The sequence below is a fragment of the Stutzerimonas stutzeri genome, assembly GCF_002890915.1.
Taxonomy (GTDB): Bacteria; Pseudomonadota; Gammaproteobacteria; order Pseudomonadales; family Pseudomonadaceae; genus Stutzerimonas; species Stutzerimonas stutzeri_AF.
This window is the reverse complement of the sequence record NZ_POUT01000002.1, coordinates 507,149-563,568: the sequence shown is the minus strand read 5'-3', so window position 1 is coordinate 563,568 and position 56,420 is coordinate 507,149. Positions and strand designations below refer to the sequence as shown.

Below are 56,420 nucleotides of genomic sequence, written 5' to 3'. Positions count from 1 at the left end.
GCGGTTCATCGTCGATGATCAGTACGCTTGCCGAATCGCCAGTCACGAAAGGTCTTTCTCCATCTCCATCTCCGGCTGGGGCTGCAGCGGCAGCTCCAGCGTCACACTGGCGCCGCGACCGCCGAGTCCCTCGCCGACGGAGACGCGCCCGCCATGGGCACCGATCATGCCCTGGCAGATGGCCAGGCCCAACCCGGTGCCCGGCCCGCCCCGGTCGCCACGCGCCGCCGTATAGAACATATCGAAGATCTTCTCCCGCTCCGCCTCCGGAATACCGGGCCCCTCGTCGCTGACGATGAAACGCAGCGTCCCGGGCGCGGCCGTGACCGCGACCTGCAGGGCGCCTCCGGGCGCGGAGAACCGCGCGGCATTTTCCAGCACGTTGACCAGCGCCTGTTCGATCAGCGCCGGATGGACGTACAGCAACGGCAGCACGTCGGGCAGTATGACCTCGACCCTGAGTTCGGCAAGGACCCGCTGCAGGCGTTGCAGGGCACCGGCGACGATATCCGCCGGCGCCACCCAGTCGCGGATGAGCTTGAGCCCGCCATGTCCCAGGCGTGTCATGTCCAGCAGGTTCTGGATGTAGCGATCCAGGCGCTCGGCCTCGTCACGGGTCGCCTCGAGCAACTCCTGCCGGTCGGCTTCGCTCATGCGGTGCCCCAGGCTCGCCAGGCTGTCGATGGAACCGCGCATGGCCGTCAGCGGCGTGCGCAGGTCATGCGAGACGGAGGCCAGCAGGGCGCTGCGCAGCTCTTCGGTCTGGCCGTGCAGACGAGCCGCCTCGAGTTCGTCGGCGAGCGTCGCGCGTCCCAGCGCCTGTGCCAGCGGTTGCGCCAGCGCCGCGATGAGCCGGCGCTTCTGTGGCGCCAGCTGCCCAGCGCCGACCGGCCGGATGCCAAGCAGGCCCAGCGATTGCCCGTCGCCGCTCAAGGGCAGCCACCACCACTGCCCGCCCGGCAAGGTGTCGGTGCCCTGCCCCGCGGCCTGCCCATGCTTCCAGGCCCACTCGGCTGCGGCCTGCGCCTGATCGTCCAGGGCTGGCGGGGCATCCCCCCGGAACGTCCATTCCGCCTGCCGGGTGCGCGTCGCCACCACCGCCTCCAGGTCCGACAGCAGTTGCAGCTGATGGACCGCGACGGCGCAGACGGCCTGCACGTCGGTGGCAGCGCTCAACCGGCGCGAGAGATCGAGCAAGGCCGTCGTCTCCGCCTGGGTCTGGCGCAGGGCCTGCAGCTGGCGGCGCTGGCGACTGGCGAGGTTTCCGGCGAGGACCGCCATCAGCAGGAAGAACAGCAGCGTCAGGACGTCTTCCTGGCGAGCCACGATGAAGGTGAAGGTCGGCGGAATGAACAGGAAATCGTAGAAGAGAAACGACAGCCCCGCGCACGCCAGCGCCGGGCCGAGGCTGCTGCGCACGGCCACCACCAGCACGGCAGCCAGGAACACCAGCGAAATGTTCGGCAGCGCCAGGTAGCGCGACAACACCAGCGCGGCGCCGGTCGCCACCAGCGTCGCCAGCACCGCCAGGAGATAGGTGCGCCAGTCCAGCGGCGCCTTCCCCGGGCGCGCGCCCCGCGACAGGCCCGGCTTCTGGTCCAGGATGCTGACTTCCAGCCCCTGCCCCATGGCGATGAGCTGCTCGGCGACCGAGCGGCCGGCCCGGCCCTTCCAGCGCCAGCGCGGGCGAGCGCTCCGGCCGACCAGCAGCAGCGTCGCGCGGCGCTCGTGCGCATGATCGACCAGCGTGCGCGCCACACGCTCGCCACGCAGCTCCACCACCTCGCCGCCCAGCCGCTCGGCCAGCTGCTGGGCGGCCTGGAGGCACCCCAGTTCGGCCTCGCCCCGGCTCGCGCCGATATTCACATGAACCACCGACCAGGGCAGATGCCGGCGCTCCGCCACCCGCGCGGCATGGCGTACCAGGCCTTCGGCGGCATCGTCGCCCTCGATGCCCACCAGCAGGCGTCCGCGAACCGCAGGGGCCGGTTGGCCCTGCAGCCGGTAGCGGCGATGCAGGTCGGCGTCCACCCGCGCGGCGGCCGTCTGCATCGCCAGCTCGCGCAAGGCGGTCAGGTTGGTCTGGGTGAAGAATGCGTCGATGGCCGCGCGGGCCTGCTCCGGCACGTAGACCTTGCCTTCGCGTAGCCGCTCCAGCAGCTCGCGGGGCGGCAGATCGATCAGCAGGATGTCGTCCGCCTCCTGCAGAACCCAGTCCGGGACCGTTTCCCGAACCTGCACCCCGGTGATGGCGCGGACCTGGTCGTTCAGGCTTTCCAGATGCTGCACGTTGACGGTGGTGTAGACGTCGATACCTGCTTCGAGCAGCTCCAGCACGTCCTGCCAGCGCTTGCTGTGGCGGCTGCCGGGGGCATTGCTGTGCGCCAGCTCGTCCACCAGCGCCACGCTCGGTCGCGCCGCCAGCAGCCCATCGAGATCCATCTCGAGCAGCGTGACGCCCCGGTACTCGCTGCGCAGCAGCGGCTGCTCGGGCAGCCCGACGAGCATCGCCTCGGTTTCGGCGCGGCCATGGGTCTCGACCACGCCGGCCCGCAGGGTGCGGCCGAGACGCCGTTGGCGCTGCGCGGCCTGGAGCATGGCGTAGGTCTTGCCTACGCCCGGAGCCGCGCCAAGGAACACCTTGAGGCGGCCGCGCCCCTCCCGTGGCACCTCGTCGAGCAGCGCGTCCGCGCGCAGGGCATCGCTCATTCGGATCACTCGCTGGAATCAGGCAAGCGATTGTCGGCCAATGCCAGGTTCAGGGCCAGTACGTTCACCACCGCCGGCCCTACCAGCGGTGCCGTCAGCTGCGCCAGCAACAGGCGCTCCAGGCGCTCGGCCGGAATGCTCCGGGCCGCCGCGACACGGGCGGCCTGGAAGCGCGCGGCCGCCAGCGTCAGGTGCGGGTCGAGCCCGCTGCCCGAGGCCGTCACCAGCTCCATCGGTGCCGGTTGCACGGCGCTACCGGCCCAGTCCCGCACGCGTTCGCGAACCTGGGCGGCCAGTTCGGGGTTGCTTGGCGCCAGGTTGCTGGCAGCGCTGGCGACGGTTGCGTAGTCCCCCGCCGAGGGGCGCGGGTGGAACCACTGCGGCCCCTCGAACGCCTGGGCCAACAGGGCGCTGCCACGCACCTGCCCGGTCGCATCGCGAACCAGGCTGCCGTTGGCCTGCTCGGCGAAGGCCAGCTGCGCCACCGCGGTGACGGACAGTGGATAGGCGACGCCCGTGATGAGCGTCATCAGGATCAGCGAGGCAATCGCCGGACGAACGTATTCGAACATTTTTCTCATCTCCAGAAGCCGCGCCGTCATGGCGCGGCGGGCTTCAGGCCAGGCCGACCGCGGTCAGCAAGAGGTCGATCAACTTGATCCCGACGAAGGGCGCGACCAGACCGCCCAGGCCGTAGACCAGCAGGTTGCGCCGCAGCAGGCTGGCCGAGTCGGCGGCCTGCACCTGCACGCCACGCAGCGCCAGCGGGATCAGGCCGACGATGATCAGCGCATTGAAGACGATGGCCGACAGGATGGCGCTCTCGGAACTGTGCAACTGCATCAGGTTCAGGACCGAGAGCTGCGGATAGATGCCGATGAACAGCGCCGGCAGGATGGCGAAATATTTCGCCACATCGTTGGCGACCGAGAAGGTCGTCAGCGCTCCCCGGGTCACCAGCAGCTGCTTGCCCACCTGTACCACGTCGAGCAGCTTGGTCGGATCGGAGTCCAGATCGACCAGGTTCGCCGCCTCGCGCGCCGCCTGGGTGCCGTCGTTCATCGCCATGCCGACATCGGCCTGCGCCAGCGCTGGCGCATCGTTGGCGCCGTCGCCGCACATGGCGACCATCTTGCCCTCGGCCTGCTCCTGACGAATGCGCTGCAGCTTCTTCTGCGGCGTCGCTTCGGCAATCACGTCATCGACGCCCGCCTCGGCCGCAATCGCGGCGGCCGTCAGCGGGTTGTCGCCGGTGACCATCACCGTGCGAATGCCCAGCTGGCGCAGCTCGGCGAAGCGTTCGCGGATGCCCGGCTTGACCACATCCTTGAGATGGATGGCGCCCAGCAGCCGCTCATCGGCACACACCAGCAGGGGCGTGCCGCCGCTCTGGGCAATCTTCTCGACCTCGCGTGCGAGTACCGGCGGCACCTGTTCGGGGCCCATGCCCAGGTGACCGAGCACGGCGTCCACCGCCCCCTTGCGATAGCGCCGGCCCTGGTAGTCGGCACCGGAGAGGCGGGTTTCCGCGCTGAACGGGATGCTGCTCACCGCCTGCCCGACCGGCTCCGTCATCGGTGCCAGGGCGCGCAGGTATTCGACGATGGACTTGCCTTCGGCCGTGTCGTCGGCCAGCGACGACAGCAGCGCGGCATGCGACAGCTCCGTGGCCGACACGCCCGGCGCCTTCACCATCGCGCTGCAGCGCCGGTTGCCGAAGGTGATGGTGCCGGTCTTGTCCAGCAGCAGCACCTGGACATCGCCCGCCGCCTCCACCGCCCGGCCGGACTTGGCGATGACGTTGAGGCGCACCAGGCGGTCCATGCCGGCGATGCCGATGGCCGACAGCAAGCCGCCGATGGTGGTGGGGATCAGCGTCACCAGCAGCGCGACCAGGTACACCAGCGGCAGATCGCCCCCGGCGAAACGGGCGAAGGGCTGCAAGGTGGCGACCACCACGAGGAAGATCAGCGTCAGCCCGATCAGCAGGACGTCCAGGGCGACCTCGTTGGGAGTCTTCTGCCGCTTGGCCCCTTCGACCAGGGCGATCATCCGGTCCAGCGTGGACTCGCCCGGGTCGCTGCCGATGCGCACCAGCAGCCAGTCCGATACCACGCGGGTGTTGCCGGTGACCGCCGAGCGGTCTCCTCCCGATTCGCGGATGACCGGCGCCGACTCGCCGGTGATCGCCGCCTCGTTGACGGCGGCGATACCTTCGATGACCTCCCCGTCGCCCGGGATAAGTTCGCCGGCCTCGACCCGCACCACGTCGCCGCGGCGCAGGCTGCTCGCCGGCACCTGCCGGTACTCGCCGCCGGCGCTCCGCAGGCGCGCTTCGAGCCCTTGCGTGCCGGCCTTGAGGCTGTCGGCACGGGCCTTGCCACGTCCCTCGGCAAGCGCTTCGGCAAAGTTGGCGAACAGCACGGTGAACCACAGCCACAGGGCGATCTGCACCGCCACCGCACGGATCACCGCGGCATCCGGCACGAAGCACAGCAGGGTGGTGACGATGGCGGTGAGCTCGACCACCAGCATCACCGGCGAGCGCGCGAGCTGCCGCGGGTCGAGCTTGACCAGGGCCTGGCGCAACGCCGGCTTGTACAGCATGGCGAACGAAGTGGCGGGTTGTTGCTCGGCACTGTCGAGTGCCGTTTGACGGACGTTCATCGTGACCTTCCTCAGAAACCTTGCAGCAAGACGAAGTGTTCGGCGATCGGGCCCAGCGCCAGCGCCGGCAGGAATGTCAGCCCGCCGACCAGCAGGATCACCACCGTCAACAGGGTCACGAACAGCGGCCCATGGGTCGGAAAGCTGTTCGCATCGACCGGCGCGCGCTGCTTGGCCGCCAGGCTGCCGGCGATGGCCAGCACGGGCAGGATGAATCCGAAGCGGCCCAGCAGCATGGCGAGCGCGATCATCAGGTTGTGGTAGGTGGTGCCGGCACCGAATCCGGCGAACGCCGAGCCATTGTTGCCGGTGCCCGAGGTGTAGGCGTAGAGAATCTGGCTCAGGCCATGCGGGCCGGGGTTGCCGATCGACGCGGCCGCTCCCGGCAGGCTGACCCCCAGCGCCGCCAGCACCAGCACGCCCACCGGCATGACCAGCAGCGTCGCCACCAGCAGGCGGACTTCGCGTGCCTCGAGCTTCTTGCCGAGGTACTCCGGCGTGCGGCCGATCATCAGCCCGGCCAGGAAAACCGTGACCAGCACGAACAGCAGCATGCCGTACAGGCCCGCGCCGACACCGCCGAAGACGATCTCGCCGAGCATCATGTTGAACAGCGCCACCATGCCCCCGAGCGGGCTGAAACTGTCGTGCATGGCGTTGACCGAGCCGTTCGACGCCGCGGTCGTGGTGACCGCCCACAACGCCGAGGCGGCGATGCCGAGACGGCTTTCCTTGCCTTCGAGCGACCCCTGCTGCTCCACCGCCAGCTCGGCGAAAGCCGGGTTGGGTTGGTGTTCGGCGACCAGGGCGGTGCCCAGGCCGAGAACGAACAGCAACAGCATGCAGGCGAGAATCGCCCGGCTCTGGCGCAGGTCGCGCACGTAGTGGCCGAACATGAATACCAGCGCCGCCGGAATCAGCAGGATCGAGACCACCTCCAGCAGGTTGCTCCAGGCCGTCGGATTCTCGAACGGATGCGCCGAGTTGACACCGAAGAAGCCGCCGCCGTTGGTACCCAGTTGCTTGATCGCGATCTGGCTGGCCGCCGGGCCCAGCGGGATGCTCTGCTCGGCACCCTGCAGGGTGATCGCCTGGGTGTAGTCGGCCAGACTCTGCGGTACGCCCTGCCACACCAGCAGCAACGCGAGGACCAGGCTGAACGGCAACAGGCCATAGAGCACGGCGCGGGTCACATCGACCCAGAAATTGCCGATCACGTTGGTGCTGCGGCGCAACAGCGCGCGGCAGAACACCACGAGCACCGCCAGGCCGACCGCCGGGCTGACGAAGTTCTGCACGCCGAGCCCGAGCATCTGGCTGAAATAGCTGAGCTGGGCTTCACCGCTGTAGGCCTGCCAGTTGGTGTTGGTGACGAAGCTCACCGCCGTGTTGAGCGCCAGGTGCCATTCGAGACCCGGCAACTTCTGCGGGTTGAGCGGCAACTGCCCCTGCAGCATCAGCATCGCGAACAGCCCCAGCAGACTGGCCGCGGTCAGGCCGAGCAAGGCCAGGCTGTAGCTCTTCCAGCTCTGCTCACGCTCCTGATCGATGCCGGCGGCGCGGTAACACAGCCGCTCGACCGGCCCCAGCACGGGCGTCAACCAGGTCCGCTGGCCTTCCATGGCCCGGAACAGGTAGCGCCCGAGCCAGGGGGCCGGCGCCAGCACGAGGAGGAAAAAGGCCGCAAGCAGCCAGTAATCGTTGGCGTGCATGCGACCCCCTAGCTACGTTCGGCGCGCAACAGCGCAACCAGCAGGTAGAAGAAAAGGACGATGGCCAGGCCCAGTGCGAGCCCGTCGAGTATGGTCATGGGTGATCCGCTCCGTATGACGCGTCAATGCGTGTAGGCGAAGTGTCGGAGCAGTCGGCGTAAAGATTCGATTGCGCAGCCGGCAGGGCGGCGTAAAGAAAGCGTATTTTTTAAGCGGCGATCGAGCGGGTTTTCACAGCACCTGCGATTTCTTCCGGGGGCAGTCGACGCTCACCGCCGTTGGCGCGATCGAGCCGACCTCCGACCAGCAACGGACGTCGAAGCGGAACACGGCGACCGCGCAGGTCGGCAAATGGGTGATGTCGTGCCTGAAGCGATGGGCAAGCTCGCTGAGCTGCGGATTGTGTCCGACGAGCAGCACGCTCTGCAGCTCATCGTCGAGATGCTGAACGATTCGCAACAGGTCATTCGCCTGGCAGGCGTACAGCTGCTCGTCGATCACCAGGTCCTTGCGGCGATAGCCCAGCATCCTGGCCAGTGCCCGGGCGGTGGCAAGAGCCCGCAAGGCGGGGCTGGTGACGATCAGGTCGACCTTGCAGCCGGATCGGGCGAGGCGTTTGCCCATGACCATCAGCTGCTTTCTGCCCCGCTCGCTCAGGGCCCGCTCTCGATCCGGCAGCGACAGGTCGCTCTTGCGCGTCTTGGCATGACGGACCAGGACCAGCGTTTTGTGTGTACCGACCTTGATGGGAAGCCCGGATAGTGTCTTCACGTCGTATTCCGCCTCGCTTTCTGGCGGCCTGTGCGGCAGGCCCGGCCTGACTGAAGAATAGTGAATGGCGCCGTTCCGATTTCGGCACCCGTGCAGCAGGCGAGCGCCCGGCGCGCGCCATGCCACTCATGCCTCCACTAATTGCTCCAGGCGCAAGCCGACCTGCCGGGCCCCTTCGGAGAGTTCGGCAATCAGCTCGATCAACCGGTGAAGCGCGAATACGTCCGTTGCCGCCAACTGGTTTTCCAGGCCGATCAGCACCCCGGCCGCTTCGTCCCTTCGCCGTTTCGACGCCTCGTCGAGGTTGATCAGTTCGGCGAGCATGGCCTCGACCTTGCCCACCTCGCGGCCACGAAAACCGCTTTCCAGCAGTTCGTCGAGCTCATCCACAAGCGCCATGGCCTGCGCAACGGCATCCACGGCACGCGCCAGATGTAGCCGCACCCCATCCTGCAACGGCAGCGGCACGGACATCTGGCGCAGCGATACCAGGCGAGCGATTTCGCCGGGGCGCGTCCCCAGGTGGCTCTGGACACGCAACAGATCGAGCAGATCCGCACGGGGCACCGGCATGAACAGCGAACCGGGCAGGTGCAGGCACAGGTTCCTGGCAACCCGGTCGGCTTCTTGCCGCAGCTCCTGGAGCTGTTGTTCGAGTTGCCCGGCACGGCGCCAGTCGCCGTCGCCGGCCGCCCTCATGAAAGGCAACAACAGCTTCGCGCCGGCGTGCACCTGAGCGAAGTGCTGCTGCAACTGGGCGAATGGCGAACGGGCGATCAGTTCGGACAGGTATTTTGCAGGCATCCGGCACCTCTCCCTGCGAGTCAAGGGGGTATTCATGTAATGCCGATTGAATGCCCTGCAGGGTTACCAATACATGACAGGAGGACGAAAGACCCGGCTCAGCCAGCTGCAGGCGGAACGCTTCCCGGGCGAGGCAGTCATTTAGTGAACGACTCCCTACCGAGGCAAGCAGCCATGAACCGATTGTTCGACAAGACGCCCCCACAGAATGTCCACGGCTGGGAGCGGGCTGCCTCACTGGCCGGCGGGCTGGTGCTGCTGGGCAAGGGGCTGCGCCGCGGCGGCCTCGGCGGGCTGCTGGAACTGGCGATGGGCGGCATGGCGCTCGCGCGTGGCATCAGCGGGCGCTGCGAGGCCAAGCGCATGCTGACCGAACGGGAGGCGAAACCGGCGCTGCCCAGCCAGCGCTACAGCCATATGCCGCTGGATTCGGAAGTGCACAGTCCGGACTTCGCCGACGAAGGCGTGCAATTGCCCGACACCACGCCGATGGGCCATGAAACCCACCCGACGCCGCGCGGCAGCCTGAAGCCTGAAGCCTGAAGCCTGAAGCACCGTAGCGTGGACCGGGCGGCGTTCCGCTTCAGCCCACCAGAGCGGGCCCTGTCGGTGGGCTGAAGCCCGCCCTACAGCCTGAAGATCAAAAGCATCGCCGCGGGTCGCGCCTCCCACAGGGGCGCCGTGTGTGCTGGCGGCTTTTTGTGGGAGGCCCGACCTCGGGGCGATGCAGGCCGCAAGGCCTGCCAAAGAGCCACTAAAAATGTTGAATCACCCCTGCCCCATCAGCCGCCCCTGGTTCTGCTGTGCCATCTCCTTGAGGTAGTCCCAGGTGGTGCGCATGCGCGCCAGGTCCTTGAACTCGATGGGCATCAGCATCCAGAAGGTGCGGGTGAAGCTGATTTCAGCGGGCAGCAGCAACTGCAGGCGCGGGTCGGCATCGGCCGAGAAGGCCGGCAGAATGGCAATCCCCGCGCCCATCGCCACCGCTTCCTGCTGGGCCAGCAGGCTGGTGCTGCGCAGGCCGACGGCACGCGCATCGGCGATGCCATCGAGGAACAGCAGCTCCTTGCTGAACAGCAGGTCGTCCACATAGCTGACGAAGCGATGCCCGGCGAGGTCTTCACGGCTGCGGATCGGCGCGTGCCCGGCCAGGTAGCCTGGTGCCGCATACAGTCGCAGCACGTAGTCGGTGAGCCGGCTGATGATGAACGGTCCGCGTTCCGGGCGCTCCAGGGTGATGACGATGTCCGCCTCGTGGCGCGACAGGCGCACCGCGCGCGGCAGCGCCAGCAGGTCGATGTTCAGGTGCGGGTAGCGCTGGCTGAGCCCGGTGAGCTGGCCGGCGAGCATCACGATGCCATAGCCTTCGGTCGCGCCGATACGCACCTGCCCGGAAAGGCTGTCGCCGATGCTGGGCAGGGAGTGTTCGATCGCCACGCTGGCACTTTCCATCGCCTCGACCCGCGGCAGCAGGCTGCGCCCGGCCTCGGTGAGCTTGTAGCCGCCCGGCTCGCGTAGAAAAAGCTGCAGGCCCATGCTTTTTTCCAGCGCCTGCAGCCGCCGCGACACGGTGGTGTGGTCGACCGCCAGCCGGCGCGCCGCGGTCGTCAGCCGCCCCGCCCGCGCGACTTCGAGAAAATAACGCAGATTGTCCCAGTCCATGGTCGACCTTCCTGTGCATTTATGCAGAGCGACTCTGCAGTCGACCGCATTGTAATGTGATTTTTTGCATTGCTACATTCAATACAACCCTCGCAGCTGTCCGCGAGCCAATAACAACAACAGTGCCTGAGTCAGGCCGGAGAGCACTATGACCACTTCCAGTTCCATTTCTACCGTCAAACTGCTGATCGACGGGCAATTCGTCGAATCCACCACCGGGCAATGGCGCGACATCGTCAACCCGGCGACCCAGGAAGTCCTGGCGCGGGTGCCGTTCGCCACCGCCGCGGAAATCGACCGCGCCGTCGCCAGCGCCAAGGAAGCCTTCAAGAGCTGGCGCAAGACGCCCATCGGCGCGCGGGCGCGGATCTTCCTCAAATACCAGCAGCTGATTCGCGAGAACATGAAGGAACTGGCGGCGATCCTCACCGCCGAACAGGGCAAGACCCTGGCCGACGCCGAGGGCGACGTCTTCCGCGGCCTGGAGGTGGTCGAGCATGCCGCCGGCATCGGCAACCTGCAGCTCGGCGAGCTGGCCAACAACGTCGCCAGCGGGGTCGACACCTACACCCTGCTGCAACCGCTGGGCGTCTGCGCCGGCATCACCCCGTTCAACTTCCCGGCGATGATCCCGCTGTGGATGTTCCCGATGGCCATCGCCACCGGCAACACCTTCGTCCTCAAGCCCTCCGAACAGGACCCGATGGTCACCATGCGCCTGGCCGAGCTGGCGCTGGAAGCCGGCGTGCCGCCGGGCGTGCTCAACGTGGTGCACGGCGGTGCCGAGGCGGTGAACGCCATCTGCGACCATCCGGACATCAAGGCGGTGTCCTTCGTCGGCTCGACCAAGGTCGGCACCCACGTCTACAACCGCGCCTCCCTGGCCGGCAAGCGCGTGCAGTGCATGATGGGCGCGAAGAACCACGCCATCGTGCTGCCCGATGCGCACAAGGAGCAGACCCTCAACAACCTCGCCGGCGCGGCCTTCGGCGCGGCCGGCCAGCGCTGCATGGCGCTGTCGGTGGTGATCCTGGTGGGCGAGGCGCAGGCCTGGATTCCGGACCTGGTGGCCAAGGCCAGGACGCTCAAGGTCAACGCCGGCGTCGAGGCCGGCACCGATGTCGGCCCGCTGGTCTCCTGCGCGGCGCTGGATCGCGTCAGCGGGCTGATCGAACGCGGCGTGCAGGAAGGCGCCAAGCTGGAGCTGGACGGCCGCAACCCGAGCGTCGCCGGCTACGAGAACGGCAACTTCGTCGGCCCGACCCTGTTCTCCGGCGTCACCCCCGAGATGAGCATCTACCGCGAGGAAATCTTCGGCCCGGTGCTCTGCATCATGGCGGCCGACACCATGGACGACGCCATCGCCCTGATCAACGCCAACCCCAACGGCAACGGCACCGCCATCTTCACCCGCTCCGGCGCGGCGGCGCGGCACTTCCAGGAGGAGATCGACGTCGGCCAGGTGGGCATCAACGTGCCGATCCCGGTGCCGGTGCCGATGTTCTCCTTCACCGGCTCGCGCGCCTCCAAGCTCGGCGACCTAGGCCCCTACGGCAAGCAGGTGGTGCAGTTCTACACCCAGACCAAGACCATCACCGAACGCTGGTTCGACGAGAACGAGGTCGGCGGCCCGGTCAACACCACCATCAACCTGAAGTGACATCACCCACCGGGCCGGCGGACGCGCCGGCCCTCAAGGACGCCTACATGACATTCGAAACCCTGCTCGTCGACATCCAGGAACGCGTCGCGCTGATCACCCTCAACCGGCCGCAGGCGCTCAACGCGCTCAACGCCCAGTTGATCAGCGAACTGAACCAGGCGCTGGGCCAGCTGGAGGCCGATCCAGAGATCGGCTGCATCGTGCTCACCGGCTCGGCCAAGGCCTTCGCCGCCGGTGCCGACATCAAGGAAATGGCCGGGCTGAACTACCCGCAGATCTACCTGGACGACTTCTTCGCCGAAGCCGACCGCATCGCCAGCCGCCGCAAGCCGCTGATCGCCGCGGTGGCCGGCTACGCGCTGGGCGGCGGCTGCGAGCTGGCGCTGCTGTGCGACATGATCTTCGCCGCCGACAACGCCCGCTTCGGCCAGCCGGAAGTCAACCTCGGCGTGCTGCCGGGCATCGGCGGCACCCAGCGCCTGACCCGTGCCGTCGGCAAGGCCAAGGCCATGGACCTGTGCCTGACCGGCCGCCAGATGGACGCCGAGGAAGCCGAACGCGCCGGCCTGGTGGCGCGCATCTTCCCGCAGGAAAGCCTGCTGGAGGAAACCCTCAAGGCCGCCCGGACGATCGCCGAGAAATCCCTGCCGGCCACCATGATGATCAAGGAGAGCGTCAACCGCGCCTTCGAGACCACCCTGGCCGAGGGCATCCGCTTCGAGCGTCGCGTGTTCCATGCGGTGTTCGCCACCGCCGACCAGAAGGAAGGCATGGCGGCGTTCGCCGAGAAGCGCAAGCCTGAATTCAGCAATCGTTAATTCGCAGCGGGCAATAACAAGAGGAACAAAGCCATGCATATCGGATTCATCGGTCTGGGCAACATGGGCGCGCCCATGGCCCATAACCTGCTCAAGGCAGGCCACCAGCTCAGCGTCTTCGATCTCAACGCCCTGGCCGTCGACGGCCTGGTCAAGGCCGGCGCGCTGCCGGTCGACTCGCCCACCGCGATCGCCCAGGGCAACGCCGAGCTGATCATCACCATGCTGCCCGCCGCGCCCCACGTGAAGAGCGTGTACCTGGGCGAGAACGGCCTGATCGCCCGGAGCCGTCCGGGGGTGATGCTGATCGACTGCTCCACCATCGACCCGCACAGCGCCCGCGACGTCGCCGCGGCCGCCGCCGCGCACGGCAACCCGATGCTCGATGCGCCGGTCTCCGGTGGCACCGGCGGCGCCGCGGCCGGCACCCTGACCTTCATGGTCGGCGGCAGCGCGGCCGACTTCGACCATGCCCAGCCGATTCTCGCCGCCATGGGCAAGAACATCGTGCACTGCGGCGACGCCGGCAACGGCCAGGTGGCCAAGGTCGCCAACAACATGCTGCTGGGCATCTCCATGATCGGCGTGGCCGAGGCCATGGCCCTGGGCGTGGCGCTGGGCATGGACGCCCGGACCCTGGCCGGGGTGATCAACACCTCCAGCGGCCGCTGCTGGAGTTCGGACACCTACAATCCCTTCCCCGGTGTGCTGGACAACGTACCCGCCTCGCGTGGCTACAGCGGCGGTTTCGGCAGCGACCTGATGCTCAAGGACCTGGGCCTGGCCACCGAGGCGGCAAAACAGGTGCGCCAGCCGGTGATCCTCGGCGCCCTCGCCCAGCAGCTCTACCAGAGCTTCAGCGCCCAGGGCAATGGCGGCCTGGACTTCTCGGCGATCATCAACCAGTACCGCAAGGACACCTGATCATGAGTGCAACCGAACGCCCCGTGCTGGCGGCCGTGCGCAACCACGTCGGCCACCTCACGCTCAACCGCCCGGCCGGGCTCAATGCCGTCACCCTGGAAATGGTCCGCCTGCTGCAGCAGCAGCTCAGCGCCTGGGCGGTCGATCCGCAGATCCACGCGGTGGTGCTGCGGGCCAACGGCGAAAAGGCCTTCTGCGCCGGCGGCGACATCCGCTCGCTGTACGACAGCTTCCAGCGTGGCGACGACGCGCACGAGACCTTCTTCGAGGAGGAATATGCCCTCGACCAGTACATCCACGCCTATCCCAAGCCGCTGCTGGCGCTGATGGACGGCTTCGTCCTCGGCGGCGGCATGGGCCTGGTCCAGGGCGCCTCGCTGCGGGTGGTGACCGAGCGTGTGCGCATGGGCATGCCGGAAGTCGCCATCGGCTACTTCCCGGATGTCGGCGGCAGCTATTTCCTCTCGCGCCTGCCGGGCGAGCTGGGCACCTACCTGGGCGTCACCGGCCTGCAGGTCCGCGCCGCCGATGCACTGCACGTCGGTCTGGCGGACTGGTGCATCGCCCATGACCAGATCGCCGAGCTGGATCGCTGCCTCGACCACATGAGCTGGTCCATCCACCCACAGGAGGCGCTGCGCACCCTGGTGGCCACCCTGGGCACCAACAAGCTGCCCGGCTCGGAACTCAAGGCGCTGCACCAAGCCATCGACACGCACTTCTCCCAGCCGGACGTGCCGGCCATCCGGGCGTCGCTGGCGGCAGAGACCCGTGCCGAATTCGCCGACTGGGCCGAGGAAACCGTCAAGGTGCTGGACAGCCGCTCGCCGCTGGCGATGGGCGTGACCCTGGAAATGCTGCGGCGTGGCCGCGAACTGCCGCTGGCCGGGTGTTTCGCGCTGGAGCTGCACCTGGACCGCCAGTGGTTCGCCAAGGGCGACATCATGGAAGGCGTGCGCGCGCTGATCATCGACAAGGACAAGACCCCGCGCTGGAACCCGCCGAGCCTGGACGCCGTTACCCCCGAGCGGGTGCAGGGTTTCTTCGAGGGCTTCAAACCGGCCGTCGGCAAGGCGAGACGCACGGCGACAGCCTGAAGCACACGCCCCGGATCGCGATGAAGACACCGCGCAGATCCGCCCGGTTCTTCATCGCCCCGCCACAAGAACAAGAAGGAGTGGTGTCATGCATGACCTGGAACTCAGCGAAGACCAACGCATGATCCGCGATATGGCGCGCGACTTCGCCCGTCGCGAGATCGCACCCAACGCCCAGGCCTGGGAAAAGGCCGGCTGGATCGACGACGCCCTGGTCGCCCAGATGGGCGAGCTCGGCCTGCTCGGCATGGTCGTCCCGGAACAGTGGGGCGGCAGCTATATCGATTACGTCGCCTACGCCCTGGCGGTGGAGGAAATCTCCGCCGGCGACGGCGCCACCGGCGCGCTGATGAGCATCCACAACTCGGTCGGCTGCGGCCCGGTGCTGAACTACGGTTCGCAGGCACAGCAGGACGAATGGCTGGCGGAACTGGCCAGCGGCCGCGCCATCGGCTGCTTCGCCCTCACCGAGCCGCAGGCCGGCTCCGAGGCGCACAACCTGCGTACCCGTGCCGAACTGGTGGACGGCCAGTGGGTGCTCAACGGCAGCAAGCAGTTCTGCAGCAACGCCCGGCGCGCGAAGCTGGCCATCGTCTTCGCCGTGACCGATCCGGAGCTGGGCAAGAAGGGCCTTTCCGCCTTCCTGGTGCCGACCGCTACCCCCGGCTTCGCCGTGGAACGCAGCGAACACAAGATGGGTATCCGCGCCTCGGATACCTGCGCGGTGACCTTGAGCGATTGCCGCGTACCGCAGGCCAACCTGCTCGGCGAAAGGGGCAAGGGCCTGGCCATCGCCCTGTCGAACCTGGAGGGCGGGCGCATCGGCATCGGCGCACAGGCCCTGGGCATCGCCCGCGCAGCCTTCGAAGCCGCCCTGCTCTATGCTCGCGAGCGCGTGCAGTTCGGCAAGCCGATCGCCGAGCACCAGAGCATCGCCAACATGCTGGCCGACATGCAGACCCAACTGAACGCCACGCGGCTGCTGATCCTGCATGCCGCCCGCCTGAAGAGCGCCGGCCTGCCCTGCCTCTCGGAAGCCTCCCAGGCCAAGCTGTTCGCCTCGGAAATGGCCGAGAAGGTCTGCTCGCAGGCCGTGCAGATCCACGGCGGCTACGGCTATCTGGAGGATTACCCGGTGGAACGCTACTACCGCGACGCGCGGATCACGCAGATCTACGAGGGCTCCAGCGAGATTCAGCGCATGCTCATCGCGCGCGAACTGGCGAATTATTCCTTGTAGCCGTAGCCGGGAACCGGCGGCCGGCCTCGCGCAGAGACGACAGCCGCAGTGACTGCTTGAAGCTTGAAAAGCATCGCCCCGGGGTCGGGCCTCCCACAAAAGCAGCCGGTGCACACCGAACCCAGTGGGAGGCGCGCCCTCGCGGCGATGCAGGCCGAAGGCCTGCCAAAAAGCCTGAAGCCTGAAGCCTGAAGCCTGAAGCCTGAAGCCTGAAGCCTGAAGCCTGAAGCCTGAAGCCTGAAGCCTGAAGCCTGAAGCCTGAAGCCTGAAGCCTGAAGAGCATGCACCAGAATTAAGAAAGGGGGAGCCTTGCGGCTCCCCCTCCAAGAGATATTGCTTTGTTCTTTTTCTGCTGACGGGCTTGTTGTTCTGATTGGCGACCCGGTCGGACGAGCGTCCGAAAAGCGGTCCCATTCAGGACTCAAAGAACAAACGGATTATTTTGGTCGCTGATGTTGCCACTGCCCTTGCGGGCTCAACCGGTTCTGGCGCTGCCTCGAGGCAGTTTTGTCGTTCTCGGCCCGGTCGACAGGAGACCTGTCGGGCAATTCCTCTCCAAAAGAATCAGTTTGCTACGCCTCCACATGCTTGTTTTTATTGTGTCGGAGCCGCTACGTGTTGTTCTTGTTATGGGGTTCAGCTTTCTTGTTTTTGTTGTACGCATGACAAAGCAGGCAGCGTGCCAACTTTTAAAATTCTATAAATATCAGTAAGTTACGATTTTTCGTCACCACCCCTCCGGCAAAAACAGGTGGCATTGCGTTACCACGCGCCCCAGCTGCCGTTACAGCGCGACCACGCGGTAACACCCGCCCGTGCTTGCCGTTACCAGGCGATGGGCGCTCGGCTGCAATCGAAGAAGAATTCAGGCAGTGCGTTGCGGCGGGGGCGCAGGAAGCGCGAAGCGGCTTGGCATGCCTCCCGCTGCCAAGCCGCCAGGTGCGTGCGTCAACTCTGCAAACCACTGATTGCATCGAGGCGATTCGATTCGCCTGGGCTGCAGGCAGATCAGGCGTCCGCTGTTTGGATAGCATTTTCCTTCCGTCGAGCGGTGAGGTCACAAGCCGCAATAGCGAGCAGGGGTACGACACCAACTTCAAGGGCCACATCCCACGACCCTATGAGTCCTATGAACAACATTCCAACGACAACAAACGCAGCGACACAATGCGCGAGGAAACGACACAACTCGAGCGCTACTATTTGTTCGGCATTATTATTCATGACGTTTGACTCCCCGTTTTTGTTGTAATAAGCAGCCACAGGTTTCATGTTAGCCAGCTCTCGCGAGCCCGCAATGCGGGCCGACGTGCGGCTCGTCTAGCTCGCCTGTTACAGCGCCATGGCAGGATGTGTCGTGAAAGATTTTAGTTGTTTACCGGGCGATGGCTAGTACAAGTATGCGGCCCTGCAACAGGGCCGGGCGGTCCCATTCGCAACTTGCGCAACTGAATAATCTGACCGACCGCTTAATAAGTTTTCATGTGAACAACATGCTCGCCCGGCGACCGCTGACGGGGTATTGCGGCCACGGGCGGCGGTGCGCTGGAACGCTGCAGCGCGCCCTCTTCCCCCCTCAATCCCAGCCCAGGTCGGCTGTGATGCGCAGCGTCCGGCGCGCCTTGCCCGGCGTGCGCGAGAAGCGTGGCGCGGGGGCCACCTGCAGCAGGCCGTCCAGCTCCTGGTAGACACCGCGCTGGCGCAGGTGTGGATGCCCTGCCGCCTCCTGCAGGGTCACCACCGGGGCGAAACAGGCATCGCTGCCCTCCAGCAACGCGCACCATTCGGCCTGGGTGCGACTGGCGAATAGCTGCTCCAGCAGCCTGCCCTGCGCAGCCCAGTCGGCCGGATCGGCACAGCCATGCCAGAGGGCTTCCGGTGCATCGATGCGCTCGAGCAGTTCCCGCCAGAATTGTGGTTCGAGCGGCCCGATGGCGATCTCGCGGCCGTCGGCACAACGGTAGCAGCGGTAGTTGGGCGCAGCGCCGCCCAGCAGGTTGCGCTCGCGCTGCAGGTCGATACGGTCGTCGGGCAGCAGGCCGGCGAAGAAGCTCATCAGCGACGACACGCCATCGACGATCGCCGCATCGATCACCTGGCCGCAGCCGGAGCGTTCGCGCTCCCACAGCGCCGCGAGAATGCCGACGGTCAGGTACAGCGAGCCGCCACCGAAATCCCCGACCAGGTTCAGCGGCGGCACCGCCGGCCCGCTCTCGCCGCGTATCGCCGCCAGCGCGCCGGTCAGCGCGATGTAGTTGATGTCGTGCCCGGCCGCCTTGGCCAGCGGCCCGCTCTGGCCCCAGCCGGTCATGCGCCCGTAGACCAGCCGGGGGTTGCGCGCCAGCAGTTCGTCCGGCCCCAGCCGCAGCCGTTCCATGACCCCGGGGCGGAAGCCTTCGATCAGCACATCGGCATCCTGCGCCAGCTCCAGGCAGCGCGCGCGACCGGCCGCGCTGCGGATGTCCAGCGTCAGCGTCTTGCGTCCGCGATCGACCACCGGGTTCGGCCAGCCGGTGCCGCCTTCGCGCTCGATACGCAGCACCTCGGCGCCCATGTCCGCCAGCAGCATCGCGCAATGCGGCCCCGGCCCGATTCCGGCGAATTCCAGCACCCGCAGGCCCAGCAGGGGACCCTGCCGGGATTCACAACGCTCCGTCATCGATTTCCCCCCCAGGCCTGCTCGCAGCCGTAATGCTGTTCAGTTATCTGCCAGAGCACATGAGTCCCCTCTCCCCCTTGCGGGAGAGGGGAGATGCAATGTCTGACGCTTTATTCGAACGGCATTACGCTCGCAGCCAGGCCTTACTGGTTAACTGCGTTCGCCTGATTCTCGACCAGGTGGTTGCGGTACCGCTCGCGCAGCACCTTCTTGTCGATCTTGCCGGTGGCGGTCAGCGGCACCGCGTCGAAGATCACCGCATCGGGCATCCACCACTTGACGATGTTCGGCTCCAGGTGGGCGAGGATCTTCTCCACGCTGACCTCGGCATCGCCGTGCGGCTCGATCACCAGCACCGGGCGCTCTTCCCATTTCGGATGGAACACACCGACCACCGCCGCCACTTTCACTCCCGGACAGGCGGCGGCGACGTTCTCGATGTCGATGGAGCTGACCCACTCGCCGCCGGACTTGATCACGTCCTTGCTGCGGTCGGTGATGCGCATGAAACCGTCGGCATCCAGGGTGGCGATGTCGCCGGTGTCGAACCAGCCGTCCTCGTCCAGCGCACTGGCTTCGCTGCGGTAGTAGCGCTCGACCGTCCAGGGCCCGCGCACCTTGAGGCGGCCGGAACTCATGCCATCGCACGGCAGCTCGCGACCCTGCTCGTCGACCACCTTCAGCTCGATGCCAAATTGCAGGCGCCCCTGGCGCGTCCAGATGGTGTCGTTGGTGGCTTGCTGGCCACGCTCGGCGAGCTTCGGCGTCGGCGTCGCCACCACGCCCAGCGGGCTGGTCTCGGTCATGCCCCAGAGCTGGCAGACCGCGACGCCGTATTGGGTCTGGAAGGTCTCGGCCATCGCGCGCGGCACGGCGGAACCGCCGATCACCAGCCGCTGCAGGGTGCCGGAATCCTCGCCACTGCGCTCCAGATGGGCGAGGTACAGGGTCCAGATGGTCGGCACGCCGCCGGAAAGCGTCACGCCCTCGGTCTGGATGAGTTGCTGCAGGCTCGGCCCGTCCATCTTGTCGCACGGCAGGACGAACTTGCAGCCGTTGATCGCCGCGGCGAACGGCAGGCCCCAGGCGGTGCCGTGGTAGAGCGACGAGCACGGCATGATGCAGTCGAAGGCGGACAGCCCGAAGGCGCTGGAAAGCCCCGCCGCCATGGCGTGCAGCACCACCGAACGGTGGCTGTAGAGCACGCCTTTCGGATCGCCCGTGGTGCCGGAGGTATAACAGAGCACGGCGCCGGCGTTCTCGTCGAATTGCGGCCAGTCCAGCGGCTGCTCGGCGGCGATCAGGCCTTCATAGCCCTGCACGTCGGCGAGCGAGGAAGTCGGCTGGACGGCGAGTTCGATGAAATGACGGATATTGCCCAGCCGCGGCCGCAGCCTTGCGACGCAGTCGGCGAAGCTGCTGTCGAACAGCAACACCTGGCTGCCGGCATGGTTGAGGGTGTAGACGATCTGCTCGTCGGACAGCCGCGGGTTGGCGGTGTGCAGCACGGCGCCGATGCCCGGTACGGCGAAGAACAGTTCGTAGTGGCGATGGGTATTCCAGGCCAGCGACGACACGCAGTCGCCGGGACCGATGCCGAGCTTTCGCAGCATCGAGGCGGCCTGCGCCGCGCGCGTGGCGAGGCCCGAATAGTCGTAGCGCCACATCGGCTCGTCGACGAGCCGCGAGACGATTTCGCGGTCGCCATGGGCGCGCACCGCATGTACGAGAATGCTGCTGATCAACAGGGGGGCATTCTGCATCAGACCTGGTTGCATGTTTCCTACCTCGTCTTGTTTTTATTTTCGAAGCGCCGGTCGAGGAAACGCGTTCTACCGGCATCGTTTCACTGGTTACGGTTGTCGCTCCCCTCGCTACGGCACGCATGCGGTGGGGTCAGTCCGGCTAATACGAGCCGGTTAAGCGTTTGTTGCCGTGAAATGTCGGCCTGTGTCGGGGCGATGCGGATGAACCGCCGATCACCAGCAAGCTGGCTCCACAAAAGCGCCCTGTGCCATAGCCACCGAGTGGCTAAAAAGCTTTATCGGATCGGCAGCAGTCAGTGCGGCCCTCCGAGATTGCGCGCGATCACCAGGCGCTGGATGTCGCTGGTGCCTTCGTAGATCTGGCAGACTCGCACGTCGCGGTAGATGCGCTCCACCGGGAAATCGGCCAGATAACCATAGCCGCCGAGGGTCTGGATCGCCGCCGAGCAGACCTGCTCGGCCATCTCGGAAGCGAACAGCTTGGCCATCGAGGCCTCCACCAGCGCCGGCCGGCCGGCTTCGCGCAGGGCGGCGGCGTGGTGCACCATCTGCCGCGCGACGGCGATCCGGGTCGCCATGTCGGCCAGGCGGAAGGCCACCGCCTGGTGCTCGATGATCGGCTTGCCGAAGGTTTCGCGTTCGTTGGCATAGTCGCGCGCCGCCTCGAATGCCGCGCGGGCCATGCCGACCGCCTGGGCGGCGATGCCGATGCGCCCGCCCTCGAGGTTGGCCAGGGCGATCCGGTAGCCCTCGCCCTCCTCGCCGAGGCGGTTGGCGAGCGGTACGCGCAGGCCTTCGAAGGCGATCTGGCAGGTATCGGAGGCATGCTGGCCGAGCTTGTCCTCGACCCGCACCACCTGGTAGCCGGGGCTGTCGGTGGGCACGATGAAGGCGCTGATGCCGCGCTTGCCGGCGTCCGGATCGGTCACCGCGAAAACGATCACCGTGCCGGCGTGCTTGCCGGAGGTGATGAACTGCTTGGCACCGTCGAGGATGTAATGGTCGCCCTCGCGCCGGGCGCGGGTGCGCAGGTTGCTGGCATCCGAGCCGGCCTGCTGCTCGGTCAGGGCGAAGGCGCCGATCTGCTCGCCGCGCGCCAGCGGGGTGAGGAAGTCGCGCTTCTGCTGGTCGTTGCCGAAGCGCAGGATCGGCACGCAGCCCACCGAGTTGTGCACGCTCATGATGGTCGAGCAGGCGCCATCGCCCGCGGCGATCTCCTCCAGCGCCATGGCATAGGCCAGGTAGCCGGTGTCGCTGCCGCCCCACTGCTCCGGCACCAGCATGCCGAAGAAGCCGAGCACGGCCATCTCGCCGATCGCCTCGGCCGGATAGCGGTGCTCGCGGTCCCACCGCTCGGCGAAGGGCTTGAGCCGCTCGCGGGCGAACTGCCGCGCCATCTCGGCGATCGCGCGTTGATCTTCATTGGGCAGCATGGGCGCCTCCTCAGAGCAGTTCGACGGCCATGGCGGTGGCTTCCCCGCCGCCGATGCAGATGGCCGCCACCCCGCGTCGCAGCCCGCGGGCACGCAACGCCGAGAGCAGGGTCACCAGGATGCGCGCACCGGAAGCGCCGATCGGATGGCCCAGCGCACAGGCGCCGCCGTTGACGTTGACCCTGGCATGGTCCAGCCCGAGCTCACGCATGCTGGCCATGGCGACCACGGCGAAAGCCTCGTTGATCTCGAACAGGTCGACCTCGCCGATTCCCCAGCCGGTGCGCTCCAGCAGTTTGCGGATCGCGCCGATGGGGGCGGTCGGGAACAGGTTCGGCGCGTCGGCGAAGGCCGCATGGCCACGGATCAGCGCCTGCGGCTGCAGGCCCCAGCGCTCGGCTTCGGAGCGGCGCATCAGCAGCAGCGCCGCGGCGCCATCGGAAATCGAGCTGGAGTTGGCGGCGGTGACGCTGCCGCCCTCGCGGAACGCCGGCTTGAGGCTGGGGATTTTCTCCGGCAGCGCCTTGGGCGGCTGTTCATCGTCACGGATCAGACGCTGCTGTTTGCCCTGGGGGGTTTGCAGCACGACGATTTCCTCGGCGAAGGCACCGCTGGCGATGGCCGATCGGGCACGATGCAGGGATTCCAGCGCGTAGGCGTCCTGCTCTTCGCGGCTGAAACCGTGGCTCTGGGCGCAATCCTCGGCGAAGGTGCCCATCAGCCGACCCTTGTCGAAGGCATCCTCGAGGCCGTCGAGGAACATGTGATCCAGCACGCGGCCATGGCCCATGCGGTAACCGGCCCGCGCCCTGTCCAGCAGATAGGGTGCATTGGACATGCTTTCCATGCCGCCGGCGACGACGATGTCGGCGCTGCCGGCGCGCAGCAGGTCGTGGGCGAGGATCGCCGCCTGCATGCCGGAGCCGCACATCTTGTTCAGCGTGGTGCAGGTGGTGGCCCGGGTCAGCCCCGCGCCCAGCGCCGCCTGGCGTGCAGGTGCCTGGCCGAGGCCGGCGGGCAGCACGCAGCCCATCAGCACCTCCTGGACGTTTTCCGGCGGCAAACCACTGCGCTCGACCGCTGCGCGGATCGCGGCGGCGCCCAGTTCGGGCGCGCTCAGGCCCTTGAGATCGCCCTGGAATCCGCCCATGGGCGTGCGGGCGCTGCTGACGATTACGATGGGATCATCTTTCATCTTCGCTTCCTTCACTTGGCGGCCATGCGCAAGGCGCCGTCGAGGCGGATCACCTCGCCGTTGAGCATGCCGTTCTCGAAAATGTGGCGGACCAGCGCGGCATATTCGGCCGGGCGCCCCAGGCGTGGCGGGAACGGCACGCCGGCGGCGAGCGAAGCGCGGATCTCCTCGGGCATGCCGGCCATCATCGGCGTCTCGAACACGCCGGGCGCGATGGTCATCACCCGAATGCCGAAGCGCGCCAGTTCGCGCGCGGCGGGCAGCGTCATGCTGACCACGCCGCCCTTGGAGGCGGCATAGGCGGCCTGGCCGATCTGTCCGTCGAAGGCGGCGATCGAGGCGGTATTGACGATCACGCCGCGCTCGCCATCGGCATCCGGCGGGTTCTCGGCCATGGCTTCGGCCGCCAGGCGCAGCATGTTGAAGCTGCCAATCAGGTTGATGCCGACGATGCGGCTGAAGCTGTCCAGCGCATGGGGCCCATGGCGGCCGAGGACCTTTTCGCCCCCGGCGACGCCGGCGCAGTTGACCAGCCCGTGCAGGCCACCGAAGCGCTCGCGCGCGGCGGCGATGGCACGTCGCGCCGCCGCCTCGTCGCGGATATCGGCCTGCACGCCCAGGGCGCTGGCGCCGAGCGCTTCGGCCCGGGCGATGGCGGCGCCTTCATCGAGGTCGGCGAGCAGCACCTTGCCGCCCGCCTCGACCAGCGCCTCGGCAGCCGCGGCGCCGAGGCCCGAGGCGCCGCCGGTGATGAGGAATACGTTGTCGCGAATCTGCATGGCGTTCTCCCGTGCTTGTTGTTATTCGGTGCGAAGCCTGGTTCATCTTTGGTCAACCGGACGGGGGCGGCAATGGTCGATGCTCTCAACCTGCTTGACCGTTTTGGCCAATGGCAAAAGGCAAGCAAGCTCGAAAAGCATCGCCCCGGGCGACGGGCCCTCACAAAGCAGCATGTACATACCGAACCCGTGGACGCGCCCTCGCGGCGATGCGGGCCGCAGGCCCGCCAGAAGCCCAGAAGCATCGCCCCGAGGTCGGGCCTCCCACAAAAAGCCGCCAGCGCACACGGCGCCCCTGTGGGAGGTGCGCCCTCGCGGCGACTGCAGGCCGAAGGGCTGCTGAAAACCTTGAAGCTCATCCCGGGCTGGCGCCTCAGGAAAGCAGCTCAGCGTCTTTCCGGCGCCAGGATGAGGTTGCGGTAATGCCCCGGGTTGGTTCCCGTCCACTTGCGAAACGCCTTGTAGAACGAGCTGACATCGGCGAATCCCAGTCGTTCGGCGATCTCGCCGTAGCTCACCGAGGCATCGGCCAGCCATTCGGTGGCCATCTCCTGGCGCAGCGCATCCTTGATCGTCTGGTACGGCTGGCCCACCTCCGCCAGCCGACGGCGCAGGGTCGAGGCGGACATGCAGAGTTCCTGCGCCAGCGTCTCGCCGTCCGGCCAGTGCTCGGCCGGCAGGCTGCGCAGGTGCTGCTTGATGCGGCTGGCGAGGCTGGAATGATCGCGATAGCGCACCAGGATGTTGGCCGGCGCCTCGGCGAGAAAGCTGCGCAGCTCGCTCTCGCTGCGGCGGATCGGTAGGTCGAGCACCTCGGCGGCGAAGATGATGCGCGTCGAAGGCCGGCCGAAGCGCAGGTTGTCGGAGAACATCACGCGGTAGTCGGCGGTATATGCCGGCTCGGCGCAGCGCAACTCGACGGCGAGCAGTGGGATGCGCCGCCCGACCAGCCAGCAGGCCAGCCCGTGCAGCAGCATCCAGAAGGTGAAGTAGCAGAAGGCGCGACCGGGTTCGGCGGTGCGCTCGCGCAGCACGACCTCGGCCAGGCTCTGGCTGCGGATCAGCTTGCCGCGAAAATTCTCCAGCGCCAGCCCGAGGAAGCCCAGCGCCTGCACCAGCGCCCTCTCCAGCGTCGGCTGCTGGATGCAGCTGCGGCTGAGGAAGACGAAGCTGCCCGAGCGCAGGCGGCGCGGGTCCATGCCGAAGAATTCGTCGTCGAAGCGCTTGGCCAGGCGCAGCCAGAGCCGGGTGTAGTCGCTGACCTCCATGCGGCCGTCGGGGTCCTGCAGGCAGGTGGCGTCGAGGCCGATTTCCTCCAGCAGCCGCGCGGCCGATCGACCGGGCCGGACGAAGCCCAGCAGTGCCTCTTCCACCAGCCGTACGGAGATGCTGTCCTTGGCGGGGCCGGTTGCCGTGGCGGCGCTTGTTTGCCTGCCCGACGGGGATGAAGGTTCGATTTCCATGCGGCAGACTCTCGCCTCACATCCAACCGAGGGTCAAGCCCATCACCATCAGGTAACGCACCGTCTTGGCCAGCGCGACGATGAGCACGAAGCTCCACAGCGGCTCGCGCATGACCCCGGCGACCAGCGTCAGCGGATCGCCGATGATGGGCACCCAGCTGAGCAGCAGCGTCCAGCGCCCGTAGCGATGGTAGTGCCGCTGCGCCTGCGCCAGCTGCCGCGCACTGGCCGGGAACCAGCGCTTGTCGCGCCAACGCTCGAGGTAAAGGCCGAGCAGCCAGTTCAGCATCGACCCCAGCACGTTGCCGGCACTGGCCACCGCGACCAGCGCCCAGGCCGGATAACGCTCGGAAAGCAGCAGCCCGGCAAGGACCGCCTCGGACTGCATCGGCAGCAGCGTCGCGGCACCGAGTGCCGCCAGAAAAAGCGCGGGATAAGCGGAAAGCTCGAGCATCCACCGCCTCTTGGTCGGCAGCCGGAATTGGCCGGGCAGTATGCTCGAAAAGATCGCCTCGCGCCTGCGTCATCGAGGCGATGCAGGCGCCCCGGCGACCGCTACATTTCGTGTATGCGGTTGACCTGCTGGGCCAGGCGCATGGTCTCGTGCTCCTCCAGCCGCAACAGGTCCTCGGCCAGCTCACGGGCGCCGTCGATCTCGGCACGCCGCGCCAGGGAGCGATACAGGTCGATGACCTGGTTGTGGGTGAGGAAGATATCCAGGGATATCTCTTCCACGGTCATGGTGTCGTACGACTTGCAGGCCTGGTTGCGTAGTACCGGGTTGCGCGCCAGGTAGTCGTAGATCCAGGTGTGCAGCGCCTTGGGGTCGGCGTGCTTTTCGATCTTGTCGATGGTCTCGGCCAAGGCACGCTCATGATCGGCGATGTACACCAGCAGCCATTTGGCGCGCGTTTCCTCGTGCTTGTCGGAACAACGGGCCATGCACCTGGCGAGCAGGTTGTGCGTATCCCGCGTCCAGTCGATCAGGTCTTCGAATCGCTCGATCTTCATCGCCAAGTCTCTCCAGGGGTCTGTTGATATTCCGACGCGGCCTTGCCGGCATCCCGGCAAAGCCATGCGCAGTGAAAAGGCATCGGCGTCGCCCTGCCCGTCGGTGATCCGAGCCTGCACTCTCGTCACGCGGCCTTCCATGACCGTGGTTAAGAGACTAGCTCACCGGATCACCCTGCGAGGCGCGCACCGCCCGCAACCTTGCTACAGATCATTGCCGAGTGGCCGGTCGCGGCCAAGGATGAGGTCCTACCCGGCCCGCGCGTTCGGCGGCATGCGGCAGGTCGATACGGCATTTCTGGTACGACTTCGAGGGATGCTCGGCGCCCCGCTCCTATCTGTACATATACCCCTAAGGGTATAAGATGCCTACTCGCAACGCTGCCCACGCAACCCCATTCCCAACGACTGGAGCATCCCGATGAAGCCCTTACTGATCGCCGCCTCGCTCGGCCTACTGGCGTTCGCCGCCCAGGCGGTCGAGCTCGAAGTTTCTCCCCAGGACGCCTACGCCCGAGCCCAGCAAGAAGCCGCGCCGGTGCTGTTCGTCGATGTGCGCGACCCGGTGGAAATCATGTTCGTCGGCTTCACCGACGCGGTGGACATCAACGTCCCCTACCTGCTGGTCGACCGCAGCGCCTGGAACGAGGAACGAGGCGCGTTCCAGACCAACCGCAACCCGGACTTCATCGCGCAGATCCAGGCCGAACTGGACAAGCGCGGGCTGGGCCCCGACACCGAGATCATCACCATGTGCCGCTCGGGCAGCGAACGCGGCAAACCGAGCGCGGACTTCCTGCGCGAGAACGGCTTCCCCAACGCACGCTACGTGGTCCATGGCTTCCAGGGCTCGGCCATCGGCGAAGGGCCGCAGGCCGGTTTCCGCCTGCAGAACGGTTGGCAGAACGCCGGCCTGCCGTGGAGCCCGAAGATGAATCCGGAAAAGATCTACCGCACCGATCGCCGGTGAAACCGTATGCTGCGCCTGGTGCGATCGGCGCACTGCAACGGTCGATGAAGTACGGAGGATCGAATGACACGATATTTTCTGGCTCTACTGCTCGGGCTCGCCAGCGCGGGCAGCAGCCTGGCGGACACGCAGAGCCTGAAGGTCGCCCTGGTCGGCATCCAGCATGAGCGCGGGACGGTGCGGGTCGGCCTCTACCGGCAACCGGACACCTTCCGCAAGGAAGCCAAGGCCCTTGCAGTGCAGCAGGCGGCGGCCGCGATCGGTACGGTCGAGGTAGCGTTCAGCGGGCTGGAGCCGGGCGAATACGCGGTCATGGCCTATCACGACGAGAACGCCAACGGCCAGCTGGACCGCCGTTTCGGCATGTTCCCCACCGAAGGCTACGGCCTGTCGAACAACCCCGACGTGATGGGCCCGCCGGCATTCAAGGACAGCGCATTCAACGTGGACGGCGGCACCACCGCAATCAGCATCGACATGCGCTACTGAAGGCGGTTGCGCCGCACGAGACCGCCGTCGCCAGGCGAACCTGCCGCGCCCGGCCTGTGTCCTCGCCCCCGGTCATGGCACTCGCCAGCGGCTTCTGCGATAGTTGCCCGAACCCGCCGTTCGCCCACAAGGCGTGCGGCTACCGTGACGCCTTGCGAGTCTCGCTGCATTTACCCTTCCGCAGCCAGCCGCGTCCTTCGCGCCATCCGCGCGTCCCCGGTGGCCTCATCCCGCCATCGCTGTTGCCGGTCGCTGTCCCGCAGTGCCCGGTGTTCGCCGACGCAAATCAAAAAAGACCGATCCGAACAAGGACGCCCCATGAAACTGACCCGCTGCCTCACCGCGCTGGCCGCCGCTGCCGCCCTGTCTGCCGCTTTTACCGCCTCCGCCCGCGAATATTCGGTATCCACCGTGCTCTCCGACGCCTTCCCCTGGGGCCAGGCCGCCCAGAAGTGGGCCGACCTGGTCAACGAGCGCTCCAAGGGCGAGATCACCCTGCGCGTCTACCCCAACGCGCAACTGGTCGCGGGTGACCAGACCAAGGAATTCTCCGCCATGCGCTCCGGGCTGATCGACATGGCCGTCGGCTCGACCATCAACTGGTCGCCGCAGGTGCCGGAGCTCAATCTGTTCTCCCTGCCCTTCCTGATGAGCGACAACCGGGACCTGGACGCCATCACCCAGGGCGAGGCCGGCCAGATGGCCTTCGCCGCCATCGAGAAACGCGGCATCGTCCCGCTGGCCTGGGCCGAGAACGGCTTCCGGGAAATTTCCAACTCCGCCAAGCCGGTAACCACGCCGGCGGATCTCGCGGGCCTGAAGATCCGTGTGGTCGGCTCGCCGCTGTTCCAGGACACCTTCAGCGCGCTGGGCGCCAACCCGACGCAGATGAGCTGGGCCGACGCCAAGCCGGCGCTGACCACCGGCGCGGTGGATGGCCAGGAAAATCCGATTTCGGTATTCGACGTGGCGCGCGTCGATCAGGTCGGGCAGAAGTACCTGACCCTCTGGCACTACATGGCCGACCCGCTGATCTTCGCCGTCAACCAGCGGGTCTGGAAGCAGCTGCCCGAAGCCGACCGCGAGCTGCTGCGCCAGGCGGCCATCGATGCCGGACAATGGGAGATCGAGCTGTCGCGCAGCGGCGAGGCCCAGCGCCTGGCCGACATCCGCGAGCGCGGCGTCGAGGTCGTCGAGCTGACGGCCGAGCAACATCAGGCCTTCGTCGAGGCGACCCGCAGCGTGCATGAGAAGTGGACGCCGAAGATCGGCACCGAGCTGGTGGAAGCCGCTCGCACCGCCATCGCCGAGTAAACCGTTCTACCCCGGCGGCGCTCGCCGTCGGGATTCGAGGAAACCCATGAACAATCGACAGGACGCGCGCCTCGAGCGCGTGCTGGCCACCCTGGCGCTGGTGATCATTGCCTTGATCAGCCTGGCCAACGTGGTGGTGCGCTATTTCACCAATGCTTCCTTCGCCTTCACCGAAGAGCTCTCGGTGTTTTTGCTGGTCATCCTGACCTTCGCCGGCGCTTCGGTGGCGATGCGCAGCAACCGTCACATCCGCATCGGCTTCATCGAGCGGCTGTTTCCGCGCCTGCGTGTGCCGCTGATTCTTCTGCAATGGCTCGCCGGCGTCGCGGTGCTGGGCCTGGTGGTCTGGTTCGGCGGCCAGTTCGCCCTGGAGGAATACCAGTGGGATTCGGAGTCCCCCGGGCTCGGCCTGCCGAACTGGTGGTACGTGGTCTGGCTGCCGCTGCTGGCGCTCTGCATCCTGGTGCGGCTGACGCAAATGACCCTCGACCGCCTGCGCGGGAGGCTCGCCGATGAGCCCTGATCTGTGGATGCTCGCCAGCTTCCTGCTGTTGCTGCTGATCGGCGTGCCGGTGGCCTTTTCCCTGGCGCTGTCCGGGGCCATCGGCATCCTCGCCGGGCTCTCGCCGGACATGCTCGCCACCCTCGGCACCAACACCTACAACGGCGTCGCCAAGTACCCGCTGATCGCCATTCCGCTGTTCATCCTCACCGGCCTGGTGTTCGAGAAGTCCGGCGTGGCGCTGCGCCTGGTGCGCTTCGCCCAGGCCCTGATCGGCCCACGCCACGGTGGCCTGGCGATGGTCGCCATCCTGGTCTGCCTGATCATGGGCGGGATGAGCGGCTCGGGCCCGGCGGATGCCGCGGCGGTGGCCATGGTGATGCTGCCGAGCATGACCCGCGCCGGCTATCCGAAGCCCTTCTCGGCGACGCTGATCGCCGCCTCGGCGTCCACCGCCATTCTGATTCCGCCTTCGATCGCGCTGATCCTCTATTCCATCGTGGTCCCGGGGGTGGATCTGCGCGCGCTGTTCGCCGCCGGGCTTTTTCCCGGCATCATCGCCGGGCTGGTGCTGCTGGTGCCGGCCTGGCTGCTGGCCCGGCGCTACGGCTGGGAAAACCCGGAAGGTGCCGAGCGGCCCCCGCTGGGCGAGAGCTTCCGCCAGGCGCTGCCCGCGCTGTTCGCGCCGGTGCTGATCCTCGGCGGCCTGCGCAGCGGCCTGTTCACCCCGACCGAAGCCGCCGTGGCCGGCGTGACCTACGGCGTGCTGATCGGCCTGTTCGTCACCCGCGAACTGGACTGGCGCAACCTCTGGCGGCTCTGCGGCGAGGCGGCGGTGATTTCCGGCGTGGTCATGCTGATCATCGCCCTGGCGGGCATTTTCGCCTGGGCCGGGACCATGCTCGGCACCTTTCGCCATCTGGCCGAATGGCTCATCTCGCTGTCGGACAACGGCACGGTGCTGCTGATCCTGGTGATGATCGCGGTGTTGCTGGCCGGCATGCTGCTGGATGCGATCTCCATCTACCTGATCCTGATGCCGATCCTGATTCCGGTGATGCAGCACTTCGGCTGGAACCCGGTGTGGTTCGGCATTCTCCTGGCGATGAACATCGCCATCGGCCAGTTCACCCCGCCGGTCGCGATCAACCTGATGGTCACCGCGGAAGTCGCGAAGATCCGCCTGGAACAGACGGTGGGCTGGGCGCTGCTGTTCGTCCTGGTCATGGGCAGCGCCCTGCTGCTGGTGGCGATCTTTCCCGAGATCGCGCTGTGGCTGCCGAGGGTGCTCGGTTACGCGGTGTAACCGCTGGCCAGAGGCTGGTGCGAACGCGCTGTCGTGCGCACCAGCAACACTTTCGCCAGAGCGCTAGCCGAACACCGTCACCGTCTGCCGGCTCAGCGCCACCAGTTCGCCGGCAGGCGTCCACAGTGCCGCGGCACAGTGTCCATAACCGTCGCGGGCATGCTCGATCAGCGCGCGATACATGCACCAGTCATGGCTGTCCACGGCCGGCAACGGCTGGATGAACTCGACGGTCCAGGTCAGCGAACTGCCTGGGGCGAAGCCCTGCAGATGCGAGAGCACCGCCGGCGGCCAGGCATCGACCAGCGCCAGCAGGTGCGCCTCGGTCATCGGCTCGCGCGGCACGTCGCCGCGCTGGCGCACCCAGCCGCCCATCTCGCGGGAGGTATTGCCCGAGAAAGGCAACCCGCCAATGCCCCAGCGCATCGCCAGGTAGCGGGTGAATTCCGGCGTGGCGCCCGGTACGTAGGGCAGTTCCTGGCAGGCCTCGACCGGCGGCATCGCCGGCGCCGCTTCGGCCGCGACGGCGATGGCCGAAGCGCGGGGGGCGCCGAAGCTGCCCTGGACGATGGTGACCACCTGCCCGTCCTGCACCGCGCGGCCGAGCATCTGGCTCACCGCCTTGCCCTCGCGCAGCACTTGGGCCTCGAAGCTCGCCGGGGTGTCGAGCGCCAGCGGCCCGACGAAGGTGATCGCCAGCGAGCGCAGCGGCCGGCCCTCCGGCACCTTGGCGCGCATGCTCTCGTAGACCAGCGCGGCGACCAGGCCGCCGAAGCCGGCCCGGCCCTGGCCCCAGCTGGCCGGGACGACGATGTCACGCGGGTTGTCACGCACGGCCTGGAGCAACTCGGAAAGGGTCATGGCCACCTCCTGTCGATTGTTATGCCGAGCGATGTTAAAGGCATGCCGGCGGGCAGGCGAGTGCGACATGCGCAAGGTGCTGGATGAAATGCCGGATCATCCAGGCTGGAAATGGCTGGCCACGCTCATGAACGCTCGCCAGGCTGCGCGAAACGCCAGGGCAGTGCCCGCCGCAGCCGGCGCAAGGCCCGCGCAAGCTCGTCTGCCGCCGCCGGCTGCTGCGCATAGCGCTGCTGCTCGTAGAGCCGCACGAATTCGACGATCGCCGCCGCCTGGCCGGGCAGCATGCTCGCCGCACGCGCGGCGAAGCTGCGCGCGCCCTCGCCCGCCTGCCGCCACACGCCATGCCGGGCCAGCAGCCGCTCGAAGCGCTGGAACAGCCGCTGCTGCACGTCGCTCTCGCGCCGCCAGGGCTTGAACAGCAGCAAGGCGAGCACACCGACCAGCAGCGCCACGGCCGCCACCAGGCCAAGCCCGAGCGCCTGGCCGTCGAGCCTGCCGAACCAGCGTTGCAACACCTGCAGCTGCTGCTCGCCCCGATAGTTGAGCACCCAGCGCTGCCAGCCGTAATTGAGGCTGTCCCAGCGCAGCCGCCATTCGTTCAGCCAGCCGATGTCGCGATAGCGCAGCAGCGACATCGGCTCCTCGGCCAGGAAGCTCTGCTCGCTTGCCAGGGCCTGCTCCAGGCCCTGCTCGACGCGCTCGGGGGCGACCTGGAAGGTCGGGTCGACACTGACCCAGCCGCGCCCGGCCACCCAGTATTCGACCCAGGCGTGGGCATCGAACTGGCGCACCGACAGGTAGTTGCCCGCCGGATTCACCTCGCCACCCTGGTAGCCGGCCACCACGCGCGCCGGAATGCCGGCGGCGCGCAGAACGAAGGTCATCGCGCCGGCATAGTGCGCGCAGAAGCCGCTGCGGGTGTCGAACAGGAAATCGTCGACGATATGCGTGCCCACCGGCGGCGGCGTGAGGGTGTAGCGATAGGGCTGACGATTGAAGTGCACCAGCAGCGCATCCACCACCGCCTGCGGCGTCCGCGCGCTACGCCGCAGCTGCGCGGCCCAGGCGCGGCTGCGCGGGTTGCCCTGCTCCGGCAACTGCAGGGCGCGCTCCAGGCTCCGCGGCGCACTGCCGGCCTCGCGTCGCGCCTGCGGCCAGGAGGTCGCCCGGTAGAGCAACGGCTGGTTCACCGGTTGGCGCCGCTGCAGGTGGAAATCGGCCATCATCTGCGCCTGCCCCGGCTCCAGGCGCGGCACGTCCAGCGCGAACAGCCAGGGCTGGCCGCTGGGCTGCATGACGATGCTATAGCCGAGTGGCTCGCCGGCCGGCTCCCACTCCGGCTCCTGCGGCACCTGCGAGGCGAAGGACTGCGACCAGCGCCGGCCATCGAAACGCTCGAAGGTCACCGCGCGCCAGTAGAGCTGGTCGCGCGGCGGCATCTCACCGTCGAAACTGACGCGAAACGCCAGCGCCGCGGACTGCCCCAGGCGAGCGATGTCCCCCGGCGCCATGTGGTCGGCCAGGCCGGTCACGCCGCGCTCGCTCGGCTGCGGCAGCGACCACAGCGGTGCCAACCGCGGGAAGAACAGGAACAGCACCAGCATCAGCGGCACGGCCTGCAGCAACAGTGCGCCGGCCAGGCGCAGCGTCGGCCACGGCCGCGTCAGCAGGCTGCCCTGCTGCAGGCCGATCATCGCCGCGAGCAGGGCCGTGACCGGCAGCAGGCTGTACGCGGCAGCCAGCAAGCCATCTTCGAACAGGTAGCTGGTCACCACGGCGAAGAAGCCGAGGAAGATCAGCACCAGCGCATCCCGGCGGCTGCTCATCTCCACCAGCTTGAGGATGAACGCCGCGATCAGCAGCACCACGCCTGCCTCCAGGCCGACCAGGCTGCCGCGCGAGAAGTAGACGCCGAAGCCGGCACTGATCATCAGCGCGGCCTTCAGCCAGCTGTTGGGATAGCGCGCCCGCATGCGGAAGATCTGCACCCGCCAGGCGGCGCAACCCAGCCAGAGGCCGATGATCCATAGCGGCAGATGCGCGAGGTGCGGCAGGATCACCAGCACCTGCGCCACCAGCAGCCAGATCAGGCTGTTGCGTGGAATCCCCGGCTTCGCGCTCACCGTGCATCCTCCGCGGCCACGCCGTGCAAGGCCAGCGCGCGCAGGCAGGCATCCAGGTGCGCCTGGCCGCTGTCCGGGCCGATCGTCCCGGCGGGCAGGCGCAATGCGAAAGGCTGCTGGCGCTCGCTCAACTGCACCACCCAATGGCAGAGCAGCGACAGACGTTGTTCCGTATCACCCGGCAGCGCATCGAAGTCCAGCAGCGGGTCGCTGCCGAGCAGGCTGGCGAAATCCTTCACCAGCAAGCCCTGCCCACGGGAATAGGCCTTCCAGTGCAGGCGCCGGCGCGAATCGCCCGGCTGCCAGGGCTTGAGTCCCTGATAATCGTCGACGCCGCCGGCGCGGGCCTGCACCCCCTCCTCCTCGCTGTCCGGTGCGCCGCCCTGTGGTAGTCGCTCGCCGGCCAGTGGGCGCGGGTAGACCAGCGCCGCCAGTTCCAGATCGACCCAGCTCCAGGCCACCAGCAATCCCAGCGGGAAACGACTCTCCACCCGTACGCGCCCGGGTCGTAGCCAGCCGCGGCGCTGGGTCGGCAGACTCAACTCGACTTCCACCGTACCGCCGGCCGGCACATCCAGCAGGCGCAGGCCGCTCACCGGCCAGCCCAGCGCAACCGCCTGGTAGGCACGGCCACGGCTTTCCAGGCGTACGCGCAAACGTGCCTGCTCGCCGACGAAGGCCGCGCTGGTGCCGCCGGCCTGCAACACCAGCCCGGCAAGGTTGCGCCAGGTATGCAGGATGGTGACCAGGTAGACCGAGCCGAGCAGGAAGGTCAGGCCGTAGGCCAGGCTGTTCTGGTAGTTGATCGCGGTGAGCAGCATCAGCAGCAGCGCGACGAAAAAGGCCAGGCCGACGGCAGTGGGCATGATGAAGATGCGCCGCTGGTCCAGGCGCACGCTGGAGGCCGGCGGAATCCGCCGCAGCAGCCAGCGTTCGCGAAAACGCGGCAGCAACCTCACCGGCGCCGCTCGCGCGCAGAGGCAGGCGTGGCCATCAGAGCGCCGGCACCTCGCGCAGCAGCCACTGCACCAGGGCGCCGCCGCCGTGGCCGGTGGCATCGGCGCGCTCGCGCAGGCGGTGGCCGACCACCGTCGGCAATACGGCCTGGACATCTTCGGGAATCACGTAATCGCGTCCGTCGAGAAATGCCCAGGCTCGCGCGGCCGCCAGCAGCGCGAGGCTGCCTCGCGGCGACAGGCCCCAGGCGAACTGCGGCTGGGTCCGCGTGGCTTCTACCAGCCGCAGCACGTAGTCGACCAGCGCATCGCTGACCCGCACCTGGGAGACGGCATCCTGGATCGTCAGCAGCTCGGCACGCTCGAGCAAGGGCTCCAGCCGGACCAGCAGGTCGCGCCGGACCTCGCCGAGCAGCAGGGCCTTTTCCGCCGCCTTGGCCGGATAGCCCAGCGACACGCGCATCAGGAAGCGGTCCAACTGCGATTCCGGCAGGGCGAAGGTGCCACCGGAGCTCACCGGATTCTGCGTGGCGATGACAAAGAACGGCTCGGGCAGCGGCCGGGTCTCGCCCTCGATGGTGACCTGCCCCTCCTCCATCGCCTCGAGCAGCGCGCTCTGGCTCTTCGGGGTGGCGCGATTGATCTCGTCGGCCAGCACCAGCTCGGCGAAGATCGGCCCCGGATGAAAGACGAACTGCCCGCTATCCTTGTCGAACACCGAGGTCCCGAGGATGTCGCCAGGCAGCAGGTCGGAGGTGAACTGGATGCGCTGGAACTCCAGCCCCAGCACCTTGGCCAGGGCATGGCTGAGGGTGGTCTTGCCCATCCCCGGCATGTCCTCGACCAGCAGGTGGCCGCGGGCCAGCAGGCAGGCCAGGGCCAGCCGCACCTGAGCTTCCTTGCCGAGCAGTACTTCGTTGACCGCCCGCAGACAGGCATCCAGTCGGGTACGCATGCAACTCTCCTCTGTTCGTCCCGCTCCGATGCTACTGGCCATCCGCCGCCAGGCAAAGCACAGGAAACGCCGGGTAACGAGTTTGTGATACGGACCTTGATCCAACGCTATGTCCCGCTCCGCTCGACGGCTTAGGCTTGACGTCTCCAGAGTTGCCAGGAGGCTCCGATGTCCACGCCCGCGCCACACGCCTGGCATGCGCAACCCGCCGACCAGACCCTGCAGCACCTGGACGTCTCGTCCAGTGGCCTGAATGCCGAGGAAGCGCAGCGGCGCCTGCAGGTCTTCGGCCCCAATCGCCTGCCGCGACGCCGTAGCAACGGCCCGGTCAAGCGCTTCCTGCTGCAGTTTCACAACCTGCTGATCTACGTGCTGATCCTCTCGGCCCTGGTCACCCTCGCCCTCGGCGAATGGCTCGACAGCGCCGTGATCTTCGCCGTGGTGGTGATCAACGCGATCGTCGGGTTCGTCCAGGAAGGCAAGGCTGAACAGGCCATGCGCGCCATCCAGAAGATGCTGACGCTCGACAGCAAGGTGCGTCGCGCCGGGCAGACCACCACGGTGGCGGCCGAGCAACTGGTGCCGGGCGACATGGTGCTGCTGGAAGCCGGCGACCGAGTCCCCGCCGACCTGCGCCTGCTGGAATGCCGCGACCTGCGTATCGAAGAGGCGGCGCTGACCGGTGAATCGCTGCCCAGCGACAAACAGGTCGAGCCGGTGGCCCGCGATGCCAGCCTCGGCGACCGCCACAGCATGGCCTACTCCGGCACCCTGGTCAGCGCCGGCAGCGGCTACGGCGTGGTGGTGGCCACGGCGGGCCAGACCGAACTGGGCCGGATCAGCCACATGCTCGGCGAAGTCGTCAGCCTGCAGACACCGCTGCTCGCCGACATGACGCGCTTCGCCAAGGTGCTGACCGTCATCATCCTGGCGCTGGCGCTGGGCACCTACGTCTTCGGCGTCACCCTGCGCGGCTACTCGTCCAACGACATGCTGCTGGCGGCGGTCGGCCTGGCCGTCGCGGCCATTCCCGAAGGCTTGCCCGCGGTGCTGACCATTACCCTCGCCCTGGGCGTGCAACGGATGGCGCGGCGCCGGGCGATCATCCGCCATCTGCCGGCAGTGGAAAGCCTCGGCGCGGTCACGGTGATCTGCTCCGACAAGACCGGCACCCTGACCCGCAACGAAATGACGGTGCAGCAGGTCTTCACCGCCGCCCACCGCTACCAGATCGACGGCGTCGGCTATGCGCCGCAGGGCAGTGTCCGCTGTGATGACGGCCAGCTGTGCATGCTCGACGAGGCGACCGACCTCCAAGCGCTGGCCCGCGCCGGCCTGCTCTGCAACAGCGCCAGCCTGCTGAGCGACGGCGACGACTGGAGCATCACCGGCGACCCGACCGAAGCCGCCCTGCTCACCCTTGCCGGCAAGCTCGGCCTGCAGGCCGAGCATGAACACGCGCATGTCCCACGCGTCGACGGCATCCCGTTCAGTTCCGAACGCCGCTGCATGGCCAGCCTGCACCACGACCACGCCGGCCACGGGCTCATCTATCTGGTCGGCGCCCCGGAGCGGCTGCTGGAAGTGTGCAACCGCCAGCTGGTCGCCGGCTGTGCCGAGCCGCTGGTCCCGGCCTATTGGCACAAGGTCCTGGCCGATGGCGCCAGCCAGGGGCTGCGCATGCTCGGGCTGGCGATGCGCCCCCTCGGCGTGCCACGGCACGAACTGAACTACGAAGACCTCGAAGGCGATTTCGTGCTGCTGGGCCTGGTCGGCATGCTCGACCCGCCGCGCGAGGAAGCCATCGACGCGATCGCCGAGTGCCATCAGGCCGGCATCGCGGTGAAGATGATCACCGGCGACCACGCCGCCACTGCCGCGGCGATCGCGGCGCGGCTCGGCCTGGGAAGCCAGGCACCGCTCAGCGGGGCCGAACTGGATCATCTCAGCGATGCGCAGCTCGATGCGCGCCTGGCCGAGACCACGGTGTTCGCCCGTACCAGCCCGGCGCACAAGCTGCGCCTGGTGGAGCGCCTGCAGGCCTGCGGCGCACGCGTGGCCATGACCGGCGATGGCGTCAACGACGCGCCCGCGCTCAAGCGCGCCGACATCGGCGTGGCGATGGGCATCAAGGGCACCGAGGTGGCCAAGGAAGCGGCGCAGATGGTACTGGCCGACGACAACTTCGCCACCATCGCCCACGCGGTGGAGGAAGGTCGCACGGTCTACGACAACCTGAAAAAGTCGATCCTGTTCATCCTGCCCACCAACGGCGGCGAAGCCCTGGTCCTGCTGGTGGCCATCGCCCTCGGCCTGACCCTGCCGATCACCCCGCTGCAGATCCTCTGGGTGAACATGATCACCGCGGTCACCCTGGCGCTGGCCCTTGCCTTCGAGCCGGGCGAGGCGGACCTGATGCGGAGGCCGCCGCGTGACCCGCGCGCCCCGCTGCTGAGCGTGCAGCTGCTGTGGCGGGTGGTGCTGGTGGCCGTGCTGATGACCGCGGCCTGCATGGGCGTCTTCATCTACGCCCAGCAGCTGGGCTGGAGCCTGGAGGCCAGCCGCACACTGGCGGTGAACGCGCTGGTGGCCTGCGAAATCGCCTATCTGTTCAGCAGCCGGCAAATCAACGCAGCGGCGCGCTTCGGCCTGCGGGACAACCCGATGGTCTGGGGCATGGTGGTATTACTGGTGGCGCTGCAGCTGGCCTTCACGCACTGGGAGCCACTGCAGCGGCTGTTCGCGACCGAAACGCTGGACCTGGCAGCCTGGGGCCTGTGCCTGCTGGCCGGCGCCGCGTTGCTGGTGGTGGTCGAACTGGAGAAGTGGATGCGCCGACGGGCCGGCTGGCCGCTGTAAGAGCCCAAGGCTTCAAGCTTGAAAGCCTCGCCCCGGGGTCGGGCCTCCCACCCAAACAGCAGGCACCACATAAAACCCTGTGGGAGGCGCGACCTCGCGGCGATCGCAGGCCGAAGGCCTGCCAGAAGCTCAAAAGCCTCGCCCCGGGGTCGGGCCTCCCACCCAAGCAGCAGATACCGCACAACCCCTGTGGGAGGCGCGACCTCGCGGCGATCGCAGGCCGCAGGCCTGCCAGAAGCTCAAAAGCCTCGCCCCGGGGTCGGGCCTCCCACCCAAACAGCAGGCACCGCATAAACCCTGTGGGAGGCGCGACCTCGCGGCGATCGCAGGCCGAGGGCCTGCCAGAAGCTCAAAAGCCTCGCCCCGGGTCGGGCCTCCCACCCAAACAGCAGGCACCGCATAACCCCTGTGGGAGGCGCGACCTCGCGGCGATCGCAGGCCGAAGGCCTGCCAGAGGCTCAAAAGCCTCGCCCCGGGGTCGGACCTCCCACCCAAACAGCAGGCACCGCATAACCCCTGTGGGAGGCGCGACCTCGCGGCGATCGCAGGCCGAAGGCCTGCCAGAGGCTCAAAGCACCATGCCTAACAACTGCGACTTCTAGCGCCCAGCGCGCGACTCGCGAAGATAGAAACGCGCTTTCTGCGCCTTCTGCGTACAGCCCTGGAATGCCTCGAACTGCTGCTGGGTCTTGGCACCAGTGAGCAGGGCCAGTGCCTTGGAATAGCTCACGGTACCGGCGAAGCCTTCGGCTTCCGCCAGGCTCTGCTCCTTCCACGCCGCATCCAGTTCTGCGGCGCAGCTGTCACGGTAAGCGGTCTTGCCGGCACAGCCGGCCAGCAGCAGCACCAGCAAGGGCAAGGATAGCCAGGTCTTCATCGCATCGTCCCTCAGTTCCTGTTCAGGTATTCGGTTCTCGCGTGGCGGTGCTGCAGATACTCGATGACCGCCTGCTGCTCGCCGGCGAACTCGATGCGCTCCGCCTTGCTTTCGCGCTGGTAGGCGTACATCGGATCGTAGTATTCGCTCAGCAGCCCTTCGATCCAGCCGCGATGCAGATCCACCGCGCCGCTACGCGCCTGTTCGGCCAGGGCCTGATCCATGATCAGCGCCAGCCGCTGGTAGCGCTCGCCGCCCAAGCGCTTGTAGATATTGACCAGACTTTGCTGCAGACGCTCGGCGAAAGCTGCGAAACCGGTCTCACCCTGCTCGGCGATGAACTCGGCGCAGAGGTCGATCACGTAGTCCTTGAGAATCCGCTCGATCCGGCCCTCCAGGCTGTCTTCGAGCCAGACCAATGGGAATTGCTGCATGCCGTGAAACAGCGGCAGCGGAATCGAGCAGCGTCCGACCAGGCGCGCCTCGTCCTCGACGGCGAACTGCTCGATACCGGCAGCGCGCATCTTCAACAGGCGAATCGCCAGGGCGTTCTCGAAATCGATCTGCGCCGGCTGCGGCGTGGCGCGCTTGCCGAAGCTGGAGCCGCGGTGGTTGGCCAGCCCTTCCAGGTCCAGGCTGTTGTCGAGCCGCGCCAGCACCTCGGTCTTGCCGGTGCCGGTCATGCCGCCGACCAGGACGAAATCGCATTGCTGCACCGCCTGCTCGAGGGTTTCCAGCAGGAAATGGCGCATGGCCTTGTAGCCGCCGGTGACCCGCGGATAGTCGATGCCCGCTTCGTCCCGCAGCCACTGCTGGACGATCTGCGAGCGCAATCCGCCGCGGAAGCAATACAGGTAGCCCTCCGGATGGGCGCGGGCGAAATCGGCCCAGGCCTGCATCCGCTCAGCCTTGACCTGGCCGGAGACCAGCCGGTGGCCCAGGTCGAGAGCGGCTTTCTGGCCATGCTGCTTGTAGCAGGTGCCGACCTTCTGCCGCTCGCTGTCGTCCATCAGCGGCAGGTTGACCACGCCGGGGAAGGCGCCCTTGGCGAACTCCGCCGGCGCGCGGGCATCCATCATCGGCACGTCGTTGAGGAACAGTGCGCGAAAATCGTCGGTATCAGCGCGCATCAACGCACCTCGACCGCATGGGTGCGCGCGTCGACCAGCCGGCCGATGGGCTCGAGCTGCAGGTCGAGTTCGGCGCAGGCGGCGAGGAATTCCCCCTCGCCGTCCGGTGCCACGGCCACCAGCAGGCCGCCGCTGGTCTGCGGGTCGCACAGCAGTTGCTTGTGGGCGTCGTCGAGCGCGGCGATGCGTTCGCCGTAGCTGTCGAAGTTGCGCTGGGTGCCACCGGGCACGCAACCCAAGCCGAGGTAGTACTCCACGCCCGGCAGGCGCGGCACGCGCGCGTAGTCGATCTCGGCGGTCAGGCCGCTGCCATCGGCCATTTCCACCAGATGGCCGAGCAGGCCGAAACCGGTGACATCGGTCATCGCGTGCACGCCCTCGAGCTTGCCGAAGTGGCTGCCGGCGGTGTTCAGCGTGCACATCCAGTCGCGTGCCAGCCCGACGTCCTCGGCCCGCAGGCAGGCCTTCTTCTCGGCGGTGGTGAGGATGCCGATGCCCAGCGGCTTGGTCAGGTACAGCTTGCAGCCGGCGGTCGCGGTGTCGTTGCGCTTCATCTGGCGCTTGTTCACCAGGCCGGTGACGGCGAGGCCGAAGATCGGTTCCGGTGCGTCGATCGAGTGGCCGCCGGCGAGCGGGATGCCGGCGGCCTCGCACACCGCCCGGCCGCCAGCGATGACCTCGCGGGCCACTTCCGCCGGCAGCACGTTGACCGGCCAGCCGAGAATGGCGATGGCCATCAGCGGATCGCCGCCCATGGCGTAGATGTCGCTGATGGCATTGGTCGCGGCGATGCGGCCGAAATCGAAGGGATCGTCGACGATGGGCATGAAGAAGTCGGTAGTCGAAACCACGCCGCGCTCCTCGTCGATGCCATACACCGCCGCGTCGTCGCGCGAGGCGTTGCCGACCCACAGGCGCGGGTCGAGATTCTGCGCACCGCTGCCGGCAAGAATCACGTCCAGCACCCTGGGCGAGATCTTGCAGCCGCAACCGGCGCCGTGGCTGTACTGGGTGAGACGGATCGGTTCGCTCATCGGGGCTCTCTCGTGGCACGTCAAACGGGCCGCGATTGTAGCAAAGGCGGCGCATGCCGCGGCCCCGCGATGGCAGAGTTCGAGCGCAGTGGTGGGCATCCGGGTCATCAGGTCTTCATCATCCGCTTGCAGGCTGCCCGAGCAGGCGTGAAGCTAGCGCGGAGCGACAAGGGGAACCGCATGAGCAAGAAAGTTGCACTGGTACTGGGCTCCGGCGGTGCGCGGGGGTATGCGCACATCGGGGTGATCGAGGAGCTGGAAGCGCGCGGCTACGAGATCGCCTGCATCGCCGGGTGCTCCATGGGCGCGGTGGTCGGCGGCATCTACGCAGCCGGCAAGCTCGACGAATACCGCACCTGGATCGAGAACCTCGACTACCTGGACCTGCTGCGCCTGGTCGATCCCAGCTTCAGCCTGGGCGCCATCCGCGGCGAAAAGGTCTTCGGGCGCATCCGCGACATGGTCGGCAAGATCAATATCGAGGACCTGCCGATTCCCTTCACCGCAGTCGCCACGGACCTCACCAACCAGCAGGAAATCTGGTTCCAGGAAGGCAGCCTGGAGCTGGCCATGCGCGCTTCGGCAGCCATACCGAGCCTGTTCACACCGGTCATGCAGGGCAACCGCATGCTGGTCGACGGCGGCCTGCTCAATCCGCTGCCGATCGTGCCGGTGGTGTCGGCGCACTGCGACCTGATCATCGCCGTCAACCTCAACGCCAACAACCACAAGCAGTACCCGCTGCCGGAAATCGAACGGCCCGGGCGTTTCGACGCGATGATGAGTTCGATCAGCGCGCACATCCCCTTCTGGCGCAAGGACGGCATCGAGCTGGACGAGCAGATCAGCGACATCCGCGCCGGCGAGCTGATGCGCGGCGACCAGCCACCCACGGCGCCCACCAGCCAGAGCGCACCGAAATCGGCGGAGGGCTCGACGGTCATCGACGTCACCGGTCCGGCATCGCTGCTGGAACTGATCAACCAGAGCTTCGACGTCATGCAGTCATCGCTGGCCCAGTACAAGATCGCCGGCTACCCGCCGAACGTGCTGGTCAACATCCCCAAGCGGGCCTGCCGCTTCTACGAGTTCTACAAGGCGCCGGAGCTGATCGCCCTTGGCCGTATCGTCGCCCGCGACGCCCTGGTGCGCTACGAAGAGGAGCTGTAGGGTGGATCGCGCTTCATTGATCCACCAAACCGCGTCACGGTGGATGTAATAAAGCGACATCCACCCTACCCACTTCAGCGCCGCCCCACGGATCTGCCCACCGCCCTAAGGCTTGACGCCTTCGCGCACCTCGCCCGCAGGCAGCGCGTCCTTGTGGGCCGCGTCCGGCACCTCCTTGATCAGCCAGTCGCCCAGCAGGCTGTAGGCCACGGCAAGCAGGGTCGGACCAAGGAACAGGCCCATGAAGCCGAAGGCGAGGATGCCGCCGAACACCCCCAGCAGCACCACCACCAACGGCAGGTTGCCGCCACGGCTGATCAGGTAGGGCTTGAGCACGTTATCCACGCCGCTGATGACGAACATGCCCCAGATGCCGAGAAAGATCGCCATGCCGTAGTCGCCCTGCCAGGCCAGCCAGGCGACCGCCGGCCCCCACACCAGCGGCGGCACCATGACGAAGCTACAGGCAAAGGTCAGCAGCCCGAGCACCAGTGCGCCGGGAATGCCGGCGATGAGAAAACCGATATAGGCCAGCACTGCCTGCGCTGCGGCCGTACCGATCACGCCATTGACCACCCGTTGTACCGTGCCGGCGACCAGTTCCAGGTAGTGATCGGCGCGGTTGCCGATCAGACGGTGCAGCAGGCTATGCACGAAGGCCGCCAGCTGCGGGCCGTCACGATAGAAGAAGAACACCAGCACCAGGCTCAGCGCCAGTTCGAGCATGCCGCCGCCGATCCGCGCGCTGCGCACCAGCAGCCAGTTGGCGACCTGGCCGACATAGGGGCGAATGCTGGCGATCAATGCGGTGCCCTGCTCGTCCACCGCCTCCCAGAACACCACCAGGCGGTCGCCGACCAACGGCAGATCGCCCAGCCAGTGTGGCGGCGGCGGTAGCCCATCGACCTGGAAATTGTGCAGCAAGGCGTTGGCTTCGCGGATATGGTCGGCGATGTTGAGCCCCAACCAGACCAGCGGCACCGCCACCAGCACCATCCAGCCGAAGGTCAGCACTCCGGCCGCCAGCGTCGCATTGCCATTCAACCAGCGTGTCAGCACGCGCATCACCGGCCAGCTGGCGAACGCCAGCACGGCCGCCCAGAACAGCGCCGAGGCGAATGGCGCCAATACCCAGAGGCAGGCCCCCAGCAGGGCCAGAAGCAGTATCTGCACCAGCAGCCGATCATTGTTGAGCATGCACAAGCACTCTATCGAGAAAAGCCGGCGCGCCTCGCGAAAGCACGCCAGCCAAAGCGGCTATTGCAGCCGCACCCATGGCTCAGCGCAAGAGCCGGACAAGCAGCCCCGGCGCCGGCGAATCATCCACCTCCAGCCTCCCGGCGCGAATCCGTTCGGCGATCAGCGCCTCGCGCCAGGCGACCGCACCGCGTCCGGCGAGGCTGATCCGCATGGTGCTGTCCAGCCTGAGAACGTCGGCCAGCAACTGCCCCCAGTCGGCCGTCGGTTCGTCAGCCAGGCGCGGCAGACGCAACTCGCCGGTGCTGCGCAACTGGCGCAAGAGCGTGGCCGCGTTCGGCAGGACATCGGCCAGCGGCCGGTCCGGCTGCAACTGTTCGACGTGCAGGTATGGCCGCCCATTGCCGCGGGTTATGCCATAGAGCGCCACCAGGCTGTCGGCCGCATCGGGCAACCGCGCCAGCAGATAGGCCTGCTGGCCTTCCGGGCCGTAGAGCATGGATTTGCCGAAGATCGAGTTGGCCCACAGGCTGCTGGAGCCGCATTCGCGGCCTTCGCACCAGAACAGCAGCTCCGCATCCTGCCGCAGAAGCTCGCCACGGGCCTGGCTGAACGCCTCGATACCGCTGTGTACGGCGGGCAGCTGGTAGGTGATGGCGGTCAGGTTCCCGGACGCCACGACCTGCGCGGCCATGCGCAGGTTACCGCTGATGCGACGAATCGAATCCTGCGGGTACACACGCTCCTGCACCGGCAACTGCCGGTAGTCGATGATCTGCGCCTGGGCGAATCGGGGCAGTACCTCCAGGTCAGCGCTGCCGGGCACATCCGCCGCCCAGGCGGCACTGCCGATCAGCGCCAGCCCGGCTATCCATGCTCCTCGCATAAAACTCCTCAACGGGTCGGCATCGACGATCGCCCGCAGGGCGTCGCGGCGCGGTAGAAATCGATCATTGCGGTGCCTCGATCGGGACGATGGCTCCCAGCCTCGCCAGTTGGCAAAAGCAAGTCAAGCAAGGCTTTACGACAGATTCTTGCAGCGGCCCAGAACCCCTCAGCCGCGCAGGAAAGCCTCGAACACCGCCGCAACCGCTTGCGCCCCGGCCTCGTCGTCCAGGTGCAGATGATGCCCGCCGGGCAGTCGGTGCACCGCAAAGGGCAGGCTCTCGGTGAACGCCAGCATGTCCGGCTGGGTCATCAGGCCCTGCTCGGCCAGCACCAGGCGGGTCGGACAGGCCACCTGGCCGACGAACGCCAGGGCATGGGCGCGGGTCAGGCGCAGCGGCGAGGGCAGCATCAGCCGCGCATCGGTGCGCCAGGTGTAGCCGCCCGGCACGGGCATCAGCCCGCGCTGCGCAAGCCGTTCGGCCGCTTCCTGGCTGACCGCGCCCACGCCTTTCATGCGTGCCTTGACCGCCTGCTCGAAGCGGGCGTAGACCGGCTTGCGCTTGCCATCGACCGCCAGCAGCGCCTTCAATGCCGCCCCCAGCTTCTGCGGAGCGCCGTCCGCCTCGCCGGTATAGGGGATTACGCCGTCGATCAGCGCCAGGCGCTCGACGCGCTCGGGCAGCGCACCGGCGAGCAGCACCGAGACGATCGCCCCCATGGAGTGCCCCAGCAGGGAAAAGCGTTGCCAACCGAACTGTTCGGCGACCTGCAGCACGTCGTGCACATAGTCCCAGATGTTGTAGCCCGCCCCGATCGGGCGGTGCTCGGAATGGCCGTGTCCGGGCAGGTCCAGGGCGACGATGCGCACCCCCGGCAGATGCGGCGCCAGCCGGCTGAAGGTGGCGGCATTGTCCAGCCAGCCATGCAGGGCGATGACCGGCCTGCCGTCCTCGGGCCCATAGAGATGGGCGGCCACCTCGATGTGCGGCAGGCTCAGGCGGACTTCCTCGAACGGCACGCTCATGCGGCCCCCTGTACTTTTTCGCGATGACGCCAGCGGTCGAACAGCCGCCTGAGCAGGGCGGCGGTGTCCTGCGGGCGCTCCAGCGGGAACATGTGCCCGCCCGGCAGGCTGTGCGCCTCACCGCGCGCCATCAGCCGCAACAGGTAGCCATGGTGCGGCAGCACCACGCGGCTGTCGCGGCCGCGCACCATGGCCAGCGGGATCTTCAGCGCGGGCGGCCAGCCGGGTGTCACATGCGGCACGCTGCGGTAGATGCGGATCTCGGTCTGCGGATCGAAGCGCAAGCGCATACCCTGCCCGGCCGGCTCGAGGCCATGTTCGATGTAGGCCTCGAGGCAGTCGGGATCGAAGCGGCGGAACAAGGGCTTGCCGGCGAAGTACGCCCGCGCTTCCTCGGCGCTGCCGAACTGCTCGCGCCGGCCCAGCGTGCGCCCGGCCGGTGTCAGCCGGTCGATGAAGCCCAGGCGCTTGGCGGCCCAGATGATGGTCTGGTCGAACCAGGTCGGCAGTGGCGAGTCGAGCATCACCACGCCGTGGTACAGCTCCGGGCGCAGCAGCGCGGCGCGGTAATGCAGCATGCCGCCGAAGGAATGGCCGACGCCCCAGACCGGCTCGCCCAGGCGCACGAGCTGCTCGAACAGCTCGTCCAGCAGATTGTTCCAGTTGTCGTCCACCGGAAAACGCGGATCGTGCCCGTGCCGATCCATGTGCGTGACCCGGTACTCCGGCGCGAGGGCGGCGAACAGCTTGCTATAGGTCGCCGAAGGAAAGCCGTTGGCGTGGGCGAAGAAGATGCGTTGCGACATGAGGCCAGTGCCCGAAACAGACGGACCGCCATTGTCTGGCAGCCTTCGGCGGGCGGCAATCGCCATAGCCCCGCCGAATGGATGGCATTCAGGCCAATCAGCAGGCCGCAACGGCGGCCTGCGCGTCGAATCAGCCTGCCGGAGCGTTCCTGTCCAGCGGCACGATCGCCACGGTCAGGCGCGAGATGCAGCTCGGCTTGCCGTCCTCGCCGCTGAGGCGGATATCCCAGACGTGCGTCGAGCGGCCCAGGTGCACCGGCCGGCAGACCCCGGTCACCCGTCCGCTGCGCAGGCCGCGCAGGTGGTTGGCGTTCACCTCCAGGCCCACGCAGTAGAACTTGCTGGTATCGATGCAGTGGTAGCTGGCCATGGAGCCGAGGGTTTCGGCCAGCACCACCGAGGCGCCGCCATGTAGCAGCCCATAGGGCTGGTGGGTGCGCGCATCGACCGGCATGCTCGCCGTGATGGACTCGCCATCGAAGGATTCGAAACGGATATCCAGCAGTTCACTGATGGTGTTCCTGCGGGTGCTGTGCAGCTCTTCCAGGTCGGGTTGGCGGTACCAGATGCTCAAGGCGCGTACTCCATGCGGATGTCGTTGTTATTGGATGTCAGGCTCGGCCGGCCAGCTGAACGATGCGGGCCGGAGCCTGCCTACCCTAACGAACGTGACGCAACGACACCAGCCGCATCAACCCCCCGGCAATCGCCTCGCCCTCGAGTTCGGCCAGGGACGCCGTCGCCATCGGCAATGACGCGTCGGAATGACCATGGACCAGCCAGCCGCCGAGGCTGCCGACCAGCGGCTGATGCGTGACCAGCAGCAGCTCGCCCTCGCCGCGCCGATCGAGCTGGCGCAACGCCTCGTTCAGGTCGGACTCCGGCGTCAGCCACGGCACGGTTTCGCAGGCTCCCTCGAAGCCCAGCGTCCGTCGCACCTCGTCGGCGGTCTGCTGCGCCCGCTGGTAGGGGCTCACCAGAATCGCCTGCAGTGCGCGGCCGCGCAGATGTGCGGCATTCTCCCGCACGTCGCGGCGGCCGCGCTCGGTCAGATTGCGCTCGGCATCGGTGCGAGCCCGCGGCTCGGCCTCGCCATGGCGCAGCAGCCAGAGCCTCATGGCGCCTGCTCTTCGTTCGGCTCGACCGGCGGTTGCGGCGGCACCGTCGGCGCCAGCTCGACATCGGCCGGACGCGGCACCGGCCAATCGGACAGCGGCCAGGGCTTGCGTTCGGTATTGAAGGTGGCGAAGCGGCCGATTTGCGCGATGTACTGGCTGAGACTGTCACCGAAAGCCTGCAGGCTGGCGTCCGCCTGCCCCTTGAGCAGGCGCAGGATCAGCTGCAGTACCACGACGACCAGCAGCACCAGCTCCGCGACCTGCCAGACGAAGAAGAAGATCAGCATCCAGACGGCCCGCAGGATCAACGATTCGCGTTCCGTACTGCGATTGGATTGACTCATGGATTGTCTCCGGTAGGCACGTGGTTCAGAAACCGTCGGTGGAAATGAAGTCCACGTCGGTCTTGGGTTCGCCACGCATCAGCAATTCGATGACCTGATCGAGCGTACGCCCCTCGAACAGGACGGCATGCAGGCCGGCGACCAGCGGCATGTAGACCTGCAGTTCCTCCGCCTTGCGCTTGAGCACCTTGATGGTATTGACGCCTTCCGCCACCTCGCCGAGCCGGGAAACCGCCTCGTCCAGGCTCAGCCCCTCGCCGAGGGCATGGCCCACCTGGAAGTTGCGACTCTTGGACGAGGTACAGGTCACGATCAGGTCGCCGACCCCGGCCAGGCCGAGAAAGGTCATGGGATTGGCGCCCAGCTTCACCGCGAAGCGGGTCATTTCCGCCAGTGCGCGGGTGATCAGCATGCTGCGGGTGTTTTCGCCCATGCCCAGCGCCGCCGCCATGCCGGCCATGATCGCATAGACGTTCTTCAGCGCCCCGCCGAGCTCGACGCCGAAGCGGTCGGCACTGGCATAGACGCGGAAAGTACGGCCGTGCAGGACCTCCTGCACGCGGCGACACAGCGCCTCGTCGTGGCTGGCGACGACGGTGGCGGTCAGGGCGTGCTCGGCGACCTCGCGCGCCAGGTTGGGGCCCGACAGCACGCCGATACGCGCCTGTGGCGCGATCTCCTCGAGAATCTGGCTCATCAGCATGAAGCCTTCGGCCTCGATGCCCTTGGTGGTGCTGATCAGCAGCTTGCCGGCCAATTGCGCGGAGAACGGCTGCAACGCCTGGCGCAGTGCACTGGAGGGCAACGCGACGAAGATCAGCTCGCAAGCGGCCAGGGTCTGCGGCAGGTCGGTGGTCGCCTGCACCTGCGGCAGGATCGTGACCCCTTTCAGATACCGCGGGTTCTGGCGCTGGACGCGGATGCTTTCGGCCTGCTCCGCATCGCGCATCCAGAGCAGGACAGAATGGCCGTTCTCGGCCAGCAGATTGGCTATCGCGGTGCCGAAACTGCCGCCGCCGAGCACCGCGATGGTTTGCTGTTGTGTCATGTGGTTTCCGTTATGGGCCATCCAACGTGGCAGTGCCGGGCATTATACGTAGCGCATCGAGGGCGGCCAGCGCAAAGCCCGAAGCGGTGAAAAGCATCCGGTTACAAGCTCGCCGAGCCCCCACGCAGAGGCGCGCAGCCGCCTTGGCACCGGCGATCGGCCGGGGTGTGAAACCCCGCGTGCAACGTTTGTCTATACAGGACATGCTGTCGCAAGGTCCTCGTTAGGGTGCCAGGAGTGTTAAAGTAGCTGCCCGTTTCTGTCTTTGCGTCCTTCAGCCGCAGGTACGGGTGAATGGCGTCGCTGTTGCAGGCTGTGACTTTAGCCACAACGCGGCAGTCTATGACTAGTCTTGATGATCAGGCCTCGAATTCTGGGCCCGGTATGTAAGCAGCAAAGCCCCCACAAGGGCCCATTGAGGAATACGCATGACCAAACAACACGCCTTTACTCGGGAAGACCTGCTTCGTTGCAGCCGCGGCGAGCTCTTCGGTCCCGGTAATGCGCAACTGCCCGCACCGAACATGCTGATGGTCGACCGCATCGTTCATATCAGCGAAGTGGGCGGCAAGTATGGCAAGGGCGAGCTGGTCGCCGAGCTGGATATCAACCCCGATCTCTGGTTCTTTGCCTGCCATTTCGAAGGCGACCCGGTCATGCCCGGCTGCCTGGGCCTCGATGCCATGTGGCAGCTGGTTGGCTTCTACCTGGGCTGGCAGGGCAACCCCGGCCGCGGCCGCGCCCTCGGTTCGGGCGAAGTGAAATTCTTCGGTCAGGTCCTGCCGACCGCCAAGAAAGTCACTTACAACATCCACATCAAGCGCACCATCAACCGCTCGCTGATCCTCGGCATCGCCGACGGCACCGTCAGCGTTGATGGCCGCGAGATCTACAGTGCCGAAGGCTTGCGCGTCGGCCTGTTCTCCTCTACCGACAGCTTTTGAAGGACATCCGCATGCGTCGCGTCGTGATCACCGGCCTGGGTATCGTTTCCTGCCTGGGCAATGACAAAGAGACCGTCTCCGGAAACCTGCGCGCCGGTCGCCCCGGTATCCGCTTCAACCAGGCCTACGCGGACATGGGTCTGCGCAGCCAGGTCTCCGGTTCCGTCAACCTGAACCTCGAAGAACTCATCGACCGCAAGGTCCTGCGCTTCATGGGCGACGCTGCGGCCTATGCCTATCTGGCCATGGAACAAGCGGTCAAGGATGCCGGCTTCAGCGCCGACGAAATCTCCAACCCGCGCTTCGGCCTGGTCGCCGGCTCGGGCGGTGCGTCCACCATCAACCAGATGGAAGCCATCGACATCCTGCGCGACAAGGGCGTCAAGCGCATCGGCCCATACCGCGTGCCGCGCACCATGAGCAGCACCGTATCGGCCTGCCTGGCCACGCCGTTCCGCATCAAGGGCCTGAACTACTCCATCGCCTCGGCCTGCGCCACCAGCGCTCATTGCATCGGCCATGCCATGGAGCAGATCCAGATGGGCAAGCAGGATGTGGTCTTCGCCGGCGGCGGCGAAGAGGAGCATTGGAGCCAGAGCTGCCTGTTCGATGCCATGGGCGCCCTCTCCAGCCAGTACAACGAGACGCCGGAGAAGGCCTCGCGCGCCTATGACGCCAAGCGTGATGGCTTCGTCATCGCCGGCGGCGGCGGCATGGTGGTGGTCGAAGAGCTGGAGCACGCACTCAAGCGCGGCGCCAGGATCTACGCGGAAATCGTCGGCTACGGTGCGACGTCCGACGGCTACGACATGGTCGCCCCGAGCGGTGAAGGCGCGCTGCGCTGCATGCAGCAGGCGATGTCCACCGTCGAAGGCCCGATCGACTACCTGAACACCCACGGCACCTCCACCCCGGTGGGCGATGTCGCCGAGATCAAGGCCGTGCGCAACATGTTCGGCGACAAGGTCCCGACCATCAGCTCGACCAAGAGCCTGTCCGGTCACTCGCTGGGCGCCGCCGGCGTTCACGAGGCGATCTACTGCATGCTGATGATGGAAGGCAACTTCATCGCCGGCTCGGCCAACATCGAAGAGCTGGACCCGGAAGTCACCGACATGCCGATTCTGCGTGAAACCCGCGAGAACGCGCAGATCGACACCGTGATGAGCAACAGCTTCGGCTTCGGCGGCACCAACGCCACCCTGGTGCTCAAGCGCTGGAAAGGCTGAGTCCTTCGCTCCGAGCAAAACGCCCCGACTGGTTCGGGGCGTTTTTGTTTGTGCGGGTAGCGACCGCAAGCCGGAATCGCCCGCCTCTCGTTCAGAGTCATTGACAGCCCTTGCGCCACTGGGCTGGCGGCTGGCCGGTCCAGCGCTTGAAGGCACGGCAGAACGCCGCGACCTCGGCAAAGCCGCTCTGCTCGGCTACCTCCTGCACGCTCAGGTGCTCGTTGCCCAGCAGCCTCAGTGCGAAATCGCGGCGCAGGGCTTCCTTGATCTGCCGGATCGAAGTGCCTTCCTCCTGCAGCCAGCGGCGCAGGGTACGCGGCGCCATCAGCAACTGTCGGCTGATCGCCTCCAGGTCCGGCATCTGCTCGAGATCGTAGCGCTGCAGCAGCACCCTGACCCGGGCCTGCAGGCTGTTGTCGCGTACAGGCCGGCGCAGGATCACCGCTGGACAGTCCTGCAGGAACACCTGCAGCTCCATGGCGTTGCGGATGATCGGCAGCTGCAAAAAGCGCGGGTGCAGATAGAAGCCACAGCGGGGCTGGTCGTGGAGCAGCTCGCCGAGGAACATCACCCGGTATTCACGCGCGTGCTCGACGACCGGATAGCCGAAGCAGGTACTGGCGACCGGGATCTGCTGCCCGACCAGCCAGCCGGCGAAGCGCTGCCACATCAGCAGGATGAACTCCTGCAGGAAATGCTCCGGGTCCTCGCCATGGTGATGCAGATGCAGGCGGTAGAACACCAGCGGCGACTGCGACGAATCCATTTCCAGCCCGATCTCCAGATCATCCGAAACCGCCGTGTAGAAGCGTGCGCTCTGCTGCAGCATGCCACCGAGGGTACTGGCCCCCTGGGCCAATTCCGCCATCAATGAGAACACCCCGCGTTTACAGGCCCTCGGCGCCAGGCCCATGAACTCGTCGCGGGTGAAGCGCCAGACCGCCTTGATCAACGCACTGAGCTGCTGCTCGGTGATCAGTTGCTCGGGGCGATCGATCCAGTCCGGCGCGATCCCGGCCGCTGACAGCAGCTGCAGCGGGTCCGCCCCCTGGCGCAGAGCCCCGCCGATGCTGGCGCGCACGTAGTGGTTGGCGATGTGGGCCTTCGAGGACTCGGGCGGTTCCCTGGTGATCATGCGGTACTCCTGTTCCTGCGCCGATGGCCACCAGCCTGCACCCAATGGCCTATTCGATCAATCAAAACGACCGAAGAGGTCATTCCAAGAGGCGAACCAAGGTTCTATTAATAATCCCGTGGTCAGCCGGCCGGCGGCCCCAATACAAGAACAACAACCCGAAGGGCTCAGCATGAACGTACAGGAACAGCCCGTCGCCGACAGTGCGGTGGGCGACGACGATCAGGCACTGTTTCAGCAAATGGTGCGGCGCATCCTGCAAGAGGAAGTGGCGCCCGACTACGAAAGCTGGGAAGCGGCACACCAGGTGCCGCGCGAACTCTGGCATCGCCTGGGCGAAGCCGGGCTGCTCGGCGTCGATCTGCCGGAAGCGCTGGGCGGCTCCGGGGCCGGGGTCGAAATCTGCCTGATGATCTGCGAGGAGATTTCCCGCCAGGGCTTTGGCGGCCTGGCCAGCGGCTACAACATCCACGCCAATATCGTGATGCCCTACATCCTGCACCTGGGTAGCGAGCAGCAGCAGCGGTACTGGCTGCCGCGCATGGCCAGCGGCGAGGTGCTGGGCGCCATCGCCATGACCGAGCCCGGCGCGGGCAGCGACCTGGCCGCCATGCGCACCACGGCGCAGAAGGTCGCCGGTGGCTGGAAGCTCGACGGTGCCAAGGTGTTCATCACCAACGGCCTGCTGGCGGACATGGTGATCGTCTGCGCCAAGACCGACCCGAAGGCCGGAGCCCGCGGCGTGTCGCTGTTCCTGGTCGATACCACCTTGCCGGGATTCGCCCGCGGCAAGGCGATCCGCAAGATCGGCCAGCATGCCAGCGATACCGCCGAGCTGTTCTTCGACGAACTGGTGGTGCCGGAGGAGGCGCTGCTGGGCGAGGCCGGCAAGGGTTTCATCCACCTGATGCAGGAGCTGCCCCGCGAACGCCTGGGTGTCGCGGCCCAGGCCCTGGGCGCCATCGACGGTGCCCTGCAGCTGACACTGGACTACGTACAGGAACGCCGTGCCTTCGGCAAACGCATCGCCGAGTTCCAGAACACCCGCTTTACCCTCGCCGAAGTGCGGGCGCAGCTGGAAATGGGTCGCGCCTATTTCAATCAGTGCCTGCAGCGCTATGCCCGTGCAGCGATGAGCGGCACCGATGCAGCCACCCTCAAGCTGCTGCTGAGCGAGATGCAATGCCACTGCATCGACCGTTGCCTGCAGCTGTTCGGAGGCTACGGCTACACACTGGAATACCCGATTTCCCGCTTCTATGTGGATGCGCGGATCCAGACCATCTATGCCGGCACCTCGGAAATCATGAAAGAGCTGATCGCCCGCGACATGCTGGGCCCCGTGGCCTGAGCGAATAAAGAGAGGAGTTCCCGTGATGCCCGATACAGTCGAACTGCAGGATGTGGTGATCGTTGCCGGAGCACGCACCGCCATCGGCGATTTCGGTGGCAGCCTGGCCAGCTACAGCCCGGCCGAGCTGGGCACCTTTGCCGGACGCGCCGCCATCGAGCGCGCCGGGGTGGCGGGCGAGGAGATCGACCACTCCGTCTTCGGCCACATCATCACCACCAGCCCCCAGGACGCCTACCTGGCGCGGCACATCGCACGAAACTGCGGCCTGCCCGACAGCGCCGCGGCGCTGAACGTGAACCGCCTGTGCGGCTCCTCGGTACAGTCGCTGATCTCGGCGGCGCAGATGATCCAGGCCGGGGCCAGCCGTATCGCCCTGGCCGGTGGCGCGGAAAGCATGAGCCAGGGCGCCTACCTGCTGCCGAAACTGCGCTTCGGCCAGCGCCTGGGCGATGCGGGGGCCCAGGACCTGACCGTCGGCATTCTCAGCGATCCCTTCGGCAGCGGCCACATGGGGATCACCGCCGAGAACGTCGCCACCCGCTACGGCTTCACCCGCGAACAGCTGGACCGGTATGCCTGCGACAGCCACCGCAAGGCGGCGAGCGCCATCGATGCCGGGCACCTGGCCAGCCAGATCATCGCCGTGCCGGTTCGCCAGGGACGCGACAGCGTGGCCTTCAACAAGGACGAGCATGTGCGCCCCGACGCGACGCTCGAGGGCCTGCAGAAGCTACGCGCCGCATTCAAGCCGGATGGCCTGGTCACCGCCGGCAACGCCTCCGGCCTCAACGACGGCGCCGCTGTGCTGGTGCTGACCTCCCGGCAGGAGGCCCGGGCGCGTGGGCTGATGCCCAGGGCGCGCTTCGTCAGCTACGCCTTCGCCGGCGTGGAGCCGCACCTGATGGGCCTGGGACCGATTCCGGCGGTGCAACGGGCGCTGAAGAATGCGGGCCTGGAGCTGGCCGATATCGACCTCATCGAAAGCAACGAAGCCTTTGCCGCGCAGGCCCTGGCAGTGGCGCAGAGCCTGGAGTTCGATCCGGACAAGGTGAACGTCAACGGCGGGGCCATCGCCCACGGCCACCCGGTGGGGGCCACGGGCTCGATCCTGACCTTGAAGGCACTGTACGAACTGGAACGCCTCGACAAGCAGCGGGCGCTGGTCACCCTGTGCATCGGCGGCGGCCAGGGTATCGCCTTGATTATCGAACGTCTCGCGCAGTGAGCGATGCACCGCCGGCGGACAGAGCAAGCCATCCGCACCAGTTGAACCAGGCATGCCTGAGAGCCGGAGCCTGGCGCTGAATCGATCCACATCCGTGAACAACAATAATTATTCGAGGTGTGTCATGAGAGCGGTCATACAAGCCCAACCGTCGTTCAACCAGGTGACCCGCAACACCATCGGCGATGCCCTGCAGCGCACCGCCCAGCAACGCAAGGCGCAAATCGCCCTGGAGTACCAGGACCGCAGCTGGAGCTACCAGGCGCTGGACCAGGCAGCCAACCGCGTGGCCAATCACCTGCTGGCAGCGGGCCTGGACAAGGGCGACCGGGTGGCGGCCTACGGCAAGAATTCCGACGCCTACCTGGTCCTCTGGCTGGCCTGTACCCGCGCAGGCCTGATTCATGTTCCGGTCAACTTCTCGCTGACCGAACGCGAGCTGGCCTATGTGCTCGACCAGTCGGGGGCCCGCGCGCTGTTTGCCGACGACAGCCTGAACGGGCTCGTCGACAGCGTCTGTGGTTCGCGGCAGCTGGCGTTTCGCGGCAGCCTGCACAGCGACGCCGCGGCCGCGGGCCGAAGCGACATCCTCGCCATCGCCAGCGGTTCCGGCTGCGCCCGGGCACCGGAGGTGGCAGTGTCCGAACACGATGTCGTGCAGATCCTCTATACCTCCGGCACCACCTCCGACCCCAAGGGTGCGATGCATACCCATCGCTCGCTGATGGCGGAGTATTTCAGTTGCCTGCTGCATCTGGACATCAAGGCCTCCGACCGCTGCCTGGCGGCGCTGCCGCTCTACCATTCGGCCCAGATGCACGTGTTCACCATGCCAGCGCTGCTGGCGGGCGCCTATAGCTGCCTGCTGGATACGCCAGCCCCCGAGGCGATTCTCCGGCTGCTGAAGGAGAAGCGACTGAACAGCTTTTTTGCACCGCCCACGGTCTGGATCGCCCTGCTACGCCACGAACGCTTCGTCGAAGCCGAGCTGCAGCATCTGCAGAAGCTCTACTACGGCGCCTCCATCATGCCCGAACCGATCGCCCGGGAACTGGGCGAGCGGCTACCGCTGTCGGGCCTCTACAACTGCTACGGGCAAAGCGAGATCGCCCCGCTGGCGACCGTGCTCTCCCCCCAGGAGCACAAGGAACGCCCGGCCTCCTGCGGGCGGCCCGTGATCAACGTG

General features: G+C 67.1%; 52 protein-coding genes (2 of these 52 running past the window's edge). 19 read left to right on the top strand and 33 right to left on the bottom strand.

The genetic code is table 11. The annotated features are described in order from the left end of the window. From CXK94_RS06420 to CXK94_RS06385, 8 genes are all read right to left on the bottom strand, one after another. Positions 1 to 46, bottom strand: the beginning of a protein-coding gene (locus CXK94_RS06420; RefSeq protein ID WP_102893682.1) for a response regulator. Its footprint begins 650 nt before the window's first position; only the first 46 of its 696 coding nucleotides appear in the window; the start codon lies at positions 44 to 46; the stop codon falls past the left edge of the window. Beyond that, the gene (locus CXK94_RS06415) at positions 43 to 2,709 is read right to left on the bottom strand and encodes a sensor histidine kinase (RefSeq protein ID WP_102893681.1); all 2,667 of its coding nucleotides are present in this window, start codon (positions 2,707 to 2,709) and stop codon (positions 43 to 45) included. The genes CXK94_RS06420 and CXK94_RS06415 overlap by 4 nt, the downstream gene beginning before the upstream one ends. A gap of 5 nt (positions 2,710 to 2,714) precedes the next feature. Then, positions 2,715 to 3,281: a potassium-transporting ATPase subunit KdpC gene (gene kdpC, locus CXK94_RS06410; RefSeq protein ID WP_102893680.1), complete on the bottom strand. Its 567-nt coding sequence runs from the start codon at positions 3,279 to 3,281 to the stop codon at positions 2,715 to 2,717. Positions 3,282 to 3,324: 43 nt separating this feature from the next. Then, positions 3,325 to 5,376, bottom strand: a complete 2,052-nt coding sequence (gene kdpB / locus CXK94_RS06405) for a potassium-transporting ATPase subunit KdpB (protein WP_102893679.1) — start codon at positions 5,374 to 5,376, stop codon at positions 3,325 to 3,327. An 11-nt stretch (positions 5,377 to 5,387) separates the two neighbouring features. Beyond that, positions 5,388 to 7,088, bottom strand: coding sequence for a potassium-transporting ATPase subunit KdpA (gene kdpA, locus CXK94_RS06400; RefSeq protein ID WP_102893678.1), 1,701 nt, complete (start codon positions 7,086 to 7,088; stop codon positions 5,388 to 5,390). Positions 7,089 to 7,096: 8 nt separating this feature from the next. After that, positions 7,097 to 7,186, bottom strand: coding sequence for a potassium-transporting ATPase subunit F (locus tag CXK94_RS06395; RefSeq protein ID WP_037045191.1), 90 nt, complete (start codon positions 7,184 to 7,186; stop codon positions 7,097 to 7,099). A 133-nt stretch (positions 7,187 to 7,319) separates the two neighbouring features. Continuing rightward, positions 7,320 to 7,859 carry a SixA phosphatase family protein gene (locus CXK94_RS06390; protein WP_256046219.1) on the bottom strand — a complete coding sequence of 180 codons (540 nt, stop codon included), beginning with the start codon at positions 7,857 to 7,859 and terminating at the stop codon, positions 7,320 to 7,322. A 126-nt stretch (positions 7,860 to 7,985) separates the two neighbouring features. Then, on the bottom strand, positions 7,986 to 8,663 hold the full coding sequence (locus tag CXK94_RS06385) for a DUF47 family protein (protein ID WP_256046220.1): 678 nt from the start codon (positions 8,661 to 8,663) through the stop codon (positions 7,986 to 7,988). A 174-nt stretch (positions 8,664 to 8,837) separates the two neighbouring features. On the opposite strand from CXK94_RS06385, the gene CXK94_RS06380 reads away from it, so the two are divergent. Continuing rightward, positions 8,838 to 9,206, top strand: a complete 369-nt coding sequence (locus CXK94_RS06380) for a YgaP-like transmembrane domain (protein ID WP_102893676.1) — start codon at positions 8,838 to 8,840, stop codon at positions 9,204 to 9,206. Between the two features lie 225 nt (positions 9,207 to 9,431). On the opposite strand, the gene CXK94_RS06375 is transcribed toward CXK94_RS06380, so the two are convergent. Continuing rightward, positions 9,432 to 10,325, bottom strand: coding sequence for a LysR family transcriptional regulator (locus CXK94_RS06375; protein ID WP_102893675.1), 894 nt, complete (start codon positions 10,323 to 10,325; stop codon positions 9,432 to 9,434). Positions 10,326 to 10,473: 148 nt separating this feature from the next. On the opposite strand from CXK94_RS06375, the gene CXK94_RS06370 reads away from it, so the two are divergent. The 6 genes from CXK94_RS06370 to CXK94_RS22520 all read left to right on the top strand — a co-directional run bounded on the left by CXK94_RS06370 (position 10,474) and on the right by CXK94_RS22520 (position 17,300). Beyond that, positions 10,474 to 11,985, top strand: a complete 1,512-nt coding sequence (locus tag CXK94_RS06370) for a CoA-acylating methylmalonate-semialdehyde dehydrogenase (protein ID WP_102893674.1) — start codon at positions 10,474 to 10,476, stop codon at positions 11,983 to 11,985. Between the two features lie 47 nt (positions 11,986 to 12,032). Continuing rightward, a complete protein-coding gene (locus CXK94_RS06365) occupies positions 12,033 to 12,806 on the top strand; it encodes an enoyl-CoA hydratase (protein WP_037044101.1) in 774 nt (257 codons plus the stop codon). A gap of 33 nt (positions 12,807 to 12,839) precedes the next feature. After that, positions 12,840 to 13,730, top strand: coding sequence for a 3-hydroxyisobutyrate dehydrogenase (gene mmsB / locus CXK94_RS06360; RefSeq protein WP_102893673.1), 891 nt, complete (start codon positions 12,840 to 12,842; stop codon positions 13,728 to 13,730). 2 nt (positions 13,731 to 13,732) lie between these two features. Beyond that, on the top strand, positions 13,733 to 14,827 hold the full coding sequence (locus CXK94_RS06355) for an enoyl-CoA hydratase/isomerase family protein (protein WP_102893672.1): 1,095 nt from the start codon (positions 13,733 to 13,735) through the stop codon (positions 14,825 to 14,827). An 88-nt stretch (positions 14,828 to 14,915) separates the two neighbouring features. Next, a complete protein-coding gene (locus CXK94_RS06350) occupies positions 14,916 to 16,067 on the top strand; it encodes an acyl-CoA dehydrogenase family protein (protein WP_102893671.1) in 1,152 nt (383 codons plus the stop codon). Positions 16,068 to 17,090: 1,023 nt separating this feature from the next. Then, complete coding sequence (locus CXK94_RS22520) at positions 17,091 to 17,300, top strand: hypothetical protein (protein WP_219726486.1); 210 nt, start codon at positions 17,091 to 17,093, stop codon at positions 17,298 to 17,300. 343 nt (positions 17,301 to 17,643) lie between these two features. On the opposite strand, the gene CXK94_RS06340 is transcribed toward CXK94_RS22520, so the two are convergent. The 8 genes from CXK94_RS06340 to CXK94_RS06305 all read right to left on the bottom strand — a co-directional run bounded on the left by CXK94_RS06340 (position 17,644) and on the right by CXK94_RS06305 (position 26,373). Beyond that, positions 17,644 to 18,726: a CaiB/BaiF CoA transferase family protein gene (locus CXK94_RS06340; RefSeq protein WP_102893669.1), complete on the bottom strand. Its 1,083-nt coding sequence runs from the start codon at positions 18,724 to 18,726 to the stop codon at positions 17,644 to 17,646. Between the two features lie 143 nt (positions 18,727 to 18,869). Further along, positions 18,870 to 20,489, bottom strand: coding sequence for a long-chain fatty acid--CoA ligase (locus CXK94_RS06335; RefSeq protein WP_102893668.1), 1,620 nt, complete (start codon positions 20,487 to 20,489; stop codon positions 18,870 to 18,872). A gap of 296 nt (positions 20,490 to 20,785) precedes the next feature. Then, positions 20,786 to 21,925 carry an acyl-CoA dehydrogenase gene (locus tag CXK94_RS06330; protein WP_102893667.1) on the bottom strand — a complete coding sequence of 380 codons (1,140 nt, stop codon included), beginning with the start codon at positions 21,923 to 21,925 and terminating at the stop codon, positions 20,786 to 20,788. A 10-nt stretch (positions 21,926 to 21,935) separates the two neighbouring features. Then, entirely contained in the window at positions 21,936 to 23,120 is a 1,185-nt protein-coding gene (locus tag CXK94_RS06325) for an acetyl-CoA C-acyltransferase (protein ID WP_102893666.1), read from the bottom strand. An 11-nt stretch (positions 23,121 to 23,131) separates the two neighbouring features. Further along, on the bottom strand, positions 23,132 to 23,899 hold the full coding sequence (locus tag CXK94_RS06320; protein ID WP_102893665.1) for an SDR family NAD(P)-dependent oxidoreductase: 768 nt from the start codon (positions 23,897 to 23,899) through the stop codon (positions 23,132 to 23,134). Positions 23,900 to 24,285: 386 nt separating this feature from the next. Further along, positions 24,286 to 25,362: an AraC family transcriptional regulator gene (locus CXK94_RS06315; protein WP_102893664.1), complete on the bottom strand. Its 1,077-nt coding sequence runs from the start codon at positions 25,360 to 25,362 to the stop codon at positions 24,286 to 24,288. A 16-nt stretch (positions 25,363 to 25,378) separates the two neighbouring features. Next, on the bottom strand, positions 25,379 to 25,816 hold the full coding sequence (locus CXK94_RS06310) for a YqaA family protein (RefSeq protein ID WP_037042169.1): 438 nt from the start codon (positions 25,814 to 25,816) through the stop codon (positions 25,379 to 25,381). Between the two features lie 101 nt (positions 25,817 to 25,917). Further along, on the bottom strand, positions 25,918 to 26,373 hold the full coding sequence (locus CXK94_RS06305) for a hypothetical protein (RefSeq protein WP_037042172.1): 456 nt from the start codon (positions 26,371 to 26,373) through the stop codon (positions 25,918 to 25,920). Positions 26,374 to 26,794: 421 nt separating this feature from the next. On the opposite strand from CXK94_RS06305, the gene CXK94_RS06300 reads away from it, so the two are divergent. From CXK94_RS06300 to CXK94_RS06280, 5 genes are all read left to right on the top strand, one after another. Beyond that, the gene (locus tag CXK94_RS06300; protein WP_037042174.1) at positions 26,795 to 27,343 is read left to right on the top strand and encodes a rhodanese-like domain-containing protein; all 549 of its coding nucleotides are present in this window, start codon (positions 26,795 to 26,797) and stop codon (positions 27,341 to 27,343) included. 63 nt (positions 27,344 to 27,406) lie between these two features. Next, positions 27,407 to 27,832: a DUF2141 domain-containing protein gene (locus CXK94_RS06295; RefSeq protein ID WP_037042176.1), complete on the top strand. Its 426-nt coding sequence runs from the start codon at positions 27,407 to 27,409 to the stop codon at positions 27,830 to 27,832. A 318-nt stretch (positions 27,833 to 28,150) separates the two neighbouring features. After that, positions 28,151 to 29,146, top strand: coding sequence for a DctP family TRAP transporter solute-binding subunit (locus tag CXK94_RS06290; protein ID WP_102893663.1), 996 nt, complete (start codon positions 28,151 to 28,153; stop codon positions 29,144 to 29,146). 46 nt (positions 29,147 to 29,192) lie between these two features. After that, positions 29,193 to 29,669 (top strand): TRAP transporter small permease, encoded by a 477-nt coding sequence (locus tag CXK94_RS06285; protein WP_102893662.1) that lies wholly within the window; start codon positions 29,193 to 29,195, stop codon positions 29,667 to 29,669. Further along, positions 29,659 to 30,954 (top strand): TRAP transporter large permease, encoded by a 1,296-nt coding sequence (locus tag CXK94_RS06280; protein ID WP_102893661.1) that lies wholly within the window; start codon positions 29,659 to 29,661, stop codon positions 30,952 to 30,954. The genes CXK94_RS06285 and CXK94_RS06280 overlap by 11 nt, the downstream gene beginning before the upstream one ends. A 63-nt stretch (positions 30,955 to 31,017) precedes the next feature. On the opposite strand, the gene CXK94_RS06275 is transcribed toward CXK94_RS06280, so the two are convergent. From CXK94_RS06275 to CXK94_RS06260, 4 genes are all read right to left on the bottom strand, one after another. Next, on the bottom strand, positions 31,018 to 31,815 hold the full coding sequence (locus tag CXK94_RS06275) for an acyl-CoA thioesterase (protein ID WP_102893660.1): 798 nt from the start codon (positions 31,813 to 31,815) through the stop codon (positions 31,018 to 31,020). 125 nt (positions 31,816 to 31,940) lie between these two features. Further along, complete coding sequence (locus CXK94_RS06270) at positions 31,941 to 33,941, bottom strand: transglutaminase TgpA family protein (RefSeq protein ID WP_102893659.1); 2,001 nt, start codon at positions 33,939 to 33,941, stop codon at positions 31,941 to 31,943. Continuing rightward, the gene (locus CXK94_RS06265) at positions 33,938 to 34,900 is read right to left on the bottom strand and encodes a DUF58 domain-containing protein (RefSeq protein ID WP_102893658.1); all 963 of its coding nucleotides are present in this window, start codon (positions 34,898 to 34,900) and stop codon (positions 33,938 to 33,940) included. The genes CXK94_RS06270 and CXK94_RS06265 overlap by 4 nt, the downstream gene beginning before the upstream one ends. A gap of 34 nt (positions 34,901 to 34,934) precedes the next feature. Then, a complete protein-coding gene (locus CXK94_RS06260; protein WP_102893657.1) occupies positions 34,935 to 35,852 on the bottom strand; it encodes an AAA family ATPase in 918 nt (305 codons plus the stop codon). A gap of 168 nt (positions 35,853 to 36,020) precedes the next feature. Here CXK94_RS06260 and CXK94_RS06255 point away from each other — a divergent pair, with 168 nt between their 5' ends. After that, entirely contained in the window at positions 36,021 to 38,711 is a 2,691-nt protein-coding gene (locus CXK94_RS06255) for an HAD-IC family P-type ATPase (protein ID WP_102893656.1), read from the top strand. Between the two features lie 598 nt (positions 38,712 to 39,309). On the opposite strand, the gene CXK94_RS06250 is transcribed toward CXK94_RS06255, so the two are convergent. From CXK94_RS06250 to selD, 3 genes are read right to left on the bottom strand one after another with little or no spacing between them, the layout of a single operon-like run. Continuing rightward, complete coding sequence (locus CXK94_RS06250; protein ID WP_102893655.1) at positions 39,310 to 39,588, bottom strand: hypothetical protein; 279 nt, start codon at positions 39,586 to 39,588, stop codon at positions 39,310 to 39,312. 11 nt (positions 39,589 to 39,599) lie between these two features. Then, on the bottom strand, positions 39,600 to 40,718 hold the full coding sequence (mnmH, locus tag CXK94_RS06245; RefSeq protein WP_102893654.1) for a tRNA 2-selenouridine(34) synthase MnmH: 1,119 nt from the start codon (positions 40,716 to 40,718) through the stop codon (positions 39,600 to 39,602). Next, positions 40,718 to 41,752 carry a selenide, water dikinase SelD gene (gene selD / locus CXK94_RS06240; protein ID WP_102893653.1) on the bottom strand — a complete coding sequence of 345 codons (1,035 nt, stop codon included), beginning with the start codon at positions 41,750 to 41,752 and terminating at the stop codon, positions 40,718 to 40,720. Before selD ends, mnmH begins: the two co-directional genes overlap by 1 nt. A 180-nt stretch (positions 41,753 to 41,932) precedes the next feature. Between selD and CXK94_RS06235 the strand changes: the two genes are divergently transcribed. After that, positions 41,933 to 42,922, top strand: a complete 990-nt coding sequence (locus tag CXK94_RS06235) for a patatin-like phospholipase family protein (protein WP_037042222.1) — start codon at positions 41,933 to 41,935, stop codon at positions 42,920 to 42,922. 105 nt (positions 42,923 to 43,027) lie between these two features. Here CXK94_RS06235 and CXK94_RS06230 read toward each other — a convergent pair whose 3' ends face one another. The 8 genes from CXK94_RS06230 to CXK94_RS06195 all read right to left on the bottom strand — a co-directional run bounded on the left by CXK94_RS06230 (position 43,028) and on the right by CXK94_RS06195 (position 49,347). Beyond that, positions 43,028 to 44,119, bottom strand: coding sequence for an AI-2E family transporter (locus tag CXK94_RS06230; RefSeq protein WP_102893652.1), 1,092 nt, complete (start codon positions 44,117 to 44,119; stop codon positions 43,028 to 43,030). Between the two features lie 82 nt (positions 44,120 to 44,201). Further along, positions 44,202 to 45,005, bottom strand: coding sequence for a DUF4892 domain-containing protein (locus CXK94_RS06225; RefSeq protein ID WP_102893651.1), 804 nt, complete (start codon positions 45,003 to 45,005; stop codon positions 44,202 to 44,204). Positions 45,006 to 45,173: 168 nt separating this feature from the next. Then, positions 45,174 to 46,031 carry an alpha/beta fold hydrolase gene (locus tag CXK94_RS06220; RefSeq protein WP_102893650.1) on the bottom strand — a complete coding sequence of 286 codons (858 nt, stop codon included), beginning with the start codon at positions 46,029 to 46,031 and terminating at the stop codon, positions 45,174 to 45,176. Beyond that, a complete protein-coding gene (locus CXK94_RS06215) occupies positions 46,028 to 46,837 on the bottom strand; it encodes an alpha/beta fold hydrolase (protein WP_037042201.1) in 810 nt (269 codons plus the stop codon). Before CXK94_RS06215 ends, CXK94_RS06220 begins: the two co-directional genes overlap by 4 nt. A 130-nt stretch (positions 46,838 to 46,967) precedes the next feature. Further along, positions 46,968 to 47,411, bottom strand: coding sequence for a hotdog fold thioesterase (locus tag CXK94_RS06210; RefSeq protein ID WP_102893649.1), 444 nt, complete (start codon positions 47,409 to 47,411; stop codon positions 46,968 to 46,970). An 85-nt stretch (positions 47,412 to 47,496) separates the two neighbouring features. Further along, positions 47,497 to 47,955 (bottom strand): phosphohistidine phosphatase SixA, encoded by a 459-nt coding sequence (sixA, locus tag CXK94_RS06205; RefSeq protein WP_102893648.1) that lies wholly within the window; start codon positions 47,953 to 47,955, stop codon positions 47,497 to 47,499. Beyond that, positions 47,952 to 48,299, bottom strand: a complete 348-nt coding sequence (locus CXK94_RS06200; protein WP_037042202.1) for a DUF4389 domain-containing protein — start codon at positions 48,297 to 48,299, stop codon at positions 47,952 to 47,954. The genes sixA and CXK94_RS06200 overlap by 4 nt, the downstream gene beginning before the upstream one ends. Before the next feature lie 25 nt (positions 48,300 to 48,324). After that, the gene (locus CXK94_RS06195; RefSeq protein WP_037042203.1) at positions 48,325 to 49,347 is read right to left on the bottom strand and encodes an NAD(P)H-dependent glycerol-3-phosphate dehydrogenase; all 1,023 of its coding nucleotides are present in this window, start codon (positions 49,345 to 49,347) and stop codon (positions 48,325 to 48,327) included. 428 nt (positions 49,348 to 49,775) lie between these two features. On the opposite strand from CXK94_RS06195, the gene fabA reads away from it, so the two are divergent. Further along, positions 49,776 to 50,291: a 3-hydroxyacyl-[acyl-carrier-protein] dehydratase FabA gene (gene fabA, locus CXK94_RS06190; protein ID WP_037042204.1), complete on the top strand. Its 516-nt coding sequence runs from the start codon at positions 49,776 to 49,778 to the stop codon at positions 50,289 to 50,291. Positions 50,292 to 50,302: 11 nt separating this feature from the next. Next, entirely contained in the window at positions 50,303 to 51,520 is a 1,218-nt protein-coding gene (gene fabB, locus CXK94_RS06185; RefSeq protein ID WP_102893647.1) for a beta-ketoacyl-ACP synthase I, read from the top strand. Between the two features lie 97 nt (positions 51,521 to 51,617). Here the strand turns inward: fabB and CXK94_RS06180 are convergent, their stop codons facing one another. Beyond that, complete coding sequence (locus tag CXK94_RS06180) at positions 51,618 to 52,655, bottom strand: AraC family transcriptional regulator (protein ID WP_102893646.1); 1,038 nt, start codon at positions 52,653 to 52,655, stop codon at positions 51,618 to 51,620. A 172-nt stretch (positions 52,656 to 52,827) separates the two neighbouring features. Here CXK94_RS06180 and CXK94_RS06175 point away from each other — a divergent pair, with 172 nt between their 5' ends. From CXK94_RS06175 to CXK94_RS06165, 3 genes are all read left to right on the top strand, one after another. Beyond that, positions 52,828 to 54,006: an acyl-CoA dehydrogenase family protein gene (locus CXK94_RS06175; protein ID WP_180984389.1), complete on the top strand. Its 1,179-nt coding sequence runs from the start codon at positions 52,828 to 52,830 to the stop codon at positions 54,004 to 54,006. A gap of 25 nt (positions 54,007 to 54,031) precedes the next feature. Further along, positions 54,032 to 55,234 carry a beta-ketothiolase BktB gene (gene bktB, locus CXK94_RS06170; RefSeq protein ID WP_102893645.1) on the top strand — a complete coding sequence of 401 codons (1,203 nt, stop codon included), beginning with the start codon at positions 54,032 to 54,034 and terminating at the stop codon, positions 55,232 to 55,234. Between the two features lie 124 nt (positions 55,235 to 55,358). Further along, on the top strand, positions 55,359 to 56,420 hold the 5' portion of the coding sequence (locus CXK94_RS06165) for a fatty acyl-CoA synthetase (RefSeq protein ID WP_102893644.1). 519 nt of this gene lie beyond the right edge of the window; 1,062 of the gene's 1,581 nt are visible here — the first part of the coding sequence; its start codon is at positions 55,359 to 55,361; its stop codon lies off the right edge, out of view.

Coding starts and splice junctions, on each gene's coding strand:
- CXK94_RS06415 (WP_102893681.1), bottom strand. CDS start 2,709: ATGAGCGATGCCCTGCGCGCGGACGCGCTGCTCGACGAGGTGCCACGG.
- kdpC (WP_102893680.1), bottom strand. CDS start 3,281: ATGTTCGAATACGTTCGTCCGGCGATTGCCTCGCTGATCCTGATGACG.
- kdpB (WP_102893679.1), bottom strand. CDS start 5,376: ATGAACGTCCGTCAAACGGCACTCGACAGTGCCGAGCAACAACCCGCC.
- kdpA (WP_102893678.1), bottom strand. CDS start 7,088: ATGCACGCCAACGATTACTGGCTGCTTGCGGCCTTTTTCCTCCTCGTG.
- CXK94_RS06395 (WP_037045191.1), bottom strand. CDS start 7,186: ATGACCATACTCGACGGGCTCGCACTGGGCCTGGCCATCGTCCTTTTC.
- CXK94_RS06385 (WP_256046220.1), bottom strand. CDS start 8,663: ATGCCTGCAAAATACCTGTCCGAACTGATCGCCCGTTCGCCATTCGCC.
- CXK94_RS06380 (WP_102893676.1), top strand. CDS start 8,838: ATGAACCGATTGTTCGACAAGACGCCCCCACAGAATGTCCACGGCTGG.
- CXK94_RS06375 (WP_102893675.1), bottom strand. CDS start 10,325: ATGGACTGGGACAATCTGCGTTATTTTCTCGAAGTCGCGCGGGCGGGG.
- CXK94_RS06370 (WP_102893674.1), top strand. CDS start 10,474: ATGACCACTTCCAGTTCCATTTCTACCGTCAAACTGCTGATCGACGGG.
- CXK94_RS06365 (WP_037044101.1), top strand. CDS start 12,033: ATGACATTCGAAACCCTGCTCGTCGACATCCAGGAACGCGTCGCGCTG.
- mmsB (WP_102893673.1), top strand. CDS start 12,840: ATGCATATCGGATTCATCGGTCTGGGCAACATGGGCGCGCCCATGGCC.
- CXK94_RS06355 (WP_102893672.1), top strand. CDS start 13,733: ATGAGTGCAACCGAACGCCCCGTGCTGGCGGCCGTGCGCAACCACGTC.
- CXK94_RS06350 (WP_102893671.1), top strand. CDS start 14,916: ATGCATGACCTGGAACTCAGCGAAGACCAACGCATGATCCGCGATATG.
- CXK94_RS06340 (WP_102893669.1), bottom strand. CDS start 18,726: ATGACGGAGCGTTGTGAATCCCGGCAGGGTCCCCTGCTGGGCCTGCGG.
- CXK94_RS06335 (WP_102893668.1), bottom strand. CDS start 20,489: ATGCAGAATGCCCCCCTGTTGATCAGCAGCATTCTCGTACATGCGGTG.
- CXK94_RS06330 (WP_102893667.1), bottom strand. CDS start 21,925: ATGCTGCCCAATGAAGATCAACGCGCGATCGCCGAGATGGCGCGGCAG.
- CXK94_RS06325 (WP_102893666.1), bottom strand. CDS start 23,120: ATGAAAGATGATCCCATCGTAATCGTCAGCAGCGCCCGCACGCCCATG.
- CXK94_RS06320 (WP_102893665.1), bottom strand. CDS start 23,899: ATGCAGATTCGCGACAACGTATTCCTCATCACCGGCGGCGCCTCGGGC.
- CXK94_RS06315 (WP_102893664.1), bottom strand. CDS start 25,362: ATGGAAATCGAACCTTCATCCCCGTCGGGCAGGCAAACAAGCGCCGCC.
- CXK94_RS06310 (WP_037042169.1), bottom strand. CDS start 25,816: ATGCTCGAGCTTTCCGCTTATCCCGCGCTTTTTCTGGCGGCACTCGGT.
- CXK94_RS06305 (WP_037042172.1), bottom strand. CDS start 26,373: ATGAAGATCGAGCGATTCGAAGACCTGATCGACTGGACGCGGGATACG.
- CXK94_RS06300 (WP_037042174.1), top strand. CDS start 26,795: ATGAAGCCCTTACTGATCGCCGCCTCGCTCGGCCTACTGGCGTTCGCC.
- CXK94_RS06295 (WP_037042176.1), top strand. CDS start 27,407: ATGACACGATATTTTCTGGCTCTACTGCTCGGGCTCGCCAGCGCGGGC.
- CXK94_RS06290 (WP_102893663.1), top strand. CDS start 28,151: ATGAAACTGACCCGCTGCCTCACCGCGCTGGCCGCCGCTGCCGCCCTG.
- CXK94_RS06285 (WP_102893662.1), top strand. CDS start 29,193: ATGAACAATCGACAGGACGCGCGCCTCGAGCGCGTGCTGGCCACCCTG.
- CXK94_RS06280 (WP_102893661.1), top strand. CDS start 29,659: ATGAGCCCTGATCTGTGGATGCTCGCCAGCTTCCTGCTGTTGCTGCTG.
- CXK94_RS06275 (WP_102893660.1), bottom strand. CDS start 31,815: ATGACCCTTTCCGAGTTGCTCCAGGCCGTGCGTGACAACCCGCGTGAC.
- CXK94_RS06260 (WP_102893657.1), bottom strand. CDS start 35,852: ATGCGTACCCGACTGGATGCCTGTCTGCGGGCGGTCAACGAAGTACTG.
- CXK94_RS06255 (WP_102893656.1), top strand. CDS start 36,021: ATGTCCACGCCCGCGCCACACGCCTGGCATGCGCAACCCGCCGACCAG.
- CXK94_RS06250 (WP_102893655.1), bottom strand. CDS start 39,588: ATGAAGACCTGGCTATCCTTGCCCTTGCTGGTGCTGCTGCTGGCCGGC.
- mnmH (WP_102893654.1), bottom strand. CDS start 40,718: ATGCGCGCTGATACCGACGATTTTCGCGCACTGTTCCTCAACGACGTG.
- selD (WP_102893653.1), bottom strand. CDS start 41,752: ATGAGCGAACCGATCCGTCTCACCCAGTACAGCCACGGCGCCGGTTGC.
- CXK94_RS06235 (WP_037042222.1), top strand. CDS start 41,933: ATGAGCAAGAAAGTTGCACTGGTACTGGGCTCCGGCGGTGCGCGGGGG.
- CXK94_RS06230 (WP_102893652.1), bottom strand. CDS start 44,119: ATGCTCAACAATGATCGGCTGCTGGTGCAGATACTGCTTCTGGCCCTG.
- CXK94_RS06225 (WP_102893651.1), bottom strand. CDS start 45,005: ATGCGAGGAGCATGGATAGCCGGGCTGGCGCTGATCGGCAGTGCCGCC.
- CXK94_RS06220 (WP_102893650.1), bottom strand. CDS start 46,031: ATGAGCGTGCCGTTCGAGGAAGTCCGCCTGAGCCTGCCGCACATCGAG.
- CXK94_RS06215 (WP_037042201.1), bottom strand. CDS start 46,837: ATGTCGCAACGCATCTTCTTCGCCCACGCCAACGGCTTTCCTTCGGCG.
- sixA (WP_102893648.1), bottom strand. CDS start 47,955: ATGAGGCTCTGGCTGCTGCGCCATGGCGAGGCCGAGCCGCGGGCTCGC.
- CXK94_RS06200 (WP_037042202.1), bottom strand. CDS start 48,299: ATGAGTCAATCCAATCGCAGTACGGAACGCGAATCGTTGATCCTGCGG.
- CXK94_RS06195 (WP_037042203.1), bottom strand. CDS start 49,347: ATGACACAACAGCAAACCATCGCGGTGCTCGGCGGCGGCAGTTTCGGC.
- fabA (WP_037042204.1), top strand. CDS start 49,776: ATGACCAAACAACACGCCTTTACTCGGGAAGACCTGCTTCGTTGCAGC.
- fabB (WP_102893647.1), top strand. CDS start 50,303: ATGCGTCGCGTCGTGATCACCGGCCTGGGTATCGTTTCCTGCCTGGGC.
- CXK94_RS06180 (WP_102893646.1), bottom strand. CDS start 52,655: ATGATCACCAGGGAACCGCCCGAGTCCTCGAAGGCCCACATCGCCAAC.
- CXK94_RS06175 (WP_180984389.1), top strand. CDS start 52,828: ATGAACGTACAGGAACAGCCCGTCGCCGACAGTGCGGTGGGCGACGAC.
- bktB (WP_102893645.1), top strand. CDS start 54,032: ATGCCCGATACAGTCGAACTGCAGGATGTGGTGATCGTTGCCGGAGCA.